We start from the raw sequence: 41,732 nt of genomic DNA, 5'->3' as shown, positions 1-41,732 counted from the left end.
CTTAAAAGTGCTTCGGGAATAAATTCTAAAACATCTTTAAGTGATATTTTGTGATCTTTAAAAACTGACATAAACAATTGATTATCAGCAATAAAGATACAAAAAATGAAATAATAAAACAAATTAAATGGCTGATAATCAATTAATTAAAATAATAATATTGAATATCTAAAAACAAAAAGTCGGAAGAAAAAATCTTCCGACCATGACTAGATTATTGCCCCTTTTATTTTTTATATTATTTTTTGCTATAATCCTTCATACGTCTGGTCTACCATAAAAGATATTGCTTTCTTAATTTTTTCACGTCCTTCCGGCGTATTCACATCAATACCGCAAAAAACACTCCCATTCAGAGAAGCAAACATATTCAGGTAATACAGCCCGGAAACCATGATTGCCATAATAGAACGGTAAACTTCCATCTTTTCCTTGAAACGGGATTCCATTAATAATTTAAAAATATATTCTCCGTTTTCTTCCTGATTATCAATCAGTTTTTTTAATGACTTTCTGGGTTCAGAAATTGTCCATAAAAGAAGTTTCTGGGCTTCTTTATTGGTGTATACATAATCAAACTGTGAGAGCAGCATATGTCGGATAAATTCTTGTCCTCCATCTTCAAGATTGGGTTTCATCTTTTCTACTTCCTCACTGGTAACTTTTACCCAGAAATCTTGTGTACGAACATATTCGTCCATCAGCCCGTCCATTCCGCCAAAATAGGTGTAGATCATTTTCTTATCTACTCCGGCCGTTGCAGCGATATCATTAATTTTCAATCCTCCATATCCTTTCGTTTTCAGGATTTTTCCAACCGCATCCAAAAACTTTTTCTTACTGCGTTCCTTGTTTCTAATACTTCCTGATGCTGACTTTCTTTCCATGACTAAACATTCAAATTACAAGTTTAAGAAATTTTTTTATCATTTTAGACACCAAACAGTGTCTAATATTAACTATTTGTATATATTTGCACAAACTAAAACCATCTACATATAAAAACACTATCGAGATTGAAAAATTAAAAACTATTCAGATTGTATCGTTAGTTCCCTCAGTTTAAAATATTTCGACATAAAACGACTGAGGTAAAAACACAACCAAACAGTATCATTTTCCATAGTGATGCTGTTTTTTATTTTCTAAAAATAACACCGATCATCAATGCAATACTTTTTATCGATATTTTTTATTGCTCAAATATTTTATCTTTCACAATCTGTCTTTTCACTCTTACAGAAAACCTACTTTAAATTGTTTAATTGTTCAAAATACACCATAAGTCCAATAAAAAGAGGTACAATATTTTTAACCACAAAAAATAAACTGCTTGATAATCAAAATATTAAATATATTTAATGAAAATTTAACACTTTTACACACTTCATAGTGTCTTATTTTATATATTTGTAGAAACTAAAACCATCTATATATTTAAAAACACTTTTAGGTTGAAAAAATAAACAATTTAGGTTGTATTATTTTAGTTCCCTCACTTTAAGAAAATTTCGAATGCGAAACAACTAAGGTAGAAACACAACTCACAAACTAGCCATTAGATTTCTAATGGTTTTGTTTTTTTAAATATCCAATATTTTACCAATACCAACTTATACACTATAGGTTTTCATACGTGTGATGCAACAGAAAAGAAATAGCCTTCTTTATTTTATCTCTTCCTCTGGTACTGTTAACGTCTATTCCACAAAATATACTTCCGTTCATAGCGGCATACATATTCAGATAATACAACCCCGAAACCATGATCGCCATAATAGAACGTACTTCTTCAGCATTCTCTTTAAAATGTGAATCCATCAGCAATTTAAAAATATATTCTCCGTTTTCCTCTTGAGTATCAGTTAATTTTTTAATGCCTTACGGGGCTCTGATAACCGCCATAGAAGTAATTTCTGAGCTTCCTTATGGGTGTAAACATAATCAAACTGAGTCAGCAGCATTTCTTCCATAAAAGATTTACCTCCATCATCTAATTTGGGCTTTATTTTTTCTACTTCTTCAATGGTTACCTTACTCCAATAATCTTGTGACCGGATATATTCATCTATCAAACCATCAAATCCACCAAAATACGAATAGATCATTTTTTTATCTACCCCGGCAGCAGCGGCAATACTACTCACCTTCAAAGCAGTATATCCTTTTGTTCTCAATATTTTTCCAACTGCATCTAAAAACTTTTTTTTACTGCGCTCTTTGTTCCGGATACTTCCTGCCGCCGATTTTCTTTCCATGGTAAACTTTCAATCGTACAAGTTTAAGAATTTTTTTCCAGTTTAGACACTTTTTAGTGTCTAAATGTATATATTTGCAGAAACTAATAACCATTTTATATAAACAGACAATCTAAGTTGTGAGATTAAGAGAGATCAGATTGTACCGTTAGTTCCCTCAGTTTAAATACTTTTGCATCTTATTAACTGAGGAAAAACATTACTCAAACAGCATCGTTACCAAACTAATGGTGCTGTTTTTATAAAGGAAATAAATTATTCAGCTTAATTTATCATAGAAGACGTCATATTTCAATTTTTATAAAATTAAATCTAATTATTTTTAATTTTATTTTTGTTTAAAATACCCTGTATCAAAGGGTTTTATTGATCCCATAAAAACTTTAACATTATTTTTTTGATTTTTTTTACCTTTTAGACACTTTGAAGTGTCTTATTTTGTATATTTGCTCCAAACTAATAACCATTTTACATAGAAGCACTATTGATTTAAGAAAATAAAAACTTTTCGAAAACAAGCAACTAAGGTAAAAACACTAAATGCAACAGTATCGTTAACAGTTTAATGATACTGTTTTTTAAAAATTACAGAAGACTGTATATACCGATGATTCGGTTTTAAAATAGTTGATATGAAAAGAGACTGTCTCACGACAGTCTCTTATATTTTAAAGATGATAGTAAACCTAATCAGCCTTTCGCTTTTTCGTCTGTAAAAAACTGAAACCCTTCTCTTCTTTCAATAAGCTGCATTGGATATACTACCGGATTATACTCACCGTTCAATACTTCATTCAGAGCATGTTTTTTTGATTCTCCAAATGCTACAACAAGAATATTTTCAGCTTTATTAATTAATGGTGCTGTTAATGTGATTCTGAACATTTCCTGAGGCTTAAGGTAGTAAGCAGATACCCATTTTTTCTTTTCATTTAACACTTCTTCACCCGGGAATAAAGAAGCTGTATGACCATCATCTCCCATTCCTAAAAGGATAAAATCAAATACACCCTCATCACCAAGAACATTTCTGATATTTTGTTCATAAGTTTTTGCATAGTCTTCCGGAAGAATTCCATCAGTATACATAGGGAAAATTTGGTTTTTATCTACAGGAACCTGGCTTAGAAGCGTTTCATCCGTCATTCGGAAGTTGCTTTTATCATCATTTAAAGGTACCCAGCGTTCGTCTACCCAAAAGAAATAGACTTTATTCCATTCTATTTGTTGTGCATATTTTGGGGTTGCCAATAATTTGAAAATAGCTTTGGGCGAAGATCCTCCACTCAAAGCAACCACAAAACGGTCATTTTTCTGAATAGATTTTTTTGAAAGGTCAACAAATGCATCTGCAGCCTTTGCGTACAGTTTTTCCAGGTCGTCAAATACTGTAATATTCATTTTTTTCTGTTTAAATTTTTATTATTTTATACCCAGCTGTGCCCTTGTCTTTCAACCAAAGCATTAACGTCTTCCGGACCCCAGCTTCCTGCTTTATAATTCGGGAAAGATAAATCTTTATTATTTTCCCAGGCTTCCTGAATGGTGGTAACAACATCCCATGCTTCTTCCACCTGATCGGAGCGCATAAATAAGGTAAGATCTCCTAAAAGAGCATCCTGTAATAGCGTTTCATATGCTTCAGGAGTATCATCCTGACAAGCAAAATTGTCAAAAATCATTTCTGCAGGTTTCAGATCCAATGTCAGTCCCGGTTTTTTCGTCATAAACTGCAGTCTGATATCCATCATCGGCTGAATATTAATAATCAGCCTGTTAGCGGACAAAAGATGCGGACTGTCTGAGAATGTAGAATGAGGAAGCGGCTTAAACTGGATGGTAATATAAGAGTGCTTTTCTTTCATTTTCTTTCCGGTACGAACATAGAAAGGAACATCCTGCCATCTTTCGTTATCCAGATAAAACTTTATCGCAGCAAATGTTTCTGTATTGGAATCCGAAGCAATTCCGTCTTCCTGGCGATAACCTTTCACTTCCATTCCATTAATGGTACCTTTTCCATATTGACCTCTTACGGCGTAATGATCTACCTGATCCGAAGAAATTCTGCGGATGCATTTCAAAACATCTACTTTACGGTCTCGGATCTCACCAGACTGCAATGAAGCAGGCGGTTCCATAGCCACCATACAAAGGATTTGTAACAAGTGATTCTGAATCATATCCCTCAAAGCTCCCGTTTGTTCATAGAAAGCACCTCTGGTTTCCACTCCTACTTCTTCCGCTACGGTAATCTGTACAGATTCTATATATTTATGCTTCCATAGAGGTTCAAAAATAGAATTTCCGAATCTGAATGCCAATATATTCTGTACGGTTTCTTTTCCAAGATAGTGGTCAATACGATAAATCTGCTCTTCTTCAAATGTTTTTGCCAGAAGACTGTTCAGCTCGATTGCCGACTGCTTATTATGACCAAAAGGCTTTTCAATAATAATACGGTCTTTTTTCGGATCTGAAGCTAAAGATGTCGTTTTAATGTGATTGGAAATTGTAGCAATAAAATTAGGTCCTATTGACAAATAAAATAACCTGTTAGCTCTTATTCCATAAACGGAATCAAAATCCTGAAGCTTCTGCTGTAGATTCTGATAAGAACTCTCTTCATCCAATTGATGCTGAAAGTAAGTGATATGAGCCTGAAAACCAGCCCAGTCTTCAGAAGTCACTTTTTTCCTGGAGAAACTCTCAAGGTTTTCTTTGATATAATTTCTAAAATTTTCGTTGGTATTTTCTGCCCTTCCCAGTGCTACAATATTGAAGCCTTTGGGCATTCTGCCGTCGATATATAAGTTGTAAAATGCCGGAAAAAGTTTTCTTTTTGCCAGATCTCCTGTAGCACCAAAAATAACAATAGATGTTGGCTGCAAGATTCTATTTTGATTCATTTTTTCCGAATTTTAGTTGTTTGCTGTTTGCCAAGAAGTATGAAAAACACCTTCTCTGTCAATACGTTGATAGGTATGAGCTCCGAAATAATCACGCTGAGCCTGGATCAGATTTACAGGAAGGGATTCTGTAGTATATGCATCAAAATATCCTAAAGCAGTCTGAATTCCTAAGCTTGAGATTCCGTTGGTAGCGGCATATCCGGCAGTTTTTCTTAGCGCTTTGATTTTTGATTTTACCAGTTCAGAAATATTCTGGTCAAGGAGAATATTAGAAAGATTAGGGTTTTGAGTATATGCAGAATAGAATTTCTCCAGCAATACAGAACGGATGATACATCCTCCTCTCCATATTTTTACCACATCTTTCAATGGAATTTCAAATCCATATTCTTCAGATGCTTTTACCAGTAAAGATAAACCTTGTGCATAGCTGATTAATGTTGAAAGGAAAAGAGCATCACCCACTTCCTGAATAAACAATTCTGTGTTTTCCGGTTTAGTGATTTCTGTTTCAGAATATATTTTAGAAGCCTGCACTCTCTCTTCTTTATAGGCTGATAAAATTCTTGAGGTTACCGCAATATCAATGGTAGGAATAGAAACTCCTATTTCCATAGCCTGCTCGGAAGTCCATTTTCCGGTTCCTTTCGCTCCTGCTTTATCTAAAATCTGATCCACAAGATAATTTTCCGTGAATGTATCTTTTTGGGTAAAAATATCTCTCGTAATCTCAATCAGGAAAGAATTCATTTCACCATTATTCCAATCTCTGAAAACCTGGTAAAGCTGATCGTTATTTAAACCAGCCCCTCTTTTAAGAAGGTCATACGCTTCACTGATAAGCTGCATAATGGCATATTCAATACCGTTGTGTACCATTTTCACGTAGTTTCCGGCAGATCCTTTGCCCATATAGGCTGTACATGCTTCGTTATCTACTTTTGCGGCAATAGCTTCCAACATAGGCTTCAGAAGCTTGAAAGCTTCAAGATCTCCTCCGGGCATTATACTCGGACCTCTTCTTGCTCCTTTCTCGCCGCCTGACACTCCCATTCCCATAAAATGAAGTTTTTGGGATGCCAGATCAGCAACACGTCTGTTGGTATCTTCAAAATAAGAGTTTCCTGCATCAATCACGATATCTCCTTCATTCAAAAGCGGGGTGATGTTTCCCAGTACTGCATCTACGGGTTTTCCGGCAGGAACCATCAAAATAATTTTCCTTGGGGTTTCTAATGCTGCTACAAAATCTTCCAAAGAGCCTGTACCTTTTACTTTCATTTCCGGAGCAGCTCCATTCTCTAATTCTTTAACTTTCTCCTGATCAAGGTCGAATCCTGCGATTGAAAACCCATTGTCAGCGATATTATAAAGCAGATTCCGCCCCATTACTCCAAGGCCAACCATTCCATAACTATATCTTTCCATTCTATTGGTATTAATATAAATTTTTATTATACAGAGAATAAAATTACGCAAATGCTTATAATGAAAAAAATAAAAGGAAAGAAAAAGTTCTACAAATTCTTGTTTGTCCCTCATTTATAAGCCACTAATATTCACATTTTCACATGATTTTATATTTACAGAATAAAATTCAATCATTATTATGGTAATGATCTATTAAAACTGTCTGTTTTTTGGCATAATTAAACTTATATTTGCCAAAATTTATAAAGTAATGAACTATAAACTTGAACTCAACACTCAGGAGCCTAATTCTAAAATTGTTTTTCATAACGTCAAATTTGATTCGTTCAAGATTAATATAGTTGAAAGATATATCGGGTCCATGAAGGCTCGTCCTACATTATGTGAAGTTTTATTTAAAGTGAGAACTTTAGATGATGTACTTATCAACAGAAGAGACGGTAATATAAGAGTAAAGATTAAGGGTGATGATTTTGAAACCTATCAGAAATTATCCAGAGATCTTAATTCTTATGAATACAAGAACAAACTGATCAATAGAAAGGAGGTTGAAGAAAATTATGTGCACTTCATTCTGAGTTTAGTGATTGCCAATTATCAGCTTAATTAGACTGTTTCGGGTATTGCTCCTTTATTATGTCTTGTAGAGGAGCAATTCTCAAAAAATAGTATCGCACAGGATAAGGCAGGTTTTCAATATTTTGAAAACTGTAAATTATCCGGTAAAATTTTTCGAAAAAATAGAGTTTAAATCAAATTATTCGATATTACGTAGGAGATTGCTTCAATAATATTTTTTACCCCAATTCTTTCAAACAATTTGCTCCTGTGAAACTTTATGGTGCTGGGAGACACAAACAACTGTTCTGCAATTTCTTCTATTGTTAACCCCTGAAGATAGAGTCTTATGATTTCTATTTCCCTTATTTTCAAAGTGATTTTACACTCTTCCGTCCATTTTCCGGTAAAAAGGCTGTACTTCCAATAAGAATCTGATTCATTGGAAACGACCCTGATATTTCCTGCAGTACGGCTAAGAGAATAGGATACTACGCAGGCTACTTTAGAGATTTCACCCTCCTCACAGATTTCTATGGGTGTGATTTTGTGATTTACAAGAACATCTACGCTATTAGCATATTTAACATGGAAATCATAGGTAATGGTATGCATTTTCTTTTCTTCCGGTGAAAGGCACTCGAAGAACTTCATCCCGTTAGTACTTACTCTTTTCAATATTTCCAGATCCTCCTTCTTGGTGTATTTACGGAAAAAACCATAACCCATCTTTTCTACCTCGGCAGCCCGTAGTCCTGAAAAAAGTAAAGGATTTTCTGAAATGAATTCCAGTTTTCTGGTTTTGAGATCTGCAACATACACACAGCCCAAACTTGTTTTCGCTACAGCTTTCAGCACATTAAAGTATTTATTTGCGCTTTTTTCTTCTGTAAGTGGCATATTACCAGATCTTTTCCTGATATATAATGAATTTATTTTATCACTCATATTGTTGACATGATAATTGGGGATACAAAACTATTTTATAAGACTACTTTTTGCAAACATATTCATAATTAAGCTAAATAAAAAATCTATTAAAACTTAATTATAATTAAATTTAAAACTACAAAGTATTTATTTTAATAATAAAAAAATCTGAATTTTATTATTTTATTGAATTTTCAACATCCACAAAAAGGATTTTCCATTATAGCAGAGGTGCAGAAACGGAATAAACAGATAAAAAATATTTATTTTAAAATGAAAACTCTGGTATTATCTCTTCTGAAAGTATTTCTCTAAATATCATTACAACTTAATTCATCAGGCTTTGAGTTAAAACTATACAAAAGTATAGCAATATTAAATTTTTATTAAATTATTTTTACCCAAATCATAATAACAAAATAATATCTAAAAATATCCTAGAAAAATGAAAGAAACTAAAACAAATTAAACTATCTCAAACCTCAATGCAGTCTGATGAATGGTTTTTATCCTCTAAAAAATATAAAACTGTCCACTCATCTGCATATATAAATCTACTCTCACTTACTTACCCCCTACTACTTCTGTTTATTCATTCATCACTTTTATAAAAAGTGTGATGATAACACAGTGCTATACTTTACCATGCTCAGCGTCTCTGTAAACATTAAAAACAGAGGGTATTTTCTATGGATTTATCAATAATTCCAATAGAAGAACTCTGCATATTGGTGTAAAGAAATCTTTAAGCTTATTGGATTATGAATACGAACTTAAAATGAAACTATATGAGAAAAATTCTACCTGTTATTTTATTTTTTCTGATTTTCACTTCCCATGCCAGGGGACAGACCTGCGCTCCTGTTCCGGTACCTTTTTTACAGTCATTCAGTACCGGTGCACTTCCTGCATGCTGGACCAATCAGAATCCTACTTCAACCTCTACAAACGCCAATGTTAAGTGGAAATTTTCAGGGACAGCCGGATACGGGGTTACTGGAAATGGAGGAAAACCTGCAGGAACTTTTGCATGGGTTGATGCCTCAACCCCCTATGCTGATGAACACACTGTAGAACTCATCAGCCCACAGATCAATTTAGCAGGATTAACAAATCCTTATATCAAATTTGAATGGCTGAAAGACCATTTAACCGCCCTTAACGGAACAGTACCCGCTGCTGACAACAACGAGTTAAAACTTTCTGTTAATAACGGTTCCGGATGGGTACAGGTATGGTCCAGCGACACCAATTCCCCAGAATGGAGAACAGTGGGTGTACCTCTGGCAGCAAGCTATGTAGGGGCAACTATTCAGTTAAAATTCACCGTTGATAAAGATGTAGCCGGAAACGGAAATTTCTATGACGATATTCTGCTGGATGAAGTTCAAGTGATTCAGGCTCCAACATGTTTTGAGCCCACAACTTTGCCAGCAAGCAATATTGCACCCGCTTCAGCTACACTCAACTGGACGCCACCGATGGCTCCGGCACCAGCACCAGCTAATGGTTATGAATATTATTACAGTACCAACAGTACTCCTCCTGTAGCAACAACTATTGGTACAGCAAATTCTGGAACCAGTGCCAACATCGGTTCACTTACTTCCGGAGCTACCTATTATTGGTGGGTAAGATCTGTATGTTCTCCTACCGACAAATCACCTTGGGTTGCAGGTGCTGCTTTTACTCCGGGACAGATTGGAGGAGGTACCGCAACACATGCCTTTCTGCCTGTTTATTCCTGTTCAGGCTTCAATTATTCTCAACAAATTTATTTGGCTTCAGAAATTGGAGCTGCTGTGGGAACTAATAATTATATAACTGCTATCCGGTTTTTTGTTTCTACCACAGGAACTACCCAAGCTAATTATAATCAATGGGTAGTCTATATGGGAAATACCACGCAAGTAGACTTTGCCACAACTACAAGCTGGATTCCTTCAGCTTCATTAACGCAGGTATATTCCGGTACTTTGCCAGCCATGACATCAGGTACATGGGTTGAAATCCCTTTAGCCACTCCATTTTTATGGGATGGAACAAGTAATGTGGTCATTGGTGTGGACGAAAATTCTACCGGAACATCTTGTACGGCCAACTGGGGCAGCTATTCTGCTGGGAACAACCGTGGGATGATCTATTACAACAGCACCACCAATCCTGATCCGGCAAGCCCACCTATTGCGACAAACAGATATGCTGTTTTACCAAGAGTACAGTTGACGGGTACCGTATTACCAAGCTGTACCAATACTCCTCCTGCTAATATTGCTGTGAATAATATCACGGCTACCTCAGCCAATATTACCTGGACGGCAACAGCCAATGCAACTTACGTTGTAAGATACAGAATACCGCCCTCGCTTACATGGCAGACCGTGAATGTAACAACCCCTTTCACCAATAGTATAACACTTACCCCGCTGATTGAGCAAACTCAGTATGAAGTACAGATTGCAACCATTTGTGGAACTCAGGGAGCGTTTTCGGCGCCAGTAAGTTTCACAACGCCTGCGCTGACCTATTGTAATGCAGCAACAGCTACCGTTACAAACGGTTATATCAATAATATAACGATGATTGGTACTAATGTACCTTTAACAAGTAACAATTCGGGGGCAACTACTTATACAGATTATTCTTTAGATGCTACCAAAACGATTACTCTTCTGAGAAATTCAGTAAATAATACATTGTCTGTAGGAAGATCTATCATATCTGGCACCTATTCTACCAATGCTTGGATAGATTTTAACGGTGATGGTATTTTTGATAATAACCCTACGACAACTCCAGGCGGGGAAAGAATTATGAATCTTGGTTATTCAAGTACAACTCCTGTTACTGCTACTTTTCCAGTTCCGGCTAATGCTTATTCAGGAACGAGTAAAATAAAAATGCGTGTCATCGTATATTCTGGTACTCCTGCCAATGCCTGTGGACCTTTAACACTTAATGGAGAGGTTGAAGATTATTATGTAAAATTTATAGATCTTCAGCCTTGTACTACTGCTGCGCCAACCAATATTGCAGTAAATAACATTACTCATAATTCAGCTTATGTATCATGGATCCCTGCTTCCAATGCAACTTATATTATCAGATGGAGACAGGGAAGCACAGGAGCGTGGCTTCCAAGTGCTGCAGGACAAACTCTTCCGGCAGGACAAAGCTTTTACACGATTACTGGTCTTGCTGAACAGACCGGATATCAGGTACAAATTGCAACCATTTGTAATGGAACCCAGGGAGCATTCTCTCCAAGTGTAAGTTTTTCAACTACACCTTTAACGTATTGCAATATGACCGGAACCGGTACAAATGATTTTATTTCCAATGTAAAAGTTACTCCTGTCAATTTCCTGGTAATGGATAATACTTCTGTTCAGACGAATTATATCAGCTATACAACACCGGCTACTCTTATTAATCTGGAAATCGGTTCACAGGGAAATCAATTATCAGTTTCTAAAGAATGGGCAGGAACTCAATATTCTGATGCTGTAAATGCGTGGATAGACTGGAACAGAGACGGAGTTTTCACCGATGCTGAAAAAATAATGACCTCTACAGCGAGTACGACAACGCCGATAACAGCAACTTTCGATGTTCCGGCAACAGGAATCTATACAGGTCCATTAACAACAACTATGAGAGTAGTGCTGAAAAGAACCAGTGCTCCTGTTATGTGTGCAGATGCGGCCAATGGTGAAGTGGAAGATTATGCTGTACGATTAAGACCTTGCAGCAATGCAACACCAGGAAATCCGATATTCACCAATATTACCCACAATTCTGTAAATATCAACTGGACTGCAGCAGCCAATAATAATGCTTTTATCTTAGAATACAGGCCTGTTACTACTCCTGCTTCCGCATGGACGACTTTAAACCTATCCGTTCTGGGGGGGAATCCGCCTATAACAATCAATGTATTAACTCCTGCTACAACCTACGAGGTAAGAATTGCAGCAGTTTGTGGCAGTGGCGGAATCGGAGTTTACACTCCTATAAAAACATTTACAACAAGATGTGATCCTACCCCGCCATTTGTAACCATAAGCAATGTAACATCCAACTCTGCTGTGATCACCTGGAACCCGATTGTTCCGAGCGCATCTTATATTTTAAGATGGCGGGAAGTAGGCAGTACTCCTTGGAACACCCCTACAGTTCCTCAGCCACCGGCTAATTCATATATGATTCAGAATCTTGATTCATTCAAAATGTATGAAGTACAGGTAGCCAATATCTGTAACGGTGAAACGACAGCTAATCCGTGGTCTAATCCGAAGGTATTTACAACAGAGAGAATCTGTGAAATTCCTCCTCCGGGATTGATGATTACTCAGATCTTCCCAACAACTGCAGAGGTTGTGTGGGATCCGTTTCCGGGAGCAACTTATATATTGAAGTACAGAAAAGTAGGAATTCCAAGCTGGACTGATGTTGTGGTACCTACCAATACTTACACCATCACAGGTTTACTGGAACTTACGAAATATGAAATGCAGGTGGCTAATATCTGTAACGGAGCCCCGGGAAATTTCACAAAACTGTACTATTTCACCACTCCTACAGTAATCTATTGTCCTATGGCTGCAGCTAATTCTACAACAGAATTTATTTCAAAAGTAACGGTAAAACCTAATGGCAACAAGGAAATGATTAATGAATCTCTGGCTTCTACTTATTCAAACTTCACAGGTAATCCTTTAAAGTTTATTGAATTGACCCAGGGATCAAAAGGTAACCAGATTACTATTGATAAGACTTTAAGCTCAGGAATCAATGCTGGCGTTGCAGTCTGGATCGACTTCAACAGAAACGGAGAATTTGACATCAACGAAAGAATTCTGGCAGACGGACCTAATGGAAACCCAACAGCTAGTACTACTTTCAATGTTCCTGACAATGCCTTCATTAGCATGACAGATTATAAATATGTAGTGATGAGAGTCGCTTTACAGAAGGATGGTATTCCTGTGAACTGTACCAACTTTAAGGATGGTGAAGTGGAAGATTATACGGTAAGAATTTCTAAACAGCCAGTACCGAATTCACTTAACCAGACGGATATTCATATTTATCCCAATCCGGTAAGTTCAGTATTGTATGTAAAAAATATAAGTTTCAAGGCTCAGTATAAAATTTACAGTGCTGCCGGAAGATTAATATCAACAGGGATTATCCTGAACAATGCTATTGATGTCAGCAATCTTATCCACGGAATGTATATGATAGAGATAGAAGATGGAGGAATAATTGTTCAGAAGAAATTTATAAAAGAATCTTAATCTCTTTTGGATATGAAACTTCAATTTTTAGAATCAAAACTTTGTAATTCATGAAAAACATTATATTCAGTTTATTATTTATCTTATTAGCTATTCCTATTTCGGCTCAAAGAGATACGGACCACTGGTTTGCTCCTTATTATGCTTCAACCAGTTATACACAGGCATTATATCTTTCTACGGATTCTACAACCCCTTTTGTAGTTACCGTTAATAGTAATAATATTCCGATTGGCACTGTAACAATTAGTAAAAATGCCCCTCAGATATTTGTTGTCCCCATTGCTGTTATCGCTGCAAATGTTACATCCGATGCTTTCAGTATTATCAATAAAGGATTGCATGTACAGGGGACCAAACCATTCTATTGTTCATTAAGAATTGTAAGTGGTACAACCCATGCTGAGATTATAACAAGTAAAGGGAAAGCCGGAATTGGAAAAGAATTTTATGTGGCCGGAACTCCATCAACAGCAACATCCACTGGCAATAACTTCACAGCGGGGGTATTGGCAACAGAAAATAATACCATAGTCACAGCTACATGGAATGGAAATGTAGCATTCTTCGGTGCGGCACCAGCATCAATCAATACCCATACGTTTACTCTTAATAAAGGTCAGTCTTTTATTTTTGCAGGTGGACCGGGGGCAGGTGGACAAAACCAATCAGCTTTTATTGGAGCCAAAATTGTTTCTAATAAGCCGATTACGCTTACCAACGGAAATGTTAATGGAAATTTTGGAAGCAATACGAGTGCAGGTTCGGATGCTATTCTCGATCAGTCTGTGCCTACGGAAAGACTTGGAAGTACTTTTGCCATGGTAAAAACCAGATCTACCAATGATGATCTGGAAGGAGGCATCATTGTTGGAACTGAAGACCATACCCAAATATTCATCAATGGATCCAACACTCCCATTGCCACCATCAACAGTGGTGATTTTTACAGAATTTCGGGGAGCAATTATGTACAGCAGGGAACTTCGGGTCACTTTAATATGTTTATAACGACTTCAAAAAATGTGTATCTGTATCAGTTGGTTTCAGTGGGAAACAGCAGTGCTACTTGTGGTTACAACTATATCCCACCATTAAACTGTTTCCTGCCTAGAAAAATTGACGAAATCGGAAAGATCAACGAAATGCCAACGGGAGCCGGAACAACAAGTACTGTCCCGAACGGAACCATAGTAAAATTGAATATTCTAACTGAAGCCGGAGCCAATGTAACAGTGAATGGTGTGCAGCCAGCCGCTTCAGAAGGTCCTTTTCCGTTAACGGGTAATAACAGCTGGGTAACTTATGCCATCCCTTCCAGTACAGGAAATGTTACGGTTATTTCTGACAAAGCAGTAACTGCGGGTATTAATGGAGGGTACAGTACTTCCGGATATGGAGGATATTTTGCCGGGTTTTCTTCAATTCCATTAATTGCAAAACAAACGGGAGAATGTATACCGGGTATTGTACTTGAGGTTGATGACAGCTATGATACCTACCAATGGTTTCTGAATGGAAATCCTATCACCGGAGCTAACGCGAATACTTTTACACCATTGGTTTCAGGAAATTATACGGTAAGAATTGCTGTAGGCTCATGTACTCCTGCAATCACTCCGGTATATAAAGTGTATACATGTCTTGAGGAATCTACCAAGACTATGACGGTTTGTGAAGGATATCAGGCTATCGTTCCTGAATTTTCCAATTCTACCCAAAGCTATGTTCCGAGTACCGTAACGATCCTTACACCTCCGGTAAACGGTACAGCAACAGTTGATCCGGCTGGAGTTATTAATTATACCCCCAACTTCGGTTATATGGGGATGGATACCATTGTTTATAAATTCTGTGGGAACAACCCGGATTTTACAGATTGTGAACAGGTAACTTTAACCTTGACTGTTTCTGAAAGCCCAATCGTTAAAGATGCAGCCCTAAGATCATGTTTCGAACCTTCTAATCCGGTACTTGGTAAATTTGATTTAACATCTGCCGGAGTGAATGTACAGCCGGGAACGATTAAACAATATTATCCTTCTCCAACTGATGCCCAAAACGGAACCAATGAAATACTGACTCCTGCCAATTATATTGCTCCTGACGGAGTGGTTTATATTAAGGTAAGCAACGCCAACGGATGTTACAGAATTGCAGAAGTAACGCTTACTGTCATCCCTCCTACTTACTCAGATGTATTAAAGGATCAGATTATCTGTATGGAAAATACCACCACATTGGATGCAGGATCAGGATTTACTTCTTATCTATGGAGTACCGGAGCAACCACACAATCCATTAAGAATGTTGGGGTTGGAACATATTGGGTAGATCTGAAAACCAGAGAATGTACTACCAGACAGACTGTAAAGGTTTATCCTTCAGAAAATCCTGTTATTTCGGATATCAATATCAGTAATAATACCGTTACCCTAAATGTAATTGCTGGAACTGCGCCTTATCAATATTCAATGGACAATGTAAGCTGGCAGAATGAAAATGTATTCACCAATATCCCTCGTGGAAGTCATACTTTTTATGTGAAAGATTCTTACAACTGTACACCGGTAGAAGTAGAAGTTACCGTTCCGAATCTGATCAATATCATCACCCCTAATGGAGATGGAATCAATGATGCACTGGACTACTCTGCATTATCTGATAAGCCTAATTTCACCTTCAGTATTTACGACAGGTATGGAAGCAAAATTCATGAAGGAAGTAAATTGAACGGATACCAATGGGATGGAAGCATAGGCGGCAAAAAGGTTTCTACCGGAAACTACTGGTTTGATATGGGGTGGAATGAGACGAATAAAAAACAGACTCCCATAAAATATACCGGATGGATTATGGTAAAAAACAGAAATTAATATCAACATTTAAATATCAGTTTTAAATATGAAAAAGCTATTATATATACTCTTTGTGATCTTTTCAGGGTTGCTTTTTGCCCAAAAAAACAGTATTACAAAATTTGCAGTCTACAATAATACAGTAGGAACATCCAGTATGTTTGATCTTTACAAAAACAGTATTGAGAAAGCAAATGTTTATAAAACCAAAACCAGTCTCCCTGCTCATTTAAAGAAGTTTGATTATCTGGCTGAAAATGGGTTAATAGAAATCAAACTTAAGAAAAACGCAGGTTACCCTGACAGCTTATCTCTGGAAACGTTGAACGAGCAGAATAATCTTCCAAAAGACAGACCTGTATTTATCGAAGGATATCAGTTTAATGACACCACTACCCTTGTCTATAATGAAATGATTGGCAGCATAGAGGTTATAGATACTCACGGACAGAAAAACATCCATATTTCAACCATAAGAAATTAATGACCAGTTTTGACGGAAATTAATTTAAAAGCAGAGACTATTTCGTTTTGAAATAGTCTCTTTTTTTAGTGGATATTCAATTCCTTTCTGATTTAGATTTTCTGATCTGCCCGTAAAATGAAAACATCAGGTTTTAATCATAAATTCACTAAAATTCAAATACAAAACCAATACTACGTTGCTACTACACCCATCCAAAATTATGTAAAATACCTACATATTACATACTACATAAAGTAAAATAACAACTAAACATCATGTAAATTAAAAAATTAGCAATTACTTTTGAAACGCTGAAAAAACAGAATCCATGCAAAAGTATTTATCATTTCATTCAGCTACAACCACAAAAGATCTGGAAAAAACTTCATAAACTAAGTGTAATAATAAAAAGAGTTAATCATTAGCGTACCGTGTACCTGTAGGAAAAATGTTACTCCCTACAGGTACTTTTTTAAGCCCTGTTCAAATAAACACCATAATCACTAATTATATATTTTTAATCATTCTAGTAGCGTACCTGCAGTATAAGTGGTTTTCTGCAGGTACCTTTTAAAATTTTAATCAAAATAATATATGCTAAAAAAACTATTCTTTCTGATTTTCACTGGTTTTTCAATTTTATCATTTTGCCAATCTGATGAGGTCCTTTTTATTGGAAATAGTGTTACTTATTTCAATGACATGCCTGAAATTTTCAAAAATATATCAGCTTCAAAAGGAAAAAATGTTTCAATAACAACGCATACTCCTGGGGGAACCGGATTTGTTAATCATGTAGATGATCCTGTGCTGTATCAAAAGATAAGATCCAAAAACTACAAATATGTTATCATGCAACCCGGCACGGCTGAATCTGCTGGTCATTCTTATCCAGTTTCAATAACAGCTGAACGGGGCCGTAAGATCAAAGATTCTATCCGTAAGTACAGTCCGTGTTCTAAAATATTTCTTTATGAGATTCCTTATGGAGTACCATCAGCCAATGAATATAACACCTATTTTACTTTCCAGCAGAAAATAAAGGATTCTATTACCAAGATGTCTAACCTGATGCAAGTAGAAATGGTTCCTGCCGGAGAATCTGCAAAACAATATTACAACACCTCTCAGGATCTTGCGCTCCATGGATCTTATAATGATATTCATCCAGGGCCTAAAGGAAGTTATCTTGTGGCAGCCTCTATGTATTCAGCTATTTTTCAGGATCATGTATTCCCATCCACTTTTTATAATGGGATTCCCCAAAACACTGCTGAAAATTTTCAAAATATTGCCGATCTTGTTTTTTTTAATAATCCTGCACAATGGAACAGCAATGCATTTCATCTTCATGCTGACTTTGTTGCAGGAGCTAATGGAACAACTGTTAATTTTACCAATCATTCTGCCAATTTCACTTCAATATTATGGAACTTTGGAGATGGTACTACAAGCTCTTCTTTACATCCGGTTCATCAGTATACTTCTTCAGGGAATTATACAGTTACACTTACCGTCACGAAGAATTCCTGCTCAGAAACATTTACCAAAATAATTAATATAGGATCATTAGGAACTACTGATATTAATGTGCAGCCTGAAGTTACGTTTTATCCTAATCCTGTTACAGAAATCTGTTATATAAAAAGTAAAGAAAAAATAAAAACCATTGTCCTTTATGATATGACACAAAGACAACTTGCTGATTGGAAAAATCTTCATGTGTATAATACAAAAATAGATTTTTCCACTTACAGTAAAGGAGCTTATATCATCAGTATTCTTTATGAAAACAACCGTAAAGAATATATTAAGGTTATTCATAAATAATTAAGTAATTAAAAAAATCAGGCTGTTTCGATTTTGAAACAGCTGATACCATACTAAATTAAACTGAGTTCGGGATAAAAAAAGAAATAAAATTTATAGAAAACAGTAAAAACCCACATATTTAAATTTATAATAATCAAATACTTAAATAAATAATTGCTATAGATTTGAAAAACCCAATTACAAGTATTCTTGTACAAATTGACGATTTTTGTAAAGAGTGTGACATCCAAATGAAAAAATTAAAACAAGCAACAATGTGATTTCCTAATTTTATACTGTGAGAATTTTCCCCAATGATACTTGAATTGATATATAAAATATTCATTATTTTAAATTTAAATTATTGATAAAAAATGTAATCTATTTTTCTTAATTAGAATAATACAAATGTAGATTGGATCAGTGAGCAAAAAATTAAGATCTATTAAAAAAGGAAAGGTTATTCGTAATTTTATACTCAAGTAAGAAATTCACGTTTGTTTACTATTATCTAATATGATTAAGATATCTAGAGACTGAGAATGCTACTGCCTGCTTTCCATCCTTCAAAATATATTTTCCAAATGCTCCATATAGAGAATCATACTCCAGATTTTTAAGAGATTCTTCAATAAATAGTACTTCTTCTTTACCTAAAGGAATATAATTGGGATAGCTATACAAAAAAGATACAGACTTTAAATCTGAACATACCTGAGGGTTATCTCCTGTAAATAATTGCCCCCCTTGCTTTGGTACAAATAAAACGGCTGCACCATCAAAATGTCCGCCACATAATACAATCTTCATCCCTTCCCACAATTCCATTTCACGGCCACTCCATATTTTAATGATAGGATCTTTACGTTGTATCCACATTTTATCTGCTTCATGGATATAAACCGGAGCATTAAAAGCTTTTCCCCATTCCACAATTGTTGAGTAGTAATGGGGATGGGAGATTGCAATAGCCTTAATACCACCTAATTTATTAACTAATTCTATAGTGCTTTCATCAAGATTAGTAATACAGTCCCAAAGAACATTTCCTTTTGGACTAATGACCAAATGGGCACGTTGACCTATTCCCATTTTAGGAACAGTATAAATCGCATAAACATTAGGAGCTACCTTTTCAATAATATTTTTATGAGTTTTTTGTACAACTTCCAATGTTGTCCACTGCTGACCCTTTGGATTGACAAACTGTCTTGAATCCTCGCAAATTACACAATGCTCTTGATTTGCAGATTCATATTGAACACCACATGTAATACAAATTGATCCACTTTTAATTTTCGGCTGATTTGGTTGAGAAGCTGAAACAGCTTTTGGTATAGCAAGTCCAACGCCAGCAAATGCACTTAATTTAATCCAATTTCTTCTATTCATTTTTTAATTATTTTAGTTTTGCAATGAAATATTCAATCATTTCATTATCAGTGATTTAATTGCTTTTTTTTGGAATAAAAAATAATTCTCTAACAAAAATAAAATAAGTAATTACAGAAAAACTTAAGATTTCTTAAGAAAAGTCAGAAAGGTTTTCTTATTTAAGTTGCTCAAATATTCTACTGCAAATCCTAAATAAGAAGCAATCATGTATTGGGAAATCGCTGCTCTATATCGGGATACTTTGTAACATAAGCTTTATATTTATTGAATACATCAATACCGCATTCCCAATAAGTCTTTCTTGCAACAAGACAAAGGCATTTTGGATTTTTAAACGCCAGAATTCAGACAAGGCAGGAATCTCTTTTATAGGAATGAAAAAAAATATCAAATAAATTTTGTTTTTATGACCAATCGGTCATATATTTGTACCACTATTTAGCTTTATCATGGCAAAAGGAGAAGAAACCAGACAATTCATTATAGAAAAAGCAGCCCCTATTTTTAATACAAAGGGGATTGCCGCTACTTCTATGAGTGATATTATGGAGGCTACCAAATTGTCTAAAGGCAGCATGTATGTTCATTTTGAGAACAAGGATGTGCTTGCATGTGCCGCTGTAGAACACAATATGAAAATATTAAGTGAGAAACTTCAAAGAGCTTTGATCCAATATAAAACTTCTAAAGAACAGCTATTCGCTTATATTGATTTTTTAGTGATCCTAACCATCCTCCAGTAGTGGGCGGCTGCCCTTTATTAAATTTTGGGACAGAAGCTGATGATACCAATCCTGTTGTAAAAGAAAAAGTAAACCGTGCTATTAAGCGGGGACAAGAATTGCTTTCAGGCATTATTGAAAAAGGAATTTCCAATAAGGAATTCAGAGCAGACTGGAACTCTGCAGATTTTGCAACGGTTTTGTTTGCAATGCTTGAAGGTGGACATCTAATAGCTAGAATGTCAGGTAATAATGATAGAATGATTGCTATAGGCAACACTCTGAAAAAATGATAGAGGAAAACAGGGTTTAATTTTTTTTACTCAAAATATGACCGATCGGTCATTTAAAATAAAGCTTCATAAAAATAAAATCATAACAATCAATTAAAAAAACAAAACAATGTCAAAAACAGTTTTAATTACAGGCGCATCAAAAGGTTTCGGAAAAGCCTGGGCAGAAGCATTTTTAGCAAAAGGATACAAAGTAGCGGCAACAGCCAGAAATGTAGAAACCCTAAATGATTTAAAAGAAAAATATGGAAATTCTGTATTGACTTTAACTTTAGATGTGGATAAAAGGGAAGAATCTCTAGCTGTGGTTCAGAAAGTTCATCAGCATTTTGGCAGTATAGACATTCTAATCAATAATGCAGGCTATGCTTTAACAGGTGCCATTGAAGAAACGAACGAACAGGAAGCAAGAGCACAATTTGAAACGAATTTCTTTGGAACACTGTGGCTTTCACAAGCTGTACTTCCTATCATGAGGGATCAGAAAAGTGGTCATATCATTCAGGTTTCTTCTATTTTAGGATTGGCAACTTTACCTACTATGGGGCTTTATAATGCTTCCAAGTTTGCATTGGAAGCGTTAAGCGAAACATTGGCAACGGAAGTGAAGGGATTTGGTATTCATGTTACTTTGGTAGAACCTAATGGCTATGCTTCCAATATCTGGCATACAGGAATTAATACCCAAAGCAACCCGGTTTATGATGGTGTTAAAAAGGCTTTCTCAGAAGCTGAAACATCTTTCGGGGAGGTAGAAGCCACAGCACCTGCATTGATCAAACTGGTGGAAACTGAAAATCCTCCTTTACGTTTATTGCTGGGTAAAGTAGCACTTCCGTTTGTAAAACAAAGTTACGAACAGCGACTAAAAGTATGGGAAGAATGGAATGATATATCCGTAGAAGCTCACGGATAATATTCAAAAGAATATAAACCCAAAATACGCTCTGTTTTTATAGAAAAACGGAGCGTATTTTTCTTTTATTAACCTGAATAATTGCACTATATTCCTTGGCTTGTGCTTTACATTGCTTCCTAATTTATACAACTTTCCTGTTTACCCTACACAATGTCTACTTCGCTCATGAATATGACTATCTGAGCAAATTATCAATTTACCAGCTGCTTTTCTGAGTATAATTTTGTCTCATCAAAAATAAAACAGATCAAAAATCTAATATAATAAAGCAATGAAAACAACAATTTCAACCTTATTTTTAGCAGCAGCTTTTACAGTGAATATTCCAGCAATTTCTAAAGCTCAGACTCATCACACAAATGCTGTATCATTACATTCCGATACCAGTATTCGTCCCTTTCACATCAATATTCCTCAATCCCAGCTAGATGAACTTAAAAGACGTATCTCTGAGACCCGTTTTCCGGATAAAGAAACGGTAAAAGATGCTTCTCAGGGAATTCAACTTGCTCAGCTGAAAGAACTGATCACCTATTGGGGCAATGGATACGACTGGAGAAAAGTAGAAACTCAACTGAATGCTCTTCCACAGTTTATAACAAAGATTGACGGCATTGATATTCAGTTTATCCATGTACGTTCTAAAGAGTCCAACGCATTACCTGTGATTCTTACTCATGGCTGGCCAGGTTCTCCACTGGAGTTTATTAATGCGATAGATCCTCTGACAGATCCTGTAAAATACGGGGGAAAAGCAAATGATGCGTTTGACGTGATCATACCAGCAATTCCGGGCTATGGTTTTTCAGAAATACCCACTGAACTGGGCTGGAATCCTGACCGTGTTGCCCGTGCCTGGGATGTACTGATGATGAGACTTGGCTACAAGAAATATGTTTCTGAAGGCGGTGACCATGGTTCTGTCATTTCTGATGCTTTAGCAAAACAGGCTCCTTCAGGACTTTTGGGTATTCATCTAACGATGCCTGCAACAATCCCCGCTGAGCTTGTAAAGCCGATTAATGCAGGAGATCCTGCCCCATCAGGACTTTCCGCCTCTGAAGCACAGGCTTACCATGCAATGAGCTCTTTTTTGGAAGAAACGCAGCTTATGGAGGAATGATGGTAACACGTCCCCAGACAACAGGATATTTACTTTCGGATTCTCCAAGTGCCTTAGCTGCTTTCCTTTATGAGAAAATTGCCGAGTGGAGTGAAAGTGACCTTCATCCTGAAAATATAATTGGCCGTGATGCCATTCTGGATGATATTACGCTTTACTGGCTTACGAATACAGCAGCGTCTTCGTCTCGTTTTTATTGGGAAAATAACAAGAACAATTTTAGTTCTGAAGCACAGAAAACAAAAGACATCAAAGTTCCTGTAGCCATTTCAGTATTTCCTCACGAGATCTATCAGGCTCCGGAAAGCTGGTCTAAGCAAGCCTACCCTACTTTATATTATTATCATAAAGCTCCGAAAGGTGGGCATTTTGCAGCATGGGAACAACCACAGATCTTTACGGAAGAACTTAGAGCGGCATTCAAGGATGTAAGAAAAAAGCTTTAACACAATATATCAACAAATATCATTTAATCTAAATAATAAAAAATTATGGAATCAAATATCATTCAGGAGATAGAAAATACTTCTATAGTAAACATCAGCAAAGTACTTTATTCCGGGAAAGTTGTAGTAACCGGAGGACGTGACGGAAAAGCCAAAAGCAGTGACGGAAAACTTGATATTGAACTGACTTCTCCCGGAGCAAAAGGAAACGGAACAAATCCCGAACAATTATTAGCGGCTGGTTGGTCGGCATGTTTTATCGGAGCTATGCAATTAGAAGCATCTAAAATGAAAATCTCCCTTCCCGCAGAGCTGTCTGTGAATACATCTGTAGATCTGGCAACCAATGAGAGCGGATTTTTCCTGCAGGCTCATTTGGAAATTCATTTACCAGGTTTGCCAATAGATGAAGCGATAAAAGTAGTGGAAACAGCACATGAGACATGCCCTTATTCTAAAGCTACCCGTGGGAATATTAATATAAAAATAGATGTGGTTGTGTAGTTATCAAAATGCTATTATACATTTTGATTAAAAGCCTTCCTTACCTTTTTGGTGAGGGAGGTTTTTATTCTTTAAATGAAGTTAGAATTCAATTCCACATACTATTTACTAAATAACAAAAGCAGAAATTTTGTGTAAAAATCAAAAAAAATAATTCAAATTAACGGGATTTTGAATCTTTTTCAATACATTTGCCGCTTGATTATCTCATTAATTTGAGTTTCATGGTTATTAGTTTTTATCCCCAGGACCACTGGGGATTTTTCATTGACCTCAACTTTATTTATTAAAGCTGTAGAAATCAATCCTGTACACTCATACAATCTGATTATTTGTAATAAATCTGCTTGTTTCAACTTTTTTATACCATTTAAAAAATTTCACCTCAATAAGGCATAAAAAAGCCCATTTCCGGGTTTTCCGAAAATGGGCGCACCACTTGATCATCATCCAAATCACAACTAAACTATGAACAATGAAGCAATAGCTTGAGCATCGCTGCCACTTAAAATTTCGTCATAAGCAGCAGAACCTGCTGCTGCTCCAAATAAAGTTCCTGTGTTATATCCTGCCTGGTTGACATTGTCTTCTCCGGCGTATACAGGATTGGTTGCAGAAGGCATGTTTCCTCCGTTGGCAAGCTCAATCCATCCTTTATTGGCTCTCATTCTTCTTACCTGTGAGGCATGTCTGGCCTCTACGGAGTGAATCTGTAATGCCGCCTGGAGTACCACTTTATTGGACATTACATTTCCGGCCTGTCCTTTATAAGCTCTTACTCCGGTATCTTCAAAAGCCTGAGCGAGAATAAGAAATTGGTTATAATCTGTAAAAGGCATAAAGTTTCCACTCGCTGTAAAGTCAAATGTAGGCTTAGTACCCGGAGTTGTTCCTAAAGAAGTAAGTGTACTTTTCAGAAAGCTGACGTGGGCTGATTCATGTTTTGAGATCTGCATAAAAACAGTTCTGTCTCCGTTAGGAATCAATCCTGGTGTGGATAATCCAATGCTGTAATATTCATTTTCAAGATATTCCAGTACGAGTGCCAGCTGTAGGGCATCTGTCAGGGTACTTTTTAAGGCAGTACCTGTTAATTTTATTTCTGTAGTTTCTGCTTTGGCAGGAGTCGTCATCAGAGCTCCCAACCCAAGAGGTACTGCTGCTGTAGCTGCTTTTTTTCCGAATAATGACATATTCGTAATGGTTTCCAGTCTTGAAGCTTCCGTTGTGAAAAATTTATCGTGGGAAAGCTTATCCAGTAATCTAAGAATATTCATAATGTAATTTTTTAAGGTGAGTGATTAATTAATACCTCTTTCTTTCCAGGTGAAAGGTGTTTTGATGAATGCTCCGGCAGCCATTACGATGTCTTTGGGTTCTTTTGCAAGATCAAGTCCGTTAGCATCTATCACATCATCTCCTGAAAAATCAGCAGATCCGGGATTGATCAAATTTCTGATGGCAGAGGCATGTCTGGCCTCCACAGAGACTATTTTACCGGCAATCACAAGATAAGCAGCGTTAGAAATGTATTTTCCGGCCCCATTATAAGCTGCTACGCCCGTATCTTCCAACGCTTTTGCTGTAGCTAATACTGAACTACGATCATTAAAATTCACATTAGGATACTGAAACTCAAGTTTGGGAAGTACATGGTCTGTAGCACCGCTGATAGCTGCTTTAAAGAAATCTCTGTGAATCACTTCATGATGATAGAGGTCTGTAAAAACTTCTTTTTCAATAGTGGAAATTCCCGAATAAAAATTGTTGACTACTTTGGTATAGAAATCCGCTTCAAGCTGTTCAAGTGCATAGGCATAATTTAATACCCCTACATCTCCTGTTCCCAAATCGTATTTGGATTCTTCTATGATCTGGAAATCATCATCATCATTACATCCAATGATGGTAAGGCCCGCTAAAGCCAATCCTACTCCTCCTAATTTTAAAAAGTTTCTTCTGCTGGTATCAAGGGTTGCTCCCTGATTAGAAACCTGAATTGGTTTTTTCATAATATTAATTTTTTTAGTGTTAGGATAAAAGAAGAAAAACAGCATACTGAAATATGCTGTTTGAAATCTTATAATTTGTTATGGCATTAAAACCGTATCTATTACATGAATCACTCCGTTAGACTGGTTCACATCTGCAATAGTCACTTTCGCACTATTTCCTTTAGCATCTTTAATGTAAAGGTCTTTTCCTTTGGTCCAGAAAGTAAGATCCTCTCCCTGTACTGTTTTCATCATGCTTTTTCCGTTTCCGGCTTTTACAGCAGCCCAAATTTCTTTAGCGCTGTATCTTCCTGGCAGAACATGATAAGTCAATATGCTCGTAAGCGTTGCTTTATTTTCAGGTTTTACAAGGTTTTCAACTGTTCCTTTCGGAAGTTTTGCAAAGGCCGCATCTGTAGGTGCCAGTACAGTAAAAGGTCCTGCACTCTGTAAAGTTTCTACCAAGCCTGCTGCTTTCACTGCTGCGACAAGGGTTTTGTGATCTTTTGAATTGACAGCGTTTTCAATAATGTTTTTGGATGGATACATTGGTGCTCCTCCTACCATTACTGTTTTTTCTTTCATCGTTTGTGCAGTTACCTTCCCGCTGAAAGCAAATGATAAAGCTACCATTGCTAAAACTGTGATTTTTGATTGTGTGTTCATTGTGTTGATTCTTTTAATTAATTATAGTTAATTGTGCTTTTAATGTCATTTACGAGGTTGGTTTTATTTTAGATTGAAAAAAAATAAAATCAATTACAACTAATTGATTTTGAGTTAATTATTTTTTACCCGGAACAAATTCAAGACAGATAGAATTCATACAGAACCGTTTTCCTGTTGGTTTGGGACCATCATCAAAAACATGTCCCAGATGAGAGTCACATCTTCCACACAGTACTTCTGTACGTTCCATATGATATGAGGTATCTTTTCTGTATCTGACACTGTTTTTACGAATAGGCTGATAAAATGAAGGCCATCCGCAGGTCGTTGCAAATTTTGACGTTGAGATGAAAAGAGGATTACCACATACGGCGCAATAATAAGTTCCCTTTTCATCAAATTCATAGTACTTTCCGGTAAAAGCAGTTTCTGTAGCTCCTTCTCTGGCAACCTGATAGAGTTCCGGTTTTAAAATCTTTTTCCATTCAGTATTGCTTACTTTCAAAGTATTTTCTGCAGTGTGGGAGTAATAAGGATTTTTGCTTTTAAAAAGTGAGCTTTGTGCTTTATAAGCTCCGAAAGAGAGTGCCAAGCAGAGGGCAAGTATGGTTTTTGAAACGAAAGTGTTCATATTTAATATTTTTTAATTATTTCTTTAAAATCATGTACGAAATAAAAGTTGTTATAGATTTTTTTGGGAATATGTTTTATTTTGCTACATTTGGATAGAAAAATAAACGCTATTAAAACAACCTATTCGGAAGAAGAACTTATCGTTTTATTAAAAGAAAAAAACGAAAACGGTTTTCATTATCTGTATGACCACTATTCTGGTGCGCTGTACGGAATCATTCTCCGAATCGTTCAATCTAAAGAATATACTGAAGAAGTTATTCAGGATGTCTTTGTTAAAATCTGGAATTCTATCCATCAGTATGATGCTTCCAAAGGGAGATTTTATACGTGGATGATCAATATTGCCAGAAATACAGCTATTGATTATTTAAAATCAAAAGGATTTCAGAACGAACTTAAAAACCAATCACTTCCAGATTTCGTATATAATTCCAAAGAGCTTTCAACCACTAATAATTCTTCCGATTATATCGGATTTAACAACGTGCTGAAAGGTTTGGAGACAGACAAGCAGGAGCTTATAGATCTTGCTTATTATCAGGGATATACCCAAAATGAAATATCCGAAAAACTGAAGATACCGCTGGGAACGGTAAAAACGAAAATGCGAAATGCACTGATGAAATTAAAAGATTTGCTAAAAGATTATCAATAAAATAAATTGAACACTAAAGAATACATATCATCCGGAATTATAGAATCTTATATTCTTGGCCATGCTTCTCCTGAGGAAGCGGGTATTTTGGAGTGTGTGATGAAAAATAATGCTGAAGTAAAAACAGCTTTTGAAGAAGCACAAAAGACTTTGGAACATCTGGCTACAGCTCAGGCTGTAACACCTCCAAGTGATTTGAAATCTAAGATCTGGAATAAAATTCAGCAGGAGCAGATTGTTGAAGAGATAAAACCTGCTCTTTCTATAGATATTCCTGAAAGAAAAGATCTTAAAGAAAACAACATAGAAGGAACAATTATTAAGAAAAACACGAGCTGGAAACCTTATGCAATAGCAGCTTCTGTGTTGTTCCTGATCAGTGTTGCCGGAAATTTATTCATGATGAATACGCAGTCATCTGATAAAAAACAAATGACTTTACTGGCTGCAGAGGCAAAACAGCAGAATCAGCAAATGAAAAGAATGAATCAGAAGCTTGATATGTTCTCTAATCCTGATATGCAGATGGTAATGCTAAAAGGCGTAGAAAAGCATACAGATGCAAAAGCAATGGTTTTCTGGGATAAAAAAACAAAAGAAGTGTATCTGAATGCTGAAAAGCTGCCAAAAGCTCCTGAAGGAATGCAATACCAGCTTTGGGCTATCCAACACGGAAAACCTGTAAGTGCAGGAATGTATACCGAAGAAAAAGACAGTAGTATTGCTTTAGCGAATATATCAAATGCTCAGGCGTTTGCCATTACGCTCGAAAAAGAAGGCGGAAGCAAAGTACCTACAATGGAAAATATGTTTGTAATGGGAGCTATTTAAAATACTCCCATTATTAATTTCCAAAGTTCACAAAATGCGGAACATCTGTTGCAAAATTATTCATTGGTAAAAGATTGTTTCTGTTACTGTTAAAATCAAAAACCGAATTATTATCAAAAGGAACACGAGGATAATAAGTAAACGAAATTTGAATCCTGTTGAACACCAGGTATGGGTTATTAATTAACACTCCAATTCCAATTTTCGTATTTGCCTTTGTTTTAAATAGTTTATCGTCTGGCATACCCAGCCATCCCACTGCAGCGGTAAGATAAGGACTGAAATGGAAATTCTTCCATGTTTTGTTCACAAACATCTGAAGCTGATATCTTAAAACCAATTTCTTAGTTCCGATATAATCCGAATTGTACACAGGAAATTCATCTGCAGAAGAAAGATTAATTCTGTCTTTATAAGAATAATTATGCTGTGGATTTCCCAATGCTAAAGTAGGTGAAAAGAAATGTCTTGCTTTGGCAAATTTCCAATCCATAAGATTCGTAAAATAGGTTGCATCAAATCGGAAAGATTCCCTATTCTGACTGTCTTCATTAAAAAATCTTCCAAACTGCCCTTTCACTGTAAAATAGCCCAACTTTGTAAAAGTACCATACGATGCAGAAATCCCTACATACGGATTCACTTCTTTATTTCTTGACAAGCCTCCTGCAATAACATTCACAGAATTACCGTAAGCTATATCTTCAGGAAGATCATACTGGAAAATATTCCTCTGAACCGAAAACTTTCTTTGAATAAACCCTACAGACATCAGAAAGCTGTTGTAAGAGCTAAAGTATTTATACTGATCAATTCCGGGGCTGTCTTTGTACTGATAATTTTGAAACCTCCCTATGATGGCAATATTGCTGGATACTTTTTCGCTTGGATCTGATGAAACGGGAATCTGATACCCTCCCCATAAATCCTGGTTGTAGACTTTAATCTGAACTTCCGGAAAAGTAGTATCAGTTTCGTTGGGAAGTAAAACATGCCGCATAAAATATTCGAAAGTGAAACCACCTGCCCATTTCGTCAAAGGTGAGAAAAAGTCTCTTCTTACATTAAAATTGATTCTTTCATTTTTATAAAAATCCCTTTCCCCAAGAAGCTGAGCATTAATATAAGTTCCGAAAAGGTTATAAGCCGTATAGCTTCCTAAAAGATAATTCTGATGCTCTTTGGAATCATTTCTGTAAAGGAAATCGAAGGTATGACCTAATCCCAATACATTTTCTTCAGTAACTCCCAAACCGATCTTACTTCCTGAATAGCTGAGTCTCGGTTTCAGACTCCAGGAATCAAGAACTTTTACCACTACATCAATAGAATCTTTGCTGGAAGTACTGTCTGAAACACTGATATTCACTCTGTTTATAAAAGGCATGGTTCTCAGCAAACGTTCAGATTCATAAAGTTTCTGCGCATTGTATTCTTCTCCTTCCTTAAAAAGCAGATAATTATCAACTGTAGATTTTTTGGTACTGGCATGAAGATGATCTGCAACCCAATCATACCATCTTGATCTTTCTTTACTATCTTTAGAATTGTATCCAAAAGGATCTATGGTTTCTATCCTGATATTTCTGATATGCTTTTTGTTGTAAGCCTCCTGTGAAAGTTTCTCTGTTCTGGAACCTACAGAAGTGGAATCCGGTTCTCTACGGAATATAAAGCGGTGAATGAATTTAGTCACTTTTCTCTTATCCGAAAACTCTTCTATTTTGTAGTACAGCGAGTCTTTCTTCTCCTGCGCATTTAAAAAGGAAAAACCACTTAAAAAGAAAATCAGAGTTACAGTCGTTCTAGTCATTAGTCATCAAAATTCAATTCAGTTTGTAGTATCAATTTATACGCCAATAAGGCTTTAAGGCCTACCACATCTAGAAAATTTTTCTATGTATAGCTTATTTTATTTACTATTTTAATCTCTAGAGTAAAATCATAGCTAAAAATAATGACCATGATTTATAAAAATTCCATCTAAAGCTTAAAAAAGAAATACACCACTGCTGCCCATTCTTTTTGAATACCTCTGGCATAGCCTATCGTACTACGGCTTGCATTTTCAACAGTTCCGTCATCTTTGATATAGCCTAAAGTAGAGCGACTGCTGTTTTCTACCGTTCCATCTTTCTTTACATACCCTACTGTAGAATGACTGCTATTTTCAATAGTTCCATCATTTTTAATATAACCAATGGTTGAACGACTACTGTTTTCAATAGTACCATCGCTTTTGATATACCCTATCGTTGCTCTGCTGCTGTTTTCGATGGTTCCGTCACTTTTGATATAGCCAATAGTACTTCGGCTGCTGGATTCTATTGTTTGTGCTTTTGTAAAGACCACATTTGTAACCATAATCGCAAAAAATATTATTTTTTTCATTTCTTATATTTTATATAGTGAAGCTATTTAAACTTAGTCACAAAAGTTTTTGTTTCTTAAACACTTTAGTACACAGAATAAAATCAAAGTTTTTAAAAACTTATGTGAACTTATTTTGCATCAGGATATCCTCTGAAGCTCACTTAAGTGTTTCAATCTTTTGTGGTTTAATAAAAAAGGGAAAGCAGCTTTACTATTTAAATCTAAGTTATGATTCTCTTTCCAAAAAGAAAAGAATTAATTCTGAAATAAAATAATAACCCGCGAGATTCAAAACACCCAATGAAATACCCTGTTTGGTATTATTTACTTGTAATTACTTCTATGAGCGGTCTCAAAAACTAATTTAAATCATACAATGAGCGTAGTCAATACAATATTTTTATATTATTTTTACTCATTATAAATAAAAATAGTACATGAAAAAAATCGTATTTGCGGGAATGGCTGTTATAGGAGGATTTTTAACAGCAAATGCACAGTGCAAACCAGTAGCTGCTCTTGTAGAAAACTTTGATGCCTGGAAAGATATCAATAAATGCTGGACCGCTCAACCCGGAAAAGCCATGTTGTATGCAAGTGATAAAAAAATTATCTTTTACTCCATGAGCAACCCTGGGGAAAATATGTATCTGGTGACTCCGGAAATCAAAGCCGGAACTTATACTCTTTCTCTTGACCTTTCGGATAATGGAGGCGAAACAACATTAGAGCTTTTCTCAGTAAGCAGCCCGGCTGATCCAAAGACTTATGTTTCCATTACTAAACCTTCAAAAATAACAGGAGAGAAAAAAACTTTTACGATCTCTTTGAAAAAGGATTCTCATTTGGGGCTGAAAGTTTTACTAAATGGTGTACATCAGGCTGTTTATTTAGATAATTTGTCTCTGCAAGCAAAGAAATAGATCAACTGAGAAGTTAGTACTTCTCCAATCAGCTGTGCTATTGTACTTCTTAAATGTATTTTGATTATCAATGTTTAAGAAGTACAACAAGCTTATTTTGATCTCTTTTTTCCTAAAACTTTGCAACTTAAAACTTGAATAAATCTACAATCAAGTTCTATGCATATCCTCTATACATTCTCGGTTTCATACACTAAGAATATATCATTTAGTTTCCGGTCTTACTGTGCCATTTCTAGAGATACTGTTTCCTTTCATTATACGTATAAGCCATTAAAGCGCCCCCAATAACAGCATAATGTACTCCGTAATACTGATTATATTTTATTTAATAAGCTGACACCAAAAATAATATCCTAGAGTATAAATATTTTCATATATTGCAACTTAATTGCATTAATTAATTTGATCTAAACTCTGCTTGAAGATAGTCAATTCAATTACAGAATTTTTTTTCAATCATATGTAAATAAATATACATTCAGTAAATGAGTAATAAAATACTTCAAAGGATAAATCAATACTTCAAAGGACAGCATTACCCGTTTTTCCGACAGTTTGACACCATGGACTGTGGGCCTACATGCCTTAAAATGATTACCACTTATTATGGAAAAGAATTATCCTTAAATCATTTAAGAGATCTGTGTGATGTCCGCAGTCAGGGCACCTCTGTATCAGGCTTAAAATATGCAGCAGAACAGCTTGGATTCAAAACATTAGCAGCAGAAATAAACCAGAAAGTATTGCTGGAAAAAGCTCCGCTGCCTTGTATACTTCATTGGGATCATAACCACTTTGTTGTTTTATGGCATCTTACTGAAAGACATGCTTATGTGGGAAATCCGGCCCTTGGAAAAACGATGCGTTACTCCCTCAACGATTTTCTTGGCCACTGGAAATTACCCGGAGAAGACGACAAAGGAATTGCCTTCTTTCTAGAAACTACAGAAGTTTTTGATCAGGTAGAAGATTTACCAGACCCTCCAATCAGTCTGTTTTCTTTATTAAAACGAATAGATCATCATTATAAAAACATATCCTTTATTATAGGGACACTTTTGGCCGCTACACTTTTAACATTAGCCATTCCGCTGCTTACTCAGGCTGTTGTGGATAAAGCGATTACCCGAAAAGATATTGGAATATTATCTCTGATCTGCATTGGTCAACTTCTCTTGTTTACCGGAAGGATCTTTATAGATTTTCTACGCAGCAGATTACTTTTTAAGGTAGGAATGAGTATTAGTATTAAACTAATCTATGAATTTATAGATAAGCTGATGCAGCTTAAGCTTTCCTTCTTCGAATACAGAAGCAGCGGAGATAATCTGCAAAGAATTTATGATAATCAGAGGATTGAAGAGTTTCTTACAAAACACTGTGTCAGCGCGGGGCTTTCCGCTATAATTCTTGTTGTAAATGGCGGATTATTATGCTACTACAACTGGAAACTTTTCCTGTTATTTTTATCGGCCGGTATTATCAGTGTGCTATGGACTAATTTTTTTGAAGAAAAAAGAAGACGTCTGGATCAGCGTACATTCAGCTTGCTGGCCAATACCCAACGCCATCAGATAGAAACTTTTGAGGCGATGACGGAAATAAAACTGACTGGCGCAGAAATGGAAAAAAACCAGCTTTGGAAAGCAATGCAGGAAGAAACCTACACGGTTAAGATGGAAAGTCTGAAGCTAGATCAGCGAATACAGGGAGTTGCCCTGTTTATCAATGAAGCAGCCGGAGTATCAACAACATTTCTAACCGCTTCTCTGGTCATCAGCGGAAATCTGTCACTTGGAGCTATGCTTTCAATTACGTATATGTATGGAGCATTAAACGGTACAATCAATCAGCTATCAGATTTTATCCGCTCTATGCAGAATGCAAAGTTCAGTCTGCAGCGTATCTCAGAAGTGGAATATGAACCCACGGAAGATGCCTATTCAAGTCAAGTGCTATCCAAAGGGAATCCTGGTACAATAGAATTAAAGAACGTTTATTTCCGTTATGGCAAGTTATCTCCTGAAGTATTAAAGAACATTAATCTGACTATACCCGCAGGAAAAGTAACCGCCATCGTAGGAATGAGCGGAAGCGGAAAAACAACACTTCTCAAGCTCCTGCTTAAGTTTTTCCCGGCTACGCAAGGGATGATTAGTTTCTGTGGGCAAGATCTCGAAATGATCACCACAAAAAGTTTACGCAGAAATTGTGGAGCCGTCATGCAGGACTCATTTATTTTCACAGACACAATAGCCGGCAATATCTGGATCGGAAACTCAGAGAAAGATATGCAAAGAGTAAAAAACGCATGTAAAATGGTCAATATGAAAGACTATATAGAAAGCCTGCCCTTTTCTTACGAAACTTTAATCGGAACAGATGGAACCGGACTTAGTGAAGGACAGAAACAACGTTTGCTCATAGCACGCCTTATTTACAGACAACCTGATTATATATTTCTGGATGAAGCTACCAACTCACTGGATGCCAACAATGAAAGACTAATTGTTGAAAATCTGAATAGCTTCTTCATGGGCCGAACTGTGGTTATTGTAGCGCACAGACTAAGCACCGTGGTACATGCCGATAATATCATTGTCATGGATAAAGGATGTATTGTTGAACAAGGAACTCATGAGACTTTAACAAGGTCAAAAGGAGCCTATTTTAATTTAGTTAAAAATCAATTAGAACTAGGAAAATAATAAAAAAATGAGCCTGAATATTTTACCCTATATTTTCACCCGATTTGCCGCATTACCTGTACAAAGCCTGAATACACTCGTTATTCCTGATGCTCAACATCAGTTGGAAACCTGGCAGAAGATTACTGAACTTCAAAAGATAAGTAATGAAAATTTATGCGACCAATTATATCTTCTTATTGAAAAAAGTACTGATAATCTGCAACAAAAGCAGTTGCTCAATCTAAAACGTTCAATCTACAACAGCCGGCAGAATGCTTTAACTCTGATTGAAAAGATACAGCCGGAAACATTTGAGCTTTTTAAAGAATATTGGCATGAATGGCAGCATGCAAATGCTACTTATAAAGAGTTTTTGGAGCTATGGGAAGTAAAGTTCCAAAATTATCAATCATCATCCAGGCAGGAGATTCAAAAACTTATCGGAGAATATCCTTTCAAAAACGGAGTTTTACTTTCAAGCAAAGATCTGTATGAGCAGCTGGATGGTTTTGCTCTTATGCCTGCTACTCCTAATAAATATAGTGAACGCATTGAATTCAGCATTCTTCGTTATCTGACGCGAATGACCTATAAAACCTCACCCTTCAGTACATTTACTTATTTAGGTCTTACAAAAACGGAATCAGATAACAGTTCTAAGCCGTCTTCACTTCCAACTATCCTGAATTGCAAAATAAGGTTAAACAATAAACTGCTGAAAAGAATAAAAAAACTGATGGAACAACATCCTGCTCTGCAAAATCTATTATTGGTAAATACCAATAGCAGCATAGCAGAAACGGAGGATCGTTTCACTTTCCTGATGAACTGCGCCAATATTGAAGTTTTTCAGGAAATTCAGGCCAGTGGAATCAATCAATACATCAAAGAACTCATTGATCATTCGGAAGAAAGCTTGCCATTATCTTCTTTAGCAAAACTACTTTCGTCACAAATTGATGCAGCACTTCCGGAATTACAAAATTATTTACTAAAACTTGTTGATGTCGGTTTTTTAGAGCTGACTCTGGAATGTTCTGAAATTGATCCTGACTGGGACAGCCATCTTCTGATATTTCTTGGTAAACATAAAGAAATCAACCCGTCTGCCCATCAACTTCATCAACTTGTTCTTATTTTACATGAAGCAAAAAAAGAATTCGGTACCGCCGAAATATCTCACCGAGAAGCCCTTCTCCGTAAGACTTCTGAAATTTTTGATCGTGTGATTTCTGACCTCGAGAATCAGGCAGGTATTGTGAAACTGCCCAAAGAAGAAATGCAGACACTAGTTGACGACATTCTTCAACGATACAAAAATGGAGAGGGCTTTGAAAAACTCCCTTATCTGCCTACAGATTACCGCCAGGAAGGTTTTATTTATGAAGATGTCTACACCACTGCCACTCATATCATTGACAAAACGCTGATTCAGGAATATGGACAATTACTGTCTGACCTTAGTAACCGCTTGTCTGCTTTTGATATCAGAGGAAATGAAAAAAATAGCATGACTGATTTCTTCAGATCCAGATATGATCATAATCAATATATTCCTCTGGTTACATTCTATCATGAATACTACCGTTATAAAAATGAAAATGAATCCAAACCAGATATCATCCAAAAAGATATCGAGAATTCCTGGGCTGATACTTTTTGGGAAAATCTTCATCATAAACTGGAAAATCCGGATGAGATAAAGATCTGTCAAAAGAATCTGGATGTTCTTCCTATATCAAAACATCAGGCTCCTGCCGGATCTGCTTTTATACAGTTGGCTGATGACTCGTCAGGAGGAAAAGCAAAAGCTGTTGTCAATGGACTTATGCAGGGAATGGGCAAAATGAGCGGTAGATTTCTTCATTTATTTGATGATGAAGTTTCGGAAACACACAGAGATTATAACAATCGTCTGTTTCCGGATCAGATACTCATTGAGCTTAATGATGATTCCAGTTTTAATGCCAATATTCATCCTCCTTTGCTGGATCATGAAGTAAAAATGCCATCATCGAACACCCAAATGAAAAAATCACAGCAGATTCCGTTGAACCAAATATCTGTTGGCTACCATTCAGATAATAATTCACTATGCCTGATAGAAACTTTTTCAAGGAAAGAGATCTATGCATTTGATCTGTGTCTGGAAACCATCACAAACAGATCGAATCTTTATCAGCTTATGTCATTATTTAATCCTTGCATCTATGTCAGCTATCATCCGTTGATTCAGATCATCGATCGTAATTTTTCTAAGCAGTATAACAAGATGCCTATTCAGATTTTCCCCAGAATTGTGTATGAAGATCTGCTTATTCTTCGACGAAAAGGATGGCTTATCAATTTAGCAGCTATTCCTGTGCAGGGAAAAGATGAAGGTGACGGTATTTATTTTTTGCGTTTTAATCTATGGCTTTCAGAAAATGGATTGCCTTCTTCCCTCTTCCTTTACCTGCAGTCTTCCTATATCCCTGAAGATGATTCAGTTGATCAACCGACAGGATACAGGGATGATTATAAACCTCAGTTTATAGATTTCCGGCAGCCATTACTTTTTAATCTTTTCAAGAAACTTCTGAAGAGGGCCTCTTCTTATATCTATGTGGAAGAAACCTTACCTACAGTGGACAATTCGCGTAACAGAGTGGCTGAACATTTGATCCAATGGTATAATTTTTAAATCGATGAAAAAAACTGGGACACTTACTATTTGTACCACAAAGGTAATGCAGACGAGATATTAAAAGAAATCGTACATCCTGCTGTTGAAAATATACAATATTCATTGAAGAAAACGGTAAAATTCTTTTTTATCCGGTATTTCGAAAATGGATATCATATCCGTTTAAGACTTCTTTTATCTTCCAAAGAGTCTCCATTATTTATTTCTCTGCTTACTCATTGTATATCAGATTACGAATTCAGCCACGATACAAAAATTGTTCTGAAAAAAGACCAATATATTCCGGAAACAGAGAGGTATGGCAATTCAGAAACTATCATGTATGCGGAAGATCAATTTTATGCATCATCACGATTCGTTCTTCATCAACTTACAGAAAATACTTCTTTGACTGCCTCTGAGAGATACTCTTTTGCAATGAATACTCATCTGGCATTTTTTAAAGGAATGAAGCTCTCTCAAGAATACACGCTGCAATTATGTGACGAATTTGTGGAAAGCTGGCTTCCAATACCGGCCTCCTCTGATTCTCATGAACAAGATGAAAACAAAAAAAATCTCTTTGCTGTTTTTCAGCAGCAATTTGACCTTTACAAGGATTCCTTATACCAAAATGCAATCAACTTCTGGAATTTACCTGACACTTCTAAAGATCCTTTTACCTTACAGTTTATGGAAACCAACAGAGAAGTAAGCCAAAAATATATAGACTCTAATCTGCCTGCTGAAGCTGTAACTGAAGCCTTACTTAGTTTTATTCACATGACCAATAACCGCATAGGAATTGTCAACGCCGAAGAATCTTATCTTCTTTTTTTAGTCAGACAAACGATCAATTTAATTAAGAATTATGAACACCCATCAAGAGCTTAATGAACTGGAAATAGGATTGAATGAAATAAGTGAATTTCTTCTGTCTAAAATTCAACAGGATCAAAACGGATTGTACTGGAATACCATCAGTTATGACCCCAGTACCGAAGCATTTTCTTTTGCATTCAATCCTTCACTTTGGAACGGAACCGGCGGTATTGGCTGGCTTTTCCTTATATTGTTTGAAAACACAGGAAAACACGAATTCCTTGAAGGAGCTGAAAAGTCTTTTTCCAAAATATACCATTTCTCTATTCATCACGACATCTCCGGAGTCAGCCTCTATGACGGGATATGTGGCAGCATTTATTTTAGCTTAGAATTATTTCGGGTTACGGGTAAAAAGGTATATCTAAAGCAGGCTTCAGAACTTTATGAACGATATAGAAATAAAATACTGGCTGAGCAGACAGAAGATATTCTGATTGGGATATCCGGAATATTGATTGCTCTTACCCTGCTTTATCATTATACCCAAAACCAAAATTTACCTGATGATATAAAGAAATTGGCTACCCATCTTCTCCAGAAATCGTTGATTGCAGAAGCTGGAATTAAATGGGGAAGTAACGCTCTTTCAGTAGATTCTTTATGTGGTTTTTCACACGGAAACTCTGGTATTGGTTTCTCTTTACTGCAGCTTGGGAAATATTTTGATCATCAGGAATTTATATGGTTGGCTGAACAGGCATTCTTGTATGAAAGCTTGTATTATAATCCTATACAAAATAATTGGATGGATTTACGATGGGAAAATTCAAAAAAAGAACTTCCCAACCTGTTTGACTGGACTAAAGAGACTTTTCTTCCGGAAGATTTCGACCTCAACTCCTGGGCACACGGAGCCTGCGGCATCGGAATCGCAAGAATTAAAGCATTCAAAATAACGGGTGATCTTTCCTACAAAAAAGATTGTATCAATGCATTTGAAAGGTGTAAAAAAGACATTAAAACAAGATCTAAACGCAATCATATTCTTTTTAGCGGTTATGGCGGGCTGGCGGATTTTCTCATTCAGTATCATGAAACTTTTGGTGATCAGGAAGCCTTGGAACTTGCCACGGAAATCGTTCAGGAAGGGTTACAAAGAAGCAGAGAATCCGGACATTCTGAATGGGGAGTTCAAAATGGTGAAGATTTAGGGCTAATGACGGGTACAGCTGGTATTGCTCTTTCGTTACTTATGATTAAAAAAACAAAACTTTTAACTCCATCCTTCATCCGGAGCTTCCCAATCCTGATATTTCTGGGGTAAATAATAGCATTCTTAAAGGTGTTAAGATTAAGGAAACATTTTTTAGAAGTCATTATTCTCAAACGCTTAAAATACTGGAATCTTTTACTCAGCTCCATGATTCAATATTTGACGCGCAAGATCTGTATGGTTTTAGTGATTCTTTATTGAATATCATAGAACGTCTGTCCCCAAAGAATAGGATATATGCTTCCGATATTTATTCATTGGAAACAGCAAAAATGCAATTTCTGAAAGAGCATAAAGGTACTTTGTGTTTTCAGACACGGCTAACAATGTTACAAAATGATCTGGATCATATTTTAGAAAATAATGAAGCTGACTTTTCAGAGCTACAATTGATCCGAAATCCTTTTATTTATATTCATGAATCACAATGGAACTGGAAAGACAAAAGCAGCAAAGATTCCGATGCTGAAGTATATTACAATGTTTTTTACAGCACAGATAAGGAGACCTTCCACCTTATTATGGATCCAATTTCAGCCATGATCCTTAAACAATTGAAAAAACCTCTAAGTATTAAAGATCTTGTGAAGCAGTTTGAGTATTCTCCGCAAGAAAAAGAAATTATAGAAAGAAAACTAACGGAACAAGTTCAAGAGCTGCTCAAATCATTTTTTATAAGAGTCAATAAAATTATTTGATTTTTACACAGGAGAAATGGACTTCACTCGTCCTGTATATTACTAAAAAAGCTGCCTTTAAATAAAGGCAGCCCTAAAATTATTTCTTCAATAATTAATTAACACTGAACTGTTCCACAAACGTGAAGTCTGTCCTGTGTTTTGATTGTGTGTGTTGGGTGGTCATGATCTCCCGCAGCAGAAATTCCTAACCCTCCCTGAAGTTTTTTAGACAAATCTTTGTCCAAAGCAGTTACGAAGCTTTCGATCTTTAGATCTTCAATTTTAAGCTTCATTTTTTTGTTGTTTTCCATAATAAAACATTTTTTTAATTTGGCCTACTGTTTAAGGGTTTCGGCTATCCCTCTTTTGTAAAGATAAACATTTTATCGCAACAAAGTTGCATTAAAATGTTAAAATTTCATTCCTATCTGTAATTTATAATTAAAGGGGTTACTTTCTTTATACATCCAGTTTTGCCCCACCACCGCACTCCAATCAGCATTGTACCTGTCTGTTACATTTCCATCCGTTATATACCGTCTGTTGGTAAGATTATCTAATATGCCTCTCACAAACCATTTCTTATGCTGATACATAATACTGGCATCTAATTTTATAAAATCCGGTATGCGGACTCCGGGTACATCTGTTTCTCTCAGCAAAGCAGCTGTTTGCCCGATAGCCAATGAGAGTCCCTGAAGTTTTCCTTTCTGAAATCTGTACATCACCCACGAATTGATCTGATGTCTTGGAACACTTGAAAATCTCTTACCTACAAGTTCCGGTGCATTAGGATCTTTCGAATACACAGAATTGATATAAGAATAATTGGCGGTCAATGTAATGTTAGGATAGATTGATCCGATGATGTCTATCTCTATCCCTTTATTTCTAACCTGATTAAGCTGAGTCATCAAACCTGTTGCAGGATTCTGAGAAAATGAATTATTCCTTATAATACGATAAGCACTTACGGAGGTGGATAATAGTCCGCCAAACCAGTCTTTCTTTATCCCAAATTCAGTATTGTAACTTTCCAGCGGTTTCCATTCTTTGCCCTGCGGATCTGTTCCTGCCATAGGATCAAAGCTTTGATCATAAGAAAAGAAAGCGGCAAAATCCTTTTGAATAAGGTAAGTTACCCCCACTCTTGGGCTGAAGGCATAATGTTTATAAACCTTGCTGTCGCCTTCAGGTGAATAAGGACCTTTCAGATATCGGTTACGTTTATTTTTGCTATATCGAAAACCAGCATCAATAAATACACGATTCCATAATTTGAAATTATTGTAGAGATAGACTCCTATTGTTTTGTCTTCCGATACTGTATAATCAATCTGATCTTCAGCTTCTGGTTGAATCAATAAGTCTCTGTTGATCCCATAATTCATCTGATTTCGGTTAAAAACAAACTCATTGGCTCCCTGAATATGCTCCGTATCACTTTTACTACTATTAAAATCAACCCCTGTTAGTACGGTATGAACAATATCTTTGGTCATATCATAACTTCCGCTCAAAAATAATTGGGTATTATAAGTCAGGTATTTCTGTTTATTTCTAAAGCTTGAACGTAATGCATTTCCAT

General features: G+C 36.0%; 35 protein-coding genes (1 of these 35 running past the window's edge). 19 read left to right on the top strand and 16 right to left on the bottom strand.

Features of this window, described 5'->3' with window-relative positions:
• Nucleotides 1-248 precede the first annotated feature (248 nt).
• The 6 genes from BOQ62_RS17585 to gndA all read right to left on the bottom strand — a co-directional run bounded on the left by BOQ62_RS17585 (nt 249) and on the right by gndA (nt 6,598).
• Entirely contained in the window at nt 249-887 is a 639-nt protein-coding gene (locus BOQ62_RS17585; RefSeq protein WP_129041536.1) for a TetR/AcrR family transcriptional regulator, read from the bottom strand.
• Between the two features lie 733 nt (nt 888-1,620).
• Nucleotides 1,621-1,821, bottom strand: coding sequence for a hypothetical protein (locus tag BOQ62_RS23525; RefSeq protein ID WP_228414278.1), 201 nt, complete (start codon nt 1,819-1,821; stop codon nt 1,621-1,623).
• A 44-nt stretch (nt 1,822-1,865) separates the two neighbouring features.
• Entirely contained in the window at nt 1,866-2,258 is a 393-nt protein-coding gene (locus BOQ62_RS23520) for a TetR/AcrR family transcriptional regulator (protein ID WP_228414276.1), read from the bottom strand.
• A gap of 690 nt (nt 2,259-2,948) precedes the next feature.
• The gene (gene pgl / locus BOQ62_RS17575) at nt 2,949-3,659 is read right to left on the bottom strand and encodes a 6-phosphogluconolactonase (protein ID WP_129041534.1); all 711 of its coding nucleotides are present in this window, start codon (nt 3,657-3,659) and stop codon (nt 2,949-2,951) included.
• 26 nt (nt 3,660-3,685) lie between these two features.
• Nucleotides 3,686-5,167, bottom strand: coding sequence for a glucose-6-phosphate dehydrogenase (zwf, locus tag BOQ62_RS17570; RefSeq protein ID WP_129041532.1), 1,482 nt, complete (start codon nt 5,165-5,167; stop codon nt 3,686-3,688).
• Nucleotides 5,168-5,179: 12 nt separating this feature from the next.
• Nucleotides 5,180-6,598, bottom strand: coding sequence for an NADP-dependent phosphogluconate dehydrogenase (gndA, locus tag BOQ62_RS17565; RefSeq protein ID WP_129041530.1), 1,419 nt, complete (start codon nt 6,596-6,598; stop codon nt 5,180-5,182).
• A 253-nt stretch (nt 6,599-6,851) separates the two neighbouring features.
• On the opposite strand from gndA, the gene BOQ62_RS17560 reads away from it, so the two are divergent.
• Complete coding sequence (locus BOQ62_RS17560; protein WP_089692434.1) at nt 6,852-7,211, top strand: prevent-host-death protein; 360 nt, start codon at nt 6,852-6,854, stop codon at nt 7,209-7,211.
• 137 nt (nt 7,212-7,348) lie between these two features.
• Here BOQ62_RS17560 and BOQ62_RS17555 read toward each other — a convergent pair whose 3' ends face one another.
• Nucleotides 7,349-8,107 carry a response regulator transcription factor gene (locus BOQ62_RS17555; RefSeq protein ID WP_129041528.1) on the bottom strand — a complete coding sequence of 253 codons (759 nt, stop codon included), beginning with the start codon at nt 8,105-8,107 and terminating at the stop codon, nt 7,349-7,351.
• A gap of 770 nt (nt 8,108-8,877) precedes the next feature.
• On the opposite strand from BOQ62_RS17555, the gene BOQ62_RS17550 reads away from it, so the two are divergent.
• From BOQ62_RS17550 to BOQ62_RS17535, 4 genes are all read left to right on the top strand, one after another.
• Nucleotides 8,878-13,389, top strand: coding sequence for a GEVED domain-containing protein (locus BOQ62_RS17550; RefSeq protein ID WP_129041526.1), 4,512 nt, complete (start codon nt 8,878-8,880; stop codon nt 13,387-13,389).
• Between the two features lie 50 nt (nt 13,390-13,439).
• On the top strand, nt 13,440-16,265 hold the full coding sequence (locus BOQ62_RS17545; RefSeq protein ID WP_129041524.1) for a T9SS type B sorting domain-containing protein: 2,826 nt from the start codon (nt 13,440-13,442) through the stop codon (nt 16,263-16,265).
• 28 nt (nt 16,266-16,293) lie between these two features.
• Nucleotides 16,294-16,731 (top strand): hypothetical protein, encoded by a 438-nt coding sequence (locus BOQ62_RS17540; RefSeq protein ID WP_129041522.1) that lies wholly within the window; start codon nt 16,294-16,296, stop codon nt 16,729-16,731.
• Nucleotides 16,732-17,307: 576 nt separating this feature from the next.
• The gene (locus BOQ62_RS17535; protein WP_129041520.1) at nt 17,308-18,543 is read left to right on the top strand and encodes a PKD domain-containing protein; all 1,236 of its coding nucleotides are present in this window, start codon (nt 17,308-17,310) and stop codon (nt 18,541-18,543) included.
• A 489-nt stretch (nt 18,544-19,032) separates the two neighbouring features.
• On the opposite strand, the gene BOQ62_RS17530 is transcribed toward BOQ62_RS17535, so the two are convergent.
• Nucleotides 19,033-19,917: a hypothetical protein gene (locus BOQ62_RS17530; protein WP_228414274.1), complete on the bottom strand. Its 885-nt coding sequence runs from the start codon at nt 19,915-19,917 to the stop codon at nt 19,033-19,035.
• Nucleotides 19,918-20,369: 452 nt separating this feature from the next.
• Between BOQ62_RS17530 and BOQ62_RS23515 the strand changes: the two genes are divergently transcribed.
• The 6 genes from BOQ62_RS23515 (at nt 20,370) to BOQ62_RS17510 (ending at nt 23,927) form a co-directional block, all read left to right on the top strand.
• On the top strand, nt 20,370-20,663 hold the full coding sequence (locus BOQ62_RS23515) for a TetR/AcrR family transcriptional regulator (RefSeq protein WP_228414272.1): 294 nt from the start codon (nt 20,370-20,372) through the stop codon (nt 20,661-20,663).
• Nucleotides 20,663-20,935 (top strand): TetR family transcriptional regulator C-terminal domain-containing protein, encoded by a 273-nt coding sequence (locus BOQ62_RS23510; RefSeq protein WP_228414270.1) that lies wholly within the window; start codon nt 20,663-20,665, stop codon nt 20,933-20,935. The genes BOQ62_RS23515 and BOQ62_RS23510 overlap by 1 nt, the downstream gene beginning before the upstream one ends.
• 109 nt (nt 20,936-21,044) lie before the next feature.
• Nucleotides 21,045-21,851, top strand: a complete 807-nt coding sequence (locus BOQ62_RS17520; protein WP_129041518.1) for an SDR family NAD(P)-dependent oxidoreductase — start codon at nt 21,045-21,047, stop codon at nt 21,849-21,851.
• 274 nt (nt 21,852-22,125) lie between these two features.
• Nucleotides 22,126-22,977 carry an epoxide hydrolase family protein gene (locus tag BOQ62_RS17515; RefSeq protein ID WP_228414268.1) on the top strand — a complete coding sequence of 284 codons (852 nt, stop codon included), beginning with the start codon at nt 22,126-22,128 and terminating at the stop codon, nt 22,975-22,977.
• Nucleotides 22,974-23,423, top strand: a complete 450-nt coding sequence (locus BOQ62_RS23505; protein WP_228414266.1) for a hypothetical protein — start codon at nt 22,974-22,976, stop codon at nt 23,421-23,423. Before BOQ62_RS17515 ends, BOQ62_RS23505 begins: the two co-directional genes overlap by 4 nt.
• A gap of 45 nt (nt 23,424-23,468) precedes the next feature.
• Nucleotides 23,469-23,927, top strand: a complete 459-nt coding sequence (locus BOQ62_RS17510) for an organic hydroperoxide resistance protein (RefSeq protein WP_129041516.1) — start codon at nt 23,469-23,471, stop codon at nt 23,925-23,927.
• Nucleotides 23,928-24,388: 461 nt separating this feature from the next.
• On the opposite strand, the gene BOQ62_RS17505 is transcribed toward BOQ62_RS17510, so the two are convergent.
• From BOQ62_RS17505 to msrB, 4 genes are all read right to left on the bottom strand, one after another.
• Nucleotides 24,389-25,204, bottom strand: coding sequence for a ferritin-like domain-containing protein (locus BOQ62_RS17505; RefSeq protein WP_129041514.1), 816 nt, complete (start codon nt 25,202-25,204; stop codon nt 24,389-24,391).
• A 24-nt stretch (nt 25,205-25,228) separates the two neighbouring features.
• The gene (locus tag BOQ62_RS17500) at nt 25,229-25,939 is read right to left on the bottom strand and encodes a ferritin-like domain-containing protein (RefSeq protein ID WP_129041512.1); all 711 of its coding nucleotides are present in this window, start codon (nt 25,937-25,939) and stop codon (nt 25,229-25,231) included.
• Between the two features lie 78 nt (nt 25,940-26,017).
• The gene (locus tag BOQ62_RS17495) at nt 26,018-26,587 is read right to left on the bottom strand and encodes a fasciclin domain-containing protein (protein ID WP_129041510.1); all 570 of its coding nucleotides are present in this window, start codon (nt 26,585-26,587) and stop codon (nt 26,018-26,020) included.
• Nucleotides 26,588-26,705: 118 nt separating this feature from the next.
• Nucleotides 26,706-27,221 carry a peptide-methionine (R)-S-oxide reductase MsrB gene (gene msrB, locus BOQ62_RS17490; RefSeq protein ID WP_129041508.1) on the bottom strand — a complete coding sequence of 172 codons (516 nt, stop codon included), beginning with the start codon at nt 27,219-27,221 and terminating at the stop codon, nt 26,706-26,708.
• Nucleotides 27,222-27,311: 90 nt separating this feature from the next.
• Here msrB and BOQ62_RS17485 point away from each other — a divergent pair, with 90 nt between their 5' ends.
• Nucleotides 27,312-27,881, top strand: coding sequence for an RNA polymerase sigma factor (locus tag BOQ62_RS17485; RefSeq protein WP_228406987.1), 570 nt, complete (start codon nt 27,312-27,314; stop codon nt 27,879-27,881).
• A 6-nt stretch (nt 27,882-27,887) separates the two neighbouring features.
• Nucleotides 27,888-28,712, top strand: a complete 825-nt coding sequence (locus BOQ62_RS17480) for an anti-sigma factor domain-containing protein (protein WP_129041506.1) — start codon at nt 27,888-27,890, stop codon at nt 28,710-28,712.
• A gap of 13 nt (nt 28,713-28,725) precedes the next feature.
• On the opposite strand, the gene BOQ62_RS17475 is transcribed toward BOQ62_RS17480, so the two are convergent.
• Both BOQ62_RS17475 and BOQ62_RS17470 read right to left on the bottom strand, forming a co-directional pair.
• A complete protein-coding gene (locus BOQ62_RS17475; RefSeq protein ID WP_129041504.1) occupies nt 28,726-30,525 on the bottom strand; it encodes a POTRA domain-containing protein in 1,800 nt (599 codons plus the stop codon).
• 170 nt (nt 30,526-30,695) lie between these two features.
• Nucleotides 30,696-31,103, bottom strand: coding sequence for a 5-fold beta-flower protein (locus tag BOQ62_RS17470; protein WP_129041502.1), 408 nt, complete (start codon nt 31,101-31,103; stop codon nt 30,696-30,698).
• Nucleotides 31,104-31,522: 419 nt separating this feature from the next.
• On the opposite strand from BOQ62_RS17470, the gene BOQ62_RS17465 reads away from it, so the two are divergent.
• The 6 genes from BOQ62_RS17465 to BOQ62_RS17440 all read left to right on the top strand — a co-directional run bounded on the left by BOQ62_RS17465 (nt 31,523) and on the right by BOQ62_RS17440 (nt 40,162).
• The gene (locus BOQ62_RS17465; RefSeq protein ID WP_129041500.1) at nt 31,523-32,008 is read left to right on the top strand and encodes a hypothetical protein; all 486 of its coding nucleotides are present in this window, start codon (nt 31,523-31,525) and stop codon (nt 32,006-32,008) included.
• A 488-nt stretch (nt 32,009-32,496) separates the two neighbouring features.
• On the top strand, nt 32,497-34,719 hold the full coding sequence (locus BOQ62_RS17460) for a peptidase domain-containing ABC transporter (protein ID WP_129041498.1): 2,223 nt from the start codon (nt 32,497-32,499) through the stop codon (nt 34,717-34,719).
• Between the two features lie 7 nt (nt 34,720-34,726).
• Nucleotides 34,727-37,384, top strand: a complete 2,658-nt coding sequence (locus tag BOQ62_RS17455) for a lantibiotic dehydratase (RefSeq protein WP_129041496.1) — start codon at nt 34,727-34,729, stop codon at nt 37,382-37,384.
• The gene (locus BOQ62_RS17450; RefSeq protein WP_129041494.1) at nt 37,385-38,260 is read left to right on the top strand and encodes a thiopeptide-type bacteriocin biosynthesis protein; all 876 of its coding nucleotides are present in this window, start codon (nt 37,385-37,387) and stop codon (nt 38,258-38,260) included.
• Nucleotides 38,238-39,515 carry a lanthionine synthetase LanC family protein gene (locus BOQ62_RS17445; protein WP_129041493.1) on the top strand — a complete coding sequence of 426 codons (1,278 nt, stop codon included), beginning with the start codon at nt 38,238-38,240 and terminating at the stop codon, nt 39,513-39,515. Before BOQ62_RS17450 ends, BOQ62_RS17445 begins: the two co-directional genes overlap by 23 nt.
• 275 nt (nt 39,516-39,790) lie before the next feature.
• Nucleotides 39,791-40,162 (top strand): hypothetical protein, encoded by a 372-nt coding sequence (locus tag BOQ62_RS17440; RefSeq protein ID WP_129041491.1) that lies wholly within the window; start codon nt 39,791-39,793, stop codon nt 40,160-40,162.
• 98 nt (nt 40,163-40,260) lie between these two features.
• Here the strand turns inward: BOQ62_RS17440 and BOQ62_RS17435 are convergent, their stop codons facing one another.
• Nucleotides 40,261-40,455, bottom strand: a complete 195-nt coding sequence (locus BOQ62_RS17435) for a pinensin family lanthipeptide (RefSeq protein WP_034872029.1) — start codon at nt 40,453-40,455, stop codon at nt 40,261-40,263.
• A 99-nt stretch (nt 40,456-40,554) separates the two neighbouring features.
• Nucleotides 40,555-41,732, bottom strand: the 3' portion of a protein-coding gene (locus BOQ62_RS17430) for a TonB-dependent siderophore receptor (protein WP_129041489.1). Its footprint extends 1,006 nt past the window's final position; 1,178 of the gene's 2,184 nt are visible here — the last part of the coding sequence; its start codon lies off the right edge, out of view; its stop codon occupies nt 40,555-40,557.

Origin of the sequence: Chryseobacterium sp. CH21 (assembly GCF_004119445.1) — a bacterium.
Classification (GTDB): Bacteria; Bacteroidota; Bacteroidia; order Flavobacteriales; family Weeksellaceae; genus Chryseobacterium.
Note: the sequence above shows the minus strand (reverse complement) of the source record. Positions and strands in the feature narration are given on the sequence as shown.

Excerpts from the sequence above, each read along its gene's own strand:
- BOQ62_RS17440 (WP_129041491.1), top strand. The coding sequence starts at position 39,791 with ATGTTACAAAATGATCTGGATCATATTTTAGAAAATAATGAAGCTGAC.
- BOQ62_RS17470 (WP_129041502.1), bottom strand. The coding sequence starts at position 31,103 with ATGAAAAAAATAATATTTTTTGCGATTATGGTTACAAATGTGGTCTTT.
- msrB (WP_129041508.1), bottom strand. The coding sequence starts at position 27,221 with ATGAACACTTTCGTTTCAAAAACCATACTTGCCCTCTGCTTGGCACTC.
- BOQ62_RS17510 (WP_129041516.1), top strand. The coding sequence starts at position 23,469 with ATGGAATCAAATATCATTCAGGAGATAGAAAATACTTCTATAGTAAAC.
- BOQ62_RS17515 (WP_228414268.1), top strand. The coding sequence starts at position 22,126 with ATGAAAACAACAATTTCAACCTTATTTTTAGCAGCAGCTTTTACAGTG.
- BOQ62_RS17560 (WP_089692434.1), top strand. The coding sequence starts at position 6,852 with ATGAACTATAAACTTGAACTCAACACTCAGGAGCCTAATTCTAAAATT.
- BOQ62_RS17435 (WP_034872029.1), bottom strand. The coding sequence starts at position 40,455 with ATGGAAAACAACAAAAAAATGAAGCTTAAAATTGAAGATCTAAAGATC.
- BOQ62_RS17530 (WP_228414274.1), bottom strand. The coding sequence starts at position 19,917 with ATGAATAGAAGAAATTGGATTAAATTAAGTGCATTTGCTGGCGTTGGA.
- BOQ62_RS17550 (WP_129041526.1), top strand. The coding sequence starts at position 8,878 with ATGAGAAAAATTCTACCTGTTATTTTATTTTTTCTGATTTTCACTTCC.
- BOQ62_RS17465 (WP_129041500.1), top strand. The coding sequence starts at position 31,523 with ATGAAAAAAATCGTATTTGCGGGAATGGCTGTTATAGGAGGATTTTTA.
- BOQ62_RS17545 (WP_129041524.1), top strand. The coding sequence starts at position 13,440 with ATGAAAAACATTATATTCAGTTTATTATTTATCTTATTAGCTATTCCT.
- BOQ62_RS23505 (WP_228414266.1), top strand. The coding sequence starts at position 22,974 with ATGATGGTAACACGTCCCCAGACAACAGGATATTTACTTTCGGATTCT.
- BOQ62_RS17475 (WP_129041504.1), bottom strand. The coding sequence starts at position 30,525 with ATGACTAGAACGACTGTAACTCTGATTTTCTTTTTAAGTGGTTTTTCC.
- BOQ62_RS23525 (WP_228414278.1), bottom strand. The coding sequence starts at position 1,821 with ATGGATTCACATTTTAAAGAGAATGCTGAAGAAGTACGTTCTATTATG.
- pgl (WP_129041534.1), bottom strand. The coding sequence starts at position 3,659 with ATGAATATTACAGTATTTGACGACCTGGAAAAACTGTACGCAAAGGCT.
- BOQ62_RS17500 (WP_129041512.1), bottom strand. The coding sequence starts at position 25,939 with ATGAAAAAACCAATTCAGGTTTCTAATCAGGGAGCAACCCTTGATACC.
- BOQ62_RS17555 (WP_129041528.1), bottom strand. The coding sequence starts at position 8,107 with ATGAGTGATAAAATAAATTCATTATATATCAGGAAAAGATCTGGTAAT.
- BOQ62_RS23515 (WP_228414272.1), top strand. The coding sequence starts at position 20,370 with ATGGCAAAAGGAGAAGAAACCAGACAATTCATTATAGAAAAAGCAGCC.
- BOQ62_RS17540 (WP_129041522.1), top strand. The coding sequence starts at position 16,294 with ATGAAAAAGCTATTATATATACTCTTTGTGATCTTTTCAGGGTTGCTT.
- zwf (WP_129041532.1), bottom strand. The coding sequence starts at position 5,167 with ATGAATCAAAATAGAATCTTGCAGCCAACATCTATTGTTATTTTTGGT.
- gndA (WP_129041530.1), bottom strand. The coding sequence starts at position 6,598 with ATGGAAAGATATAGTTATGGAATGGTTGGCCTTGGAGTAATGGGGCGG.
- BOQ62_RS17445 (WP_129041493.1), top strand. The coding sequence starts at position 38,238 with ATGAACACCCATCAAGAGCTTAATGAACTGGAAATAGGATTGAATGAA.
- BOQ62_RS17520 (WP_129041518.1), top strand. The coding sequence starts at position 21,045 with ATGTCAAAAACAGTTTTAATTACAGGCGCATCAAAAGGTTTCGGAAAA.
- BOQ62_RS17505 (WP_129041514.1), bottom strand. The coding sequence starts at position 25,204 with ATGAATATTCTTAGATTACTGGATAAGCTTTCCCACGATAAATTTTTC.
- BOQ62_RS17495 (WP_129041510.1), bottom strand. The coding sequence starts at position 26,587 with ATGAACACACAATCAAAAATCACAGTTTTAGCAATGGTAGCTTTATCA.
- BOQ62_RS17455 (WP_129041496.1), top strand. The coding sequence starts at position 34,727 with ATGAGCCTGAATATTTTACCCTATATTTTCACCCGATTTGCCGCATTA.
- BOQ62_RS17535 (WP_129041520.1), top strand. The coding sequence starts at position 17,308 with ATGCTAAAAAAACTATTCTTTCTGATTTTCACTGGTTTTTCAATTTTA.
- BOQ62_RS17460 (WP_129041498.1), top strand. The coding sequence starts at position 32,497 with ATGAGTAATAAAATACTTCAAAGGATAAATCAATACTTCAAAGGACAG.
- BOQ62_RS23520 (WP_228414276.1), bottom strand. The coding sequence starts at position 2,258 with ATGGAAAGAAAATCGGCGGCAGGAAGTATCCGGAACAAAGAGCGCAGT.
- BOQ62_RS17585 (WP_129041536.1), bottom strand. The coding sequence starts at position 887 with ATGGAAAGAAAGTCAGCATCAGGAAGTATTAGAAACAAGGAACGCAGT.